At 75.3% G+C, this 57,449-nt stretch carries 52 protein-coding genes (1 of these 52 running past the window's edge); 23 read left to right on the top strand and 29 right to left on the bottom strand.

Going from position 1 to position 57,449, the window contains the following annotated elements; all coding sequences use genetic code 11:
- Together WCD41_RS00260 and WCD41_RS00255 are read right to left on the bottom strand one after the other, a co-directional pair.
- On the bottom strand, positions 1–1,212 hold the beginning of the coding sequence (locus WCD41_RS00260; RefSeq protein WP_337711365.1) for a sacsin N-terminal ATP-binding-like domain-containing protein. 1,842 nt of this gene lie to the left of the window's left edge; only the first 1,212 of its 3,054 coding nucleotides appear in the window; the start codon lies at positions 1,210–1,212; its stop codon lies beyond the left edge, outside the window.
- A gap of 29 nt (positions 1,213–1,241) precedes the next feature.
- On the bottom strand, positions 1,242–2,057 hold the full coding sequence (locus tag WCD41_RS00255) for a DUF3027 domain-containing protein (protein ID WP_337711364.1): 816 nt from the start codon (positions 2,055–2,057) through the stop codon (positions 1,242–1,244).
- A gap of 132 nt (positions 2,058–2,189) precedes the next feature.
- Between WCD41_RS00255 and WCD41_RS00250 the strand changes: the two genes are divergently transcribed.
- From WCD41_RS00250 to WCD41_RS00240, 3 genes are all read left to right on the top strand, one after another.
- Positions 2,190–3,734 carry an MFS transporter gene (locus tag WCD41_RS00250; protein ID WP_337711363.1) on the top strand — a complete coding sequence of 515 codons (1,545 nt, stop codon included), beginning with the start codon at positions 2,190–2,192 and terminating at the stop codon, positions 3,732–3,734.
- Entirely contained in the window at positions 3,731–4,240 is a 510-nt protein-coding gene (locus WCD41_RS00245; protein ID WP_337711362.1) for a DUF2771 family protein, read from the top strand. The genes WCD41_RS00250 and WCD41_RS00245 overlap by 4 nt, the downstream gene beginning before the upstream one ends.
- 148 nt (positions 4,241–4,388) lie before the next feature.
- Positions 4,389–6,158 carry a ricin-type beta-trefoil lectin domain protein gene (locus WCD41_RS00240; protein WP_337711361.1) on the top strand — a complete coding sequence of 590 codons (1,770 nt, stop codon included), beginning with the start codon at positions 4,389–4,391 and terminating at the stop codon, positions 6,156–6,158.
- 77 nt (positions 6,159–6,235) lie between these two features.
- Here WCD41_RS00240 and WCD41_RS00235 read toward each other — a convergent pair whose 3' ends face one another.
- Both WCD41_RS00235 and WCD41_RS00230 read right to left on the bottom strand, forming a co-directional pair.
- Positions 6,236–6,622: a cold-shock protein gene (locus WCD41_RS00235; protein ID WP_337711360.1), complete on the bottom strand. Its 387-nt coding sequence runs from the start codon at positions 6,620–6,622 to the stop codon at positions 6,236–6,238.
- A gap of 112 nt (positions 6,623–6,734) precedes the next feature.
- Positions 6,735–7,778 (bottom strand): helix-turn-helix transcriptional regulator, encoded by a 1,044-nt coding sequence (locus WCD41_RS00230; RefSeq protein WP_337711359.1) that lies wholly within the window; start codon positions 7,776–7,778, stop codon positions 6,735–6,737.
- A gap of 98 nt (positions 7,779–7,876) precedes the next feature.
- Between WCD41_RS00230 and WCD41_RS00225 the strand changes: the two genes are divergently transcribed.
- Entirely contained in the window at positions 7,877–8,302 is a 426-nt protein-coding gene (locus WCD41_RS00225; protein ID WP_337711358.1) for a cupin domain-containing protein, read from the top strand.
- 7 nt (positions 8,303–8,309) lie between these two features.
- Here the strand turns inward: WCD41_RS00225 and WCD41_RS00220 are convergent, their stop codons facing one another.
- Positions 8,310–9,959: an AMP-binding protein gene (locus WCD41_RS00220; RefSeq protein ID WP_337711357.1), complete on the bottom strand. Its 1,650-nt coding sequence runs from the start codon at positions 9,957–9,959 to the stop codon at positions 8,310–8,312.
- A gap of 121 nt (positions 9,960–10,080) precedes the next feature.
- On the opposite strand from WCD41_RS00220, the gene WCD41_RS00215 reads away from it, so the two are divergent.
- Positions 10,081–11,265 (top strand): phosphorylase family protein, encoded by a 1,185-nt coding sequence (locus WCD41_RS00215; protein WP_337711356.1) that lies wholly within the window; start codon positions 10,081–10,083, stop codon positions 11,263–11,265.
- Between the two features lie 99 nt (positions 11,266–11,364).
- On the opposite strand, the gene WCD41_RS00210 is transcribed toward WCD41_RS00215, so the two are convergent.
- A complete protein-coding gene (locus tag WCD41_RS00210) occupies positions 11,365–12,744 on the bottom strand; it encodes an FAD-dependent monooxygenase (RefSeq protein ID WP_337711355.1) in 1,380 nt (459 codons plus the stop codon).
- Between the two features lie 60 nt (positions 12,745–12,804).
- Between WCD41_RS00210 and WCD41_RS00205 the strand changes: the two genes are divergently transcribed.
- Positions 12,805–13,428: a TetR/AcrR family transcriptional regulator gene (locus tag WCD41_RS00205; protein ID WP_337711354.1), complete on the top strand. Its 624-nt coding sequence runs from the start codon at positions 12,805–12,807 to the stop codon at positions 13,426–13,428.
- Here WCD41_RS00205 and WCD41_RS00200 read toward each other — a convergent pair.
- The 4 genes from WCD41_RS00200 to WCD41_RS00185 all read right to left on the bottom strand — a co-directional run bounded on the left by WCD41_RS00200 (position 13,425) and on the right by WCD41_RS00185 (position 16,622).
- Complete coding sequence (locus tag WCD41_RS00200) at positions 13,425–14,498, bottom strand: sulfate/molybdate ABC transporter ATP-binding protein (RefSeq protein ID WP_337711353.1); 1,074 nt, start codon at positions 14,496–14,498, stop codon at positions 13,425–13,427. The two genes, WCD41_RS00205 and WCD41_RS00200, sit on opposite strands and share 4 nt — an antisense overlap.
- A 128-nt stretch (positions 14,499–14,626) precedes the next feature.
- Positions 14,627–15,439: an ABC transporter permease gene (locus WCD41_RS00195; protein ID WP_337711352.1), complete on the bottom strand. Its 813-nt coding sequence runs from the start codon at positions 15,437–15,439 to the stop codon at positions 14,627–14,629.
- Positions 15,436–16,221 (bottom strand): molybdate ABC transporter substrate-binding protein, encoded by a 786-nt coding sequence (modA, locus tag WCD41_RS00190; RefSeq protein ID WP_337711351.1) that lies wholly within the window; start codon positions 16,219–16,221, stop codon positions 15,436–15,438. The genes WCD41_RS00195 and modA overlap by 4 nt, the downstream gene beginning before the upstream one ends.
- Positions 16,218–16,622, bottom strand: coding sequence for a TOBE domain-containing protein (locus tag WCD41_RS00185; protein WP_337711350.1), 405 nt, complete (start codon positions 16,620–16,622; stop codon positions 16,218–16,220). The genes modA and WCD41_RS00185 overlap by 4 nt, the downstream gene beginning before the upstream one ends.
- A 130-nt stretch (positions 16,623–16,752) precedes the next feature.
- Between WCD41_RS00185 and WCD41_RS00180 the strand changes: the two genes are divergently transcribed.
- Complete coding sequence (locus WCD41_RS00180; protein WP_337711349.1) at positions 16,753–17,958, top strand: acyl-CoA dehydrogenase family protein; 1,206 nt, start codon at positions 16,753–16,755, stop codon at positions 17,956–17,958.
- A 55-nt stretch (positions 17,959–18,013) separates the two neighbouring features.
- On the opposite strand, the gene WCD41_RS00175 is transcribed toward WCD41_RS00180, so the two are convergent.
- Positions 18,014–18,739 (bottom strand): response regulator transcription factor, encoded by a 726-nt coding sequence (locus WCD41_RS00175; protein ID WP_337712306.1) that lies wholly within the window; start codon positions 18,737–18,739, stop codon positions 18,014–18,016.
- 281 nt (positions 18,740–19,020) lie between these two features.
- Between WCD41_RS00175 and WCD41_RS00170 the strand changes: the two genes are divergently transcribed.
- Together WCD41_RS00170 and WCD41_RS00165 are read left to right on the top strand one after the other, a co-directional pair.
- The gene (locus WCD41_RS00170; protein WP_337711348.1) at positions 19,021–20,184 is read left to right on the top strand and encodes a DUF8814 domain-containing protein; all 1,164 of its coding nucleotides are present in this window, start codon (positions 19,021–19,023) and stop codon (positions 20,182–20,184) included.
- A complete protein-coding gene (locus tag WCD41_RS00165; protein WP_337711347.1) occupies positions 20,168–21,235 on the top strand; it encodes a hypothetical protein in 1,068 nt (355 codons plus the stop codon). Before WCD41_RS00170 ends, WCD41_RS00165 begins: the two co-directional genes overlap by 17 nt.
- A gap of 75 nt (positions 21,236–21,310) precedes the next feature.
- Here the strand turns inward: WCD41_RS00165 and WCD41_RS00160 are convergent, their stop codons facing one another.
- The 3 genes from WCD41_RS00160 to WCD41_RS00150 form a co-directional block, all read right to left on the bottom strand.
- Positions 21,311–21,652 (bottom strand): hypothetical protein, encoded by a 342-nt coding sequence (locus tag WCD41_RS00160; RefSeq protein ID WP_337711346.1) that lies wholly within the window; start codon positions 21,650–21,652, stop codon positions 21,311–21,313.
- Between the two features lie 185 nt (positions 21,653–21,837).
- Positions 21,838–22,896 carry an efflux RND transporter periplasmic adaptor subunit gene (locus WCD41_RS00155; RefSeq protein ID WP_337711345.1) on the bottom strand — a complete coding sequence of 353 codons (1,059 nt, stop codon included), beginning with the start codon at positions 22,894–22,896 and terminating at the stop codon, positions 21,838–21,840.
- 77 nt (positions 22,897–22,973) lie between these two features.
- A complete protein-coding gene (locus WCD41_RS00150; RefSeq protein ID WP_337711344.1) occupies positions 22,974–23,594 on the bottom strand; it encodes an NAD(P)-dependent oxidoreductase in 621 nt (206 codons plus the stop codon).
- A gap of 45 nt (positions 23,595–23,639) precedes the next feature.
- On the opposite strand from WCD41_RS00150, the gene WCD41_RS00145 reads away from it, so the two are divergent.
- From WCD41_RS00145 to WCD41_RS00125, 5 genes are all read left to right on the top strand, one after another.
- Complete coding sequence (locus WCD41_RS00145; RefSeq protein WP_337711343.1) at positions 23,640–24,242, top strand: TetR/AcrR family transcriptional regulator; 603 nt, start codon at positions 23,640–23,642, stop codon at positions 24,240–24,242.
- Positions 24,243–24,401: 159 nt separating this feature from the next.
- On the top strand, positions 24,402–25,490 hold the full coding sequence (gene moaA / locus WCD41_RS00140) for a GTP 3',8-cyclase MoaA (protein WP_337711342.1): 1,089 nt from the start codon (positions 24,402–24,404) through the stop codon (positions 25,488–25,490).
- Positions 25,490–25,774: a MoaD/ThiS family protein gene (locus tag WCD41_RS00135; RefSeq protein ID WP_373695070.1), complete on the top strand. Its 285-nt coding sequence runs from the start codon at positions 25,490–25,492 to the stop codon at positions 25,772–25,774. Before moaA ends, WCD41_RS00135 begins: the two co-directional genes overlap by 1 nt.
- Before the next feature lie 37 nt (positions 25,775–25,811).
- A complete protein-coding gene (locus WCD41_RS00130; protein ID WP_337711340.1) occupies positions 25,812–26,288 on the top strand; it encodes a methylated-DNA--[protein]-cysteine S-methyltransferase in 477 nt (158 codons plus the stop codon).
- Positions 26,289–26,374: 86 nt separating this feature from the next.
- Entirely contained in the window at positions 26,375–27,862 is a 1,488-nt protein-coding gene (locus WCD41_RS00125; protein ID WP_337711339.1) for an AMP-binding protein, read from the top strand.
- On the opposite strand, the gene WCD41_RS00120 is transcribed toward WCD41_RS00125, so the two are convergent.
- Together WCD41_RS00120 and WCD41_RS00115 are read right to left on the bottom strand one after the other, a co-directional pair.
- Positions 27,859–28,326, bottom strand: coding sequence for an HAD family hydrolase (locus WCD41_RS00120; protein ID WP_337711338.1), 468 nt, complete (start codon positions 28,324–28,326; stop codon positions 27,859–27,861). The two genes, WCD41_RS00125 and WCD41_RS00120, sit on opposite strands and share 4 nt — an antisense overlap.
- A 6-nt stretch (positions 28,327–28,332) precedes the next feature.
- Positions 28,333–29,229, bottom strand: coding sequence for a DNA-3-methyladenine glycosylase family protein (locus WCD41_RS00115; protein ID WP_337711337.1), 897 nt, complete (start codon positions 29,227–29,229; stop codon positions 28,333–28,335).
- A 61-nt stretch (positions 29,230–29,290) separates the two neighbouring features.
- Between WCD41_RS00115 and WCD41_RS00110 the strand changes: the two genes are divergently transcribed.
- On the top strand, positions 29,291–29,689 hold the full coding sequence (locus tag WCD41_RS00110) for a VOC family protein (protein ID WP_337711336.1): 399 nt from the start codon (positions 29,291–29,293) through the stop codon (positions 29,687–29,689).
- Here WCD41_RS00110 and WCD41_RS00105 read toward each other — a convergent pair.
- From WCD41_RS00105 to WCD41_RS00065, 9 genes are all read right to left on the bottom strand, one after another.
- Entirely contained in the window at positions 29,675–30,340 is a 666-nt protein-coding gene (locus WCD41_RS00105) for a helix-turn-helix domain-containing protein (protein ID WP_337711334.1), read from the bottom strand. The two genes, WCD41_RS00110 and WCD41_RS00105, sit on opposite strands and share 15 nt — an antisense overlap.
- Positions 30,341–30,386: 46 nt before the next feature.
- The gene (locus tag WCD41_RS00100) at positions 30,387–31,403 is read right to left on the bottom strand and encodes a P1 family peptidase (protein WP_337711333.1); all 1,017 of its coding nucleotides are present in this window, start codon (positions 31,401–31,403) and stop codon (positions 30,387–30,389) included.
- 189 nt (positions 31,404–31,592) lie between these two features.
- On the bottom strand, positions 31,593–32,477 hold the full coding sequence (locus tag WCD41_RS00095; protein ID WP_337711332.1) for an SRPBCC family protein: 885 nt from the start codon (positions 32,475–32,477) through the stop codon (positions 31,593–31,595).
- Positions 32,478–32,573: 96 nt separating this feature from the next.
- Positions 32,574–33,425: an FAD binding domain-containing protein gene (locus WCD41_RS00090; protein WP_337711331.1), complete on the bottom strand. Its 852-nt coding sequence runs from the start codon at positions 33,423–33,425 to the stop codon at positions 32,574–32,576.
- Entirely contained in the window at positions 33,422–35,908 is a 2,487-nt protein-coding gene (locus tag WCD41_RS00085; protein ID WP_337711330.1) for a xanthine dehydrogenase family protein molybdopterin-binding subunit, read from the bottom strand. The genes WCD41_RS00090 and WCD41_RS00085 overlap by 4 nt, the downstream gene beginning before the upstream one ends.
- Complete coding sequence (locus WCD41_RS00080; protein WP_337711329.1) at positions 35,908–36,429, bottom strand: (2Fe-2S)-binding protein; 522 nt, start codon at positions 36,427–36,429, stop codon at positions 35,908–35,910. The genes WCD41_RS00085 and WCD41_RS00080 overlap by 1 nt, the downstream gene beginning before the upstream one ends.
- A 409-nt stretch (positions 36,430–36,838) precedes the next feature.
- Positions 36,839–39,526 (bottom strand): pyruvate, phosphate dikinase, encoded by a 2,688-nt coding sequence (gene ppdK / locus WCD41_RS00075; RefSeq protein ID WP_337711328.1) that lies wholly within the window; start codon positions 39,524–39,526, stop codon positions 36,839–36,841.
- A gap of 103 nt (positions 39,527–39,629) precedes the next feature.
- Entirely contained in the window at positions 39,630–40,283 is a 654-nt protein-coding gene (locus WCD41_RS00070) for an MOSC domain-containing protein (RefSeq protein WP_337711327.1), read from the bottom strand.
- Positions 40,280–41,911 (bottom strand): glycosyltransferase, encoded by a 1,632-nt coding sequence (locus tag WCD41_RS00065; RefSeq protein ID WP_337711326.1) that lies wholly within the window; start codon positions 41,909–41,911, stop codon positions 40,280–40,282. Before WCD41_RS00065 ends, WCD41_RS00070 begins: the two co-directional genes overlap by 4 nt.
- 166 nt (positions 41,912–42,077) lie before the next feature.
- On the opposite strand from WCD41_RS00065, the gene WCD41_RS00060 reads away from it, so the two are divergent.
- Both WCD41_RS00060 and WCD41_RS00055 read left to right on the top strand, forming a co-directional pair.
- Positions 42,078–42,644, top strand: coding sequence for a TetR/AcrR family transcriptional regulator (locus tag WCD41_RS00060; protein WP_337711325.1), 567 nt, complete (start codon positions 42,078–42,080; stop codon positions 42,642–42,644).
- A 40-nt stretch (positions 42,645–42,684) separates the two neighbouring features.
- Positions 42,685–43,548, top strand: a complete 864-nt coding sequence (locus WCD41_RS00055) for a pyridoxamine 5'-phosphate oxidase family protein (RefSeq protein ID WP_337711324.1) — start codon at positions 42,685–42,687, stop codon at positions 43,546–43,548.
- Here the strand turns inward: WCD41_RS00055 and WCD41_RS00050 are convergent.
- Complete coding sequence (locus tag WCD41_RS00050) at positions 43,545–43,979, bottom strand: PaaI family thioesterase (protein ID WP_337711323.1); 435 nt, start codon at positions 43,977–43,979, stop codon at positions 43,545–43,547. The two genes, WCD41_RS00055 and WCD41_RS00050, sit on opposite strands and share 4 nt — an antisense overlap.
- Positions 43,980–44,071: 92 nt before the next feature.
- On the opposite strand from WCD41_RS00050, the gene WCD41_RS00045 reads away from it, so the two are divergent.
- A complete protein-coding gene (locus WCD41_RS00045; protein WP_337711322.1) occupies positions 44,072–44,941 on the top strand; it encodes an ATP-grasp domain-containing protein in 870 nt (289 codons plus the stop codon).
- On the opposite strand, the gene mftE is transcribed toward WCD41_RS00045, so the two are convergent.
- The 3 genes from mftE to WCD41_RS00030 are packed head-to-tail and all read right to left on the bottom strand — an operon-like array spanning position 44,934 to position 49,445.
- On the bottom strand, positions 44,934–45,611 hold the full coding sequence (mftE, locus tag WCD41_RS00040) for a mycofactocin biosynthesis peptidyl-dipeptidase MftE (protein ID WP_337711321.1): 678 nt from the start codon (positions 45,609–45,611) through the stop codon (positions 44,934–44,936). The genes WCD41_RS00045 and mftE overlap by 8 nt on opposite strands.
- Positions 45,612–45,642: 31 nt before the next feature.
- Positions 45,643–47,538: an oxidoreductase gene (locus WCD41_RS00035; RefSeq protein ID WP_337711320.1), complete on the bottom strand. Its 1,896-nt coding sequence runs from the start codon at positions 47,536–47,538 to the stop codon at positions 45,643–45,645.
- The gene (locus tag WCD41_RS00030) at positions 47,535–49,445 is read right to left on the bottom strand and encodes an oxidoreductase (RefSeq protein WP_337711319.1); all 1,911 of its coding nucleotides are present in this window, start codon (positions 49,443–49,445) and stop codon (positions 47,535–47,537) included. The genes WCD41_RS00035 and WCD41_RS00030 overlap by 4 nt, the downstream gene beginning before the upstream one ends.
- 58 nt (positions 49,446–49,503) lie before the next feature.
- Between WCD41_RS00030 and WCD41_RS00025 the strand changes: the two genes are divergently transcribed.
- The 5 genes from WCD41_RS00025 to WCD41_RS00005 all read left to right on the top strand — a co-directional run bounded on the left by WCD41_RS00025 (position 49,504) and on the right by WCD41_RS00005 (position 57,418).
- Positions 49,504–50,079 carry a DUF1707 SHOCT-like domain-containing protein gene (locus tag WCD41_RS00025; protein ID WP_337711318.1) on the top strand — a complete coding sequence of 192 codons (576 nt, stop codon included), beginning with the start codon at positions 49,504–49,506 and terminating at the stop codon, positions 50,077–50,079.
- Positions 50,080–50,277: 198 nt separating this feature from the next.
- Positions 50,278–54,249 carry a Pls/PosA family non-ribosomal peptide synthetase gene (locus tag WCD41_RS00020; protein WP_337711317.1) on the top strand — a complete coding sequence of 1,324 codons (3,972 nt, stop codon included), beginning with the start codon at positions 50,278–50,280 and terminating at the stop codon, positions 54,247–54,249.
- Positions 54,246–54,863 (top strand): BPL-N domain-containing protein, encoded by a 618-nt coding sequence (locus WCD41_RS00015; protein ID WP_337711316.1) that lies wholly within the window; start codon positions 54,246–54,248, stop codon positions 54,861–54,863. The genes WCD41_RS00020 and WCD41_RS00015 overlap by 4 nt, the downstream gene beginning before the upstream one ends.
- Entirely contained in the window at positions 54,860–56,206 is a 1,347-nt protein-coding gene (locus tag WCD41_RS00010) for a M1 family aminopeptidase (RefSeq protein ID WP_337711315.1), read from the top strand. The genes WCD41_RS00015 and WCD41_RS00010 overlap by 4 nt, the downstream gene beginning before the upstream one ends.
- 15 nt (positions 56,207–56,221) lie before the next feature.
- Entirely contained in the window at positions 56,222–57,418 is a 1,197-nt protein-coding gene (locus WCD41_RS00005) for a heparan-alpha-glucosaminide N-acetyltransferase domain-containing protein (RefSeq protein ID WP_337711314.1), read from the top strand.
- Positions 57,419–57,449 lie beyond the last annotated feature (31 nt).

Here is a 57,449-nt window from a genome sequence, read left to right as displayed (position 1 = left end):
CTGCGCCCCCGTCGGGACGAGGTCGTCGCCCCGCCCGTCCCGCTGGCCGACGGCCGGGAGCCACGCGGTCGTGCGCAGCGCCTCCAGGACCGCGTTGCGCAGCGTGGCGTCGACCGCCGACGCGGGCAGGGCCGGCAGCGGCACGAGCGCCGGGCGCTCCTCGGCCGGGCGGGCGCGCACGAGGTCGGGGTAGCGGGCCGCGGCGGCGGTCAGGACGTGCCCGGTGACCGCGCCCGCGCGCACGTGCCGTCGGTCCGGGTCGAGCGGCACGGTCGCCAGCAGGCGCGCGGGGAGCGAGGTGCGCTCGTCGGTCGGGGTGGGCGCGTGGAGCACGTCGGTGCCCGGAGGCCCGTCGACGGGGGCGGCCCAGGTGGCCCGCCACCCGGTGCGGGCGCGCTCCTCGACGGCGAGCCCGGCGAGCAGCTCGGCGGGGAGGGTGCCCTCGGCGCGCAGGACGTGCCAGGCGCGGGCCCCGATGCGCACCAGGTCCCCGTCCTCGGTGCGCGTCACGACCCCGTCGGGCAGGTCGACCGCGCGCAGCGGGGGCAGGGCGAGCAGGAGATCGGGCACCTCGGCGGCCGCGGCGGCGAGCAGGTCGTCGGGGTCGAGGCCGGCGAGCAGGGGCAGGCGGACCTCGGTGTCGGCGCCGTCGGGCGGGGCCGGCTCGCCGGCGTCGGTGGGCCAGACCAGGCGCAGCGCGGGGACGGCGCCGTCGCGGCGGGCGAGCTCGTCGGTCAGCGCGCCCGTCCCGCCCACGTCCTGCTCGCGCACGGCGCGGGCGGTGCGGGTGCGGTCGAACGCGACCCCGGCGCCCGAGCGGGTGACGACACGGGGCGCGTCGCTGATCGCGGTGACGGCGGCGAACCCGACGCCGAAGCGCCCGACCCCGCCGTCACCGCTCTTGGCCGACGCCCGCAGGGAGGCCAGGGCGGCCACCCCGTCGGCGTCGAGCGCGACACCGCTGTTCGCGACGTGCACGGCGCCGTCGACCACCCGCACCCGCAGCACCGTGGTCGTGCCGGCGCGCGCGGCGGCGTCGGCGGCGTTCTGCGCGAGCTCGACGAACCAGCGGTCGCGGTACCCGCCGCGCAGCAGGTCCTCCTCGGCGTTGGCGTCCTCGCGGAACCGCGCGGGCGAGGCCGTCCACGCGTCGAGGACCGCGCGACGCAGCGCGGAGGTGCCGAACGGGTCCGGCGGGGGATCGGGGGTCACGGCTCCCCTTTCCCGGTGACGCGTCGCCTCTAGCCGCCCGATCCGGCGGTCTCCGGCTCCATCTCGACCCCGTCGTCGTAGACGAGGTCCGCGATCGCGATGACCGCCCCGCTGTCGATCTGCAGCTCGGAGTGGCCGCCGCAGCCGTACTCGGCGTGCACGACGTGCCCGTCGGCGGGGACGTTGCCGTTGCCGCACACGCCGAACGCCGCGCGCAGCGACCCGGAGACCGGCAGGTAGAACCCGCAGGTGCCGCAGTGGGCGGACGCCGCCCGGGCCATGTCGGCGCCGGGCCCGAAGTCGCCGTCGGACCAACGCACGGCGGCGTCGAGACGACCCTCGCGGCTCATCACCCGGGGGCGGCCCATCCCGAGCTCGTCGCCGACCTCGCGGACGCCGGAGCCCGGCCCCTCGTCGTCGTCGGCCTCGGGGTCGAGCGCGGCCGAGGCGGGAACGAGACGCTCGTCGTCGTCCTCGACCGGCAGCAGGTCGCCCGGCCCGAGGTCCTCGGCGCGCAGCCGCTCGGTCCACGGCACCCAGGTCGGCGACACGACCGACTCCGGCCCGGGCAGCAGGACGACCTCGCTGACCCCGACGTCGCCGTCGGGACCGGCCACGGTGACGGCCCAGTACCAGCCGCGGTAGCCGGGCTTGGCCGCGGCGAAGTAGTGGGTCGCCGCCTCGGGCACGTCCTCCGCGCGCACGGCGACGGCCGCACCGACCTGGTCGGCGTCACCGTCCGCGGTCTCGACCGCCGCGGCGCGCGCGAGGTCGCCCGCCGCGGCGAGGTGGGCGGCGACGGTGGAGGGGACGTCGGGTGCAGGGTCGGCGAGCTCGGGGACCACGTGACGATTGTGCCCGTCGTCCCCGCGGGCGCTCCAGCCGGGCGACCCGCGGCGGGCGACCCACGCCACACGCCGTCGACGGCCGGTCACCGAGGGTGTCACGGCGTGCCGGTCCTCGGTCATCATGGTCGGGTGACCGGGCCGTCCCACCATCCCTACGGCCCGCCACCGCGACGCCGCCCCGGGCGCCTGCCCCCCACCGCCCGGTCGACGCGGCCGTTCCCGGAGGGCCCCGGCGACCCGGGCGGCACGGGAGAGGACGGGGAGGACACGCGCTTCTCCACGCGCTACGACCCGCGGGCCGAGACGCGCAGCGAGAAGACCTACGACCCCCACGCGGACGCCCGCGACGACGAGCGCGGTCCCCGCAAGATCACCGTCACCCGCGTCGCCGCCTGGCGGGCGCGGCGGCTGACCCAGCAGGGCGCGCGGGCGTTCCACCGCGCCGCGTCGGCCGACGGCGCCGACCGTTCGGGCCTGACCGCCCTCACCTACGCCTGGATGGCGAACTACGCCTCGGACGCGACCCTCGCCGTCGCCCTGGCCAACACGCTCTTCTTCTCCGCGGCGAGCGCCGAGAGCAAGGGCCGCGTCGCGCTCTACCTGCTGATCACCGTGGCGCCGTTCGCGCTCGTCGCGCCCGTGATCGGCCCGGCGCTCGACCGGCTCCAGCAAGGCCGGCGCGCCGCGATGGCGGCGTCGACGGCCGGGCAGGGCGCGCTCGCCGTCGTCCTCGCGCTGTGGATGGACACCTGGGCGCTCTACCCCGCGGCGCTCGGGATCATGGTGCTGTCGAAGTCGTTCGGCGTGCTCAAGGCCGCGGTCACACCGCGGGTCCTGCCGCCGGGCATCACGCTCGTGACGACGAACTCGCGGCTGACGGTGTTCGGCCTGATCGCCTCCGGGGTCGCCGGGGCGGTCGCCGCCGGGGTCGCGTGGCTCTTCGGCTCCCCCGGCGCCGCGTGGCTGACCGCGGCGATCTGCCTCGCCGGGGTGTGGTTGTGCCTGCGCATCCCGGGCTGGGTCGAGGTCACCGAGGGCGAGGAGCCGACCCGGATCCTGCCGGTGCCCGACGTTACCGGGACGCGCCGCCGCACGCCGCTGTCCGGCGACGTCGTCACCGCGCTGTGGGCCAACGGCACGATCCGCAGCCTCACCGGGTTCCTCATGCTGTTCTCGGCGTTCGTCGTCAAGAACGAGACCCCGGGTGCGCCGGGCGACCAGCTCGTGCTGCTGGGCGTCGTCGGGGCCGCGGCCGGGGCGGGCGGGTTCCTCGGCAACTTCGTCGGCGCCCGGCAGCGCTTCGGCCGCCCGCGGGTGCTGATGATCGTCTGTCTCGTGCTCGCCCTCGCCGGCGTCGTGCTCGCCGCGCTCGTCACCGGGCTGTGGACCGCCGCCGTGGCCGCCCTCGTCGCCGCGACGACCAGTGCCCTGCTCAAGGTCTGCCTCGACGCGATGGTGCAGCGCGACCTGCCGGAGGCGAACCGCGCCTCGGCCTTCGGGCGCTCGGAGACGATCCTGCAGCTGTCGTGGGTGTTCGGCGGCGCGCTCGGCGTGCTGCTGCCGCCGACGTGGTGGATCGGGTTCACGGTGATCGGCGCCGTGGTGGCGGTCGGTACCGTGCAGACCGTGCTGATCACGCGGGGATCGTCGATGGTGCCGAGGATCCGCCGGTGAGGTCGCTCTCCCGCCGGACCCTGGTCGTCGGCGGTGTCGTGCTCGCCGTCGTCGTGGCCGTGATCGTGTGGCTCGTCGTGCGGACCACGGCCGGCCCGTCGTCGCCCGGGGACGTCACGTTCGCCGCGGGCGGGGCGGCGACGACCGTCGGCGCGAGCCAGTTCTGCGACGTCCAGGTCACCGACTGCGGCGACGACCCGGACGCGAGCGCCGTGCTGCGCGTGCCGCCGAACACCCCGCTCGCCGTGACCGTGCCGGAGGAGGTCGCGGGCACCCCCTGGCAGCTCGCGTTCACCTTCCGCGACCCGGCCGGCACGGTCCAGCAGGGCCGCAGCCCGGTCTTCGCACCGGGCACCACGCCGACGTTCACCCTGGTCCTGCCCGCGGCGGCCGACCAGCTCGAGAGCGCCGAGGTCCAGCAGTACGGGGCGCGGATCAGTCAGGGTCCGAACGGGTTGGAGTTCGCCACCCGCGCCACCTGGGTGCTGTCCGTCGACGACCGCTGAGCCGCTCGTCGCCCCGTGGCGGCCGCCCGGTCGAGTGACACGCGGTCGAGTGGTCGTGCTCGCTTTCACCCGTCCGGCTCTGGGTAGGTGTAACGGCGACCGTCACCGTGCACGACTGCACGGGCGACTCTCGGGGGGAAACATCATCATGGGCTCGTCGCGCGACACGACCTCTCGCCGCACGCCGCGGTGGCTCGCCGCGCTGGGGGTGCTCGTCGCCGGGGCGCTGGCGTTCTCGACCGTCATCGCCGCGCCGCAGGCCGAGGCCGCGACCGTGCTCGGGCAGTTCCGCAACGCCACCTCGCGGTGCCTGGAGAACCTCGGCAACGCCACGACGGCGAACAACAAGATCCAGATCGCCGCGTGCGGCGCCGTCACGAACCAGGCCCAGCAGTTCAGCCGGTGGGCCAACGACGAGGCGATCAAGACCCCCGCCGGGCGCTGCCTCGGGACGCTGAACAACGGCACCGCGGCGGGCACGTCGGTCGTGCTCCAGACCTGTGCGCCGGCCAACAACAGCCAGCACTGGGTGTACCGCCCCTCGGACGGGCTCGTGGTCAACCGGGCCGCCGTGCGCTGCCTCGCGCCGCTGAACAACAGCACCACGGCCGGCACCCGCATGGTGATCGCGAACTGCACGACGGCGACCGCGATGCGCTGGACCGTCCCGGCGGCCTCGACGCCGACCGTGCCGCCCACGACGACCACCACGCCGCGCCCGACCACGACGACCCCGGTCCCGCCGACCACGACCACCACCACCGTCCCGCCGACCACGACGACGACCACGCCGCCGCCGGCGCGCGACCCGCTGCGCCAGCCGTTCTCGTCGAACTCGATCTGGAACACCCCGATCGGCAGCGGCGCGGTGTATGTCCCGGCGGGCCTGCCCGCCCTGCCCGGCGGCAGCACCGGCGCCCGCGTCCCGCAGGTCGACGACGAGCCGCTGGTGCTCACGCCGAACGCGCCGCTCACGCCGATCCTGTTCAGCGCCGGCGGCTGGGGCGGGAACCGCTGCCAGAACGACCCGACGCGGGTGCTCGCGACGGTGCCGATGCCGGCGAACTACGTGCTGCCCAGCGACAACAAGAACCAGAGCGCCGCGATCCTCGCCGCCGACGGGCGCACGGTGATCTCGCCCCAGCCGCTGGCGCGCTGCGCCGCGGGCGGCCCGGCCACGAGCTACGTGCGCTACCCGGACCAGGACATCTACGGCCCCGGCGTCGAGGGCTCGCACGGCGGCTCGGGCATGAGCGCGCTGGGCGGCTCCATCCGCCTCGGCGAGCTGCGTCCCGGTCAGCAGGGTCCGCGCCACGCCCTCAAGGTCAACCTCTACAACCGCGCCGAGCTCTCGATCTGCTCGACCCGCCCCGAGTGCTTCCGGTGGCCGGCGGTGAAGTCCGACTCCGGGGCCGTCGAGCGCTACGGTCGGGCGAACAACAACACCAACCGCGCCATGCGGATGGGCACGCTGCTCGCGATCCCCGCGAACGTGAACATCGGCTCGCTGGGGCTGACCACCGAGCCCGGCCGGCAGATCGCCTGGACGCTGCAGAACTACGGCGCCTACGTCGTCGACGACACCAACGGCCCGTCGTTCGCGTTCAACGCCGAGGTCGGCCCGGCGGGCAGCATGCGGACGCAGTTCCGCAACGACTGGGGCACCGACTTCGAGGTGTACGCGAGCGCGCCGACGGCCTGGAGCCGGGACGTCCAGAAGATCCGTACGGTGCTCTCGGCCGTCGACAACAACGGCCCGACCAGCGTCGGCGGCGGGGGCACCCCGCGCCAGCCGCTGCTGCCCGAGCTCGTGGCGCCGCTCCTGACGGTGCCGCCGACGATCCCGACCGCGCCGGCGACGACCGCGACCAGCGGCCCCGTGCCGGCGACCTCCACGCCGGCGATCCCGGACAACTGACGGGTGGGTGCGCCTGCGGCGCATGTGAGCAGAAATCAGTGCCGGAGCACTGATTTCTGCTCACATGCCGAAGGCACCTACCCCTCGAGCTCCCGGGCGACGGCGCGGACGACCTCGGCGAGACGCTTGGTGTTGCGGCGGTCCGGGTAACGCCCGCGCCGCAGGTCCGGCTGCACCTTGGCCTCGAGCAGCCTGATCATGTCGTCGATGAGACCGTGGAGCTCGTCGGGCGAGCGGCGGGCGGCCTCGGCCACCGACGGCGGGCCGTCGACCAGCCGGACCTGGAGCGCCTGGGGCCCGCGGCGACCCTCGGCGATGCCGAACTCCACGCGCTGGCCGGACTTCAGCGTCTCGACCTCGCGCGGCAGCGCCCCCTTGGGCACGTACACGTCGGCCCCGCCCTCCTGGGACAGGAAGCCGAAGCCCTTCTCCGCGTCGTACCACTTGACCTTGCCGGTCGGCACCGTCGTCTCCCGTTCCCTCTCACCGACGAGAAAAGCGCCCCGGCGACCGGCCGGAGCGCGAACCTCCAGCCTATCCCCGCGCGGCCACCACGATGCGTCACGACGACCGGCCTCAGCCGGCGTGGGAGCCCGCGTAGGTCCCGAGGAACAGGGCCGCCTGCAGCTCGGACCGTCCCGAGACCCCGAACTTCGCCAGGACCGCCTTGACGTGGTCCTGCACGGTCCACTCCGAGAGCCCCAGCTCGCGGGCGATCCGCCGGTTCGAGCGCCCGAGCGCCAGCTGGCCGAGCACCTCCTGCTCGCGCTGCGAGAGACCGCGGGCGCGCGCGACGAGGTCGGCCAGGCGCCCGGGGCGGATGGGGTCGACCACGACGGCGACCCGCGCCCCGAGGGCGGTCGCGGTGAAGCGCAGCCACCGGCCCCCGGCGGTCGGGGCGTGGACCGCGCGCGGGCCGGTGGTCCGTCCGCGCCGGCCCGCGGCGAGCGCGGCCACCACCGGCGGGAGGCGGCCGTCGTCCCCGAGCAGGGCGCGCGCCTCCTCGCTGACCTCGGCCACCCGGCCGTCGGGCCCGCAGACCACCAGCCCGGAGCCCTCGACGTCGAGCGGGGCCAGGGTCGGGTCGGCGCCGATGTCACCGCCCGCGGCCCGGCCGGCGATCATCGCCTCGCGCAGGGCGAGCGCCACCGGCCGGCCCGCCGCCGCGACGGCCGCGATCTCGTCGTCGGTGAACGACCCGCCCGCCCGCAGCAGCTCGACCGCGCCCCACGGAGTGCGGCCGTCGTGGAGCACCATGCGCAGGTGGTCGGTGAAGCCGCGGGGCGCGAGCGTCTCGCGATGGCGCGCGCTGCGTCCGGGGTCGCCGCCCGTGGCCGTCCGCACCGTCCCGACCAGCGGCCCGTCCAGGAGCTCGGTGAAACGCAGGACGTCGGGGGCGGCGCCGTACTCGTGCGCGAACACCTCGCCCTCGAGCTGCTCGTCGCGCTCCGCGCCGTGCAGCACGCACGAGGTCGTCATCACCGTGGCCGGGTCGACGGTCGCCCAGACCGCGAGGTCGTGCCCGACGGTGCGCGCGACGATGGCGGCGGCGGCACGGCGCAGCGCCGCGTGACCCGCCGCCGGATCGAGCGCCGTCATCCGCTCGGCGAGAGTCGTCACGGCGTGTACCCCCCCTGGGACTGGGGATGGGCTCCCCGTACTCAGTATTCCTACTGTCAGGGCATCGACAAGCCCTTCTCGCTGACACGGAGTACACGATGAGCGCTCAGACCCTCGACACCTTCCCCCTGATGGGCGCCCGGGCGACCGTCCTCGCCTCGGGCGACCTGACCGCGGACGCGTGGGAGGCGCTCCAGCTCGACCTGGCGCCCGGCGCGCGATCACCCCGGCACACGCTCGACGCCGACAAGCTGTTCGCCGTCGTCGCCGGCACGGTGACGATCGAGGTCGGCGACGAGACGCGCGAGGTCGACGGCGGGCCGGTGTGGATCCCCGCCGGCACGCCCCACTGCTACCGCAACACCTCGGACGCGCCGGCCCGGATGCTGGTGGTCGTCACCGGGCGCAGCCAGGTGGAGTTCCTGCGCGGCATGAGCCGACTGACCGCCGACGGCCCGCCGGACCCGGCGGCGGTCGCCGAGCACACCGCGGCGTTCGGCGTCGCGATCCTGCCCGCGTCGTAGACGCGCCTCAGGCCGTCGGGCTGCTCGTCAGACCGAGCAGCTCGACGGCCTCCTCGCGCATCTGGACCTTGCGGACCTTGCCGGTGACCGTCATCGGGAACTCCTCGACGACGTGCACGTAGCGCGGGATCTTGTAGTGGGCGAGCTTGCCCGTCGAGAACTCGCGCAGCGCCTCCGGCGTCAGCGGAGCGGTGCCCGCCTTCTGCCGAACCCACGCCATGAGCTCCTCGCCGTAACGCTCGTCGGGGACCCCGATGACCTGCGCGTCGACGATGTCGGGGTGGGTGTAGAGGAACTCCTCGATCTCGCGCGGGTAGACGTTCTCCCCGCCGCGGATGACCATGTCCTTGATCCGCCCGGTGATGTTGATGTAGCCCTCGTCGTCCATGACGCCGAGGTCGCCGGTGTGCATCCAGCGGGCGCGGTCGATCACCTCGGCGGTCTTCTCGGGCTGCTCCCAGTAGCCGAGCATCACCGAGTAGCCCCGCGTGCACAGCTCGCCGGGGGTGCCGCGGGCGACGGTGCGTCCGGTCTCCGGGTCGACGATCTTCGACTCGAGGTGGGGCATCGTGCGCCCCACCGTGGACACACGGCGGTCCAGCGAGTCGTCCACGCGGGTCTGGGTGGACACCGGGCTGGTCTCGGTCATGCCGTAGGAGATCGCGACCTCGGACATGCCCATCCGCTCGACGACCTGCTTCATCACCTCGATCGGGCACGGCGAGCCGGCCATGATCCCGGTGCGCAGGCTGCCCAGGTCGTAGGACTCGAAGTTCTCCAGCCCCAGCTCGGCGATGAACATCGTCGGCACCCCGTAGAGCGAGGTGCACCGCTCCGCCGCGACGGCCTCGAGGGTCAGCGTCGGGTCGAACCCGGGCGCGGGGATGACCATCGTCGCGCCGGAGCTGGTGCACGCCAGGTTGCCCATGACCATGCCGAAGCAGTGGTAGAAGGGCACCGGGATGCACACGCGGTCGACGTCGGAGTAGCCGATGAGCTGCCCGACGAAGAAGCCGTTGTTGAGGATGTTGTGGTGCGAGAGCGTCGCGCCCTTCGGGAACCCGGTGGTCCCCGACGTGTACTGGATGTTGATCGGGTCGTCCGGGGTCAGGGTCGCGGACACCTCGCGGACGCGGGAGACGTCGCCGTCCCGGTCGAACAGCGCGGTCCACTCGTCGGAGTCGATGATCACGACGCGCTGCAGCGCCTGCCGTTCCCCCCGGACCTCCTCGATCATCGCCGCGTAGTCGGAGGTCTTGAAGCTGCGCGCGGCGACCAGCAGCGAGATCCCCGCCTGGTCGAGCACGAACGCGAGCTCGTGGGTGCGGTACGCCGGGTTGATGTTGACGAGGATCGCGCCGATCTTGGCGGTCGCGTACTGCAGCAGCGTCCACGGCGCGCAGTTCGGCGCCCAGATGCCGACCCGGTCGCCCACCGCCACGCCCAGGTCGAGCAGGCCCAGGGCCAGCGCGTCGACCTCGGCCACGAACTGCGCCCACGTGTAGCGCTCGCCGCGGGCTCGGTCGACCAGCGCCTCCGCGTCCGGGCGCGCCCCCGCGGTGCGGTCCAGGTTGTCGCCGATCGTGTCCCCGAGCAGCGGGATGTCCGAGATCCCGGACGTGTAGCTGGGCACGAGGGGCTGGGCTGGCGCCGTCACGGTCGACCTCCGGGAGGAACACATCTGTGGTCGTCGACACGATGTCACGTCGATCGCCCGGACGTCACCGGACGGACGGCCCGGAACGCGGTCGCCCGGCCGGGCTGGGACGATCGCGACCATGGGTGACGTGGTCGAGGTGGACGGCACCGACCTGCGCGGTGACGACCTCGAGAAGGTGACCGACCGGCTCGTCGACGTCCTCGTCGCCGCCGACGAGGAGGGCTGGTACGGGCGTCTCGAGGTCGTTCGCCCGTGGTCGGAGCACAACCCGCACCTCGACGGCGAGTTCGCCCGCGCCGGCGCGATCCGCCGCTACCTGTGCCGGGAGCTGGCAGGGCTGCTCGCCGCGGGCGCGCGGATCACGGCCCGGGCGTCGCGGGCGCAGCCGCCGTTCGACGACCCGGAGTTCTTCGTCGCCCTCGACGAGGACCGCGTCGACACGCGGTCGAAGAAGCTCTTCCTCTTCTCCCCCGAGCGGATGGCGCTCTCGATCGACCGGATCGGCCACTACACGGGCACGCCGGCGTCGGCGTTCCAGCGCCACGTGCTGTTCACGAACTACGCGATGCACGTCGAGGCGTTCCTCGAGCGCTTCCCGGACGCCGTGCGCCCGGAGCGCCCGGGGGCACAGATGCCCGCCTACCACCACGTCACCGCGGCCGGCGACGGCGTGAGCCTCGTGAACATCGGCGTCGGGCCGGCCAACGCCAAGACCGCGACCGACCACGTGGCGGTGCTCCGACCCGACACGATGATCATGATCGGGCACTGCGGCGGCCTGCGGAACCACCAGCACAAGGGCGACTTCGTGCTCGCCACGGGCTACCAGCGCGCCGACCACGTCCTCGACGAGGTCCTGCCGCTCGACGTGCCGGTGGTGCCCAACCACCGGCTGAACTCCTTCCTGCTCGACGCCCTGCAGCAGGCCGGCATGACCTACCGGCTCGGCATCGTGCACACCACCGACAACCGTGACTGGGAGTTCAACCAGCAGGCGACGCTGCGCGCGATGCGCCTGAGCCGCAGCGTCGCCGTCGACATGGAGTCGGCGACGATCGCGGCCAACGGTTTCCGCTACCGCGTGCCGCACGCCACCCTGCTGTGCGTCTCGGACAAGCCGCTGCACGGCTCGCCGAAGCTCGCGGCCGGCGCGCAGGAGTTCTACGAGGCCTCCAAGCGCCACCACCTCGACCTCGCGCTCACCGCGCTCGGGTCGGTGCGCAGCGAGCACCCCGAGGGCCTGCCCGGTCAGGAGATCCGCGCGGTCGACGAGCCACTGTTCGGCGGCCCGCCGGACCTCTGAGGTGCTGGACCTCCATGTGAGTACTTGCCGGGCCCGGAGGCCCGGAAAGTACTCACGTGGGTCAGCACCTCTGACCCACGTCCCGGCCGGGCGGGTCCGTCACGCGGCCGCGAGCGGTCGCGTCGTCGTGGCCCGGTGGCGGGCGACGGGTACGCCGTCCGGCCGCGCGAGCAGGGCGCCGACGGCGCCGAGCCCGAGGGCGCAGGCGGTGCCGGCGTCGAGGGTGTGGACGGCGACCGGGGCGCTGCCCGACCGGCCGGCGGCGAGGGCCCGGGCACCCGTGCCGGCCCGCGGGCCGGCGAGCACCGTCCACCCGTCGCCGAGCAGGTCCAGCGTCGAGCGCCCGTCCGGGAGCACCAGGTGCGGCAGGCGGGCGCCGAGGTCGACGGCGAGCTCGGCGGCGACGTCCCGGCGGCTGCCGTCGGGGTCGGTCGAGCGGGCGACGACGTGCTCGGCGACCGGGCGACGCTCGTCCTCGTAGGTGTCGAGCAGCTCCGCGTCCGCCCAGCCGCGCAGCACCCACACCAGCTTCCACGCGAGGTCGACGCCGCTCTGCAGCGCGGTGTTCATCCCGGTGCCGCCGCGCGGGGTGACGCGGTGCGCCGCGTCGCCGGCGAGGAACACGTCGCCGGCCCGGAAGGTGTCCGCGAGGTGGGCCGCGGCGCGGATCCGCCGGACGCTCTCGACCCGCACGTCGAGGTGCGGCGCGCCCGCGCTGCGGCGCAGCAGGGCGGCGGCCCCGCCGGGGTCGTCGGTGTCCCGCCCGGGCGCGAAGATCCACCGGTCGCCCCCGGCGGGCAGGAAGAGCCCGGGCGAGTCCGAGGTCCAGTACAGGCCGAAGCGGACCGGCCCGAGGACCTGCGTCAGCGGCGCGTGCACGACCGCGTGGGTGCCGGACAGCACGCCCTCCTCGTCGCCCTCGACCCCGATGCCGACCGCCCGGCGGACCGCGCTGTGCGCGCCGTCGGCGCCGACGAGGTAGCGGGCGTGCAGGGCCTGCCCGTCGGGCGTGGTCGCGACGACGCCGTCGGCCCCCGGGGTCACCGCGTCGATCTCGATCCCGGTCGCCACGCGCACCGTCGGCAGCGTGGCGAGATGGCGGCGCAGCACCGCCTCGAACCGGTCCTGGGCGACCACGGCCGGTGCCGTGGGGCTGACCAGGGCCGCCTGCTGGCGCGTCGGGTAGCCGACCGCGACGGCGCGGCCGTCGTCGGCGGTGGCGAGCGAGGCGCACTCCCACAGCCAGACGTCGGCGTCGGGCCCCTCGGCGCGGACCACCTCCTCGAGGCCCCACGAGCGCACGTGCTCCATCACCCGCGTGCTGATCACGGTGGCCCGTGGCCACGTGGACGGAGTCGGGCGTTTCTCGACCACGAGCGTGTCGACCCCGTGCCGGCCGAGCGTGACGGCGGCGGCGAGGCCGGCGGCGCCGGCGCCGACGATCAGGACATCACATTTCCACTGCACAGCTCGTCTCATGGAAGACAGACTGTGCAGTTGAATACAGAGTGTCAAGCGAAATCTGCTAGGTTCGGCTTCGTGGCCACCCGGAAGTACGAGCAACGGTTGCGCGCCGTGTCCGCCGAACAGACGCGCCGGGACGTGCTCACCGCGCTGGAGGAGCGCCTGAAGGAGAAGCCGGGCGCCACGGTCGGCCTCGAGGACGTGGCCCGGCGGGCCGGGGTCTCGCGGTCGACGGTCTATCTCGTGTTCGGGTCACGGGCCGGGCTGTTCGACGCGCTGGCCGACGACCTGTGGCAGCGCTCCGGGCTCCCCCACCTGACCGAGGCCGTCGCGCACCCGGACGCCCGCGAGCACCTGCGCGGCGGGCTGCGCGCCGGCACGTTGATCTACGCGGCGATGCGTGACGTCGCCGCGGTGCTGTTCGCGATGTCCGCGCTCGACCCGGACTCGGTCGGCGGCGCGATCCGGCGCATCGAGGACCACCGCTGGGGCGGGATGCTCCACCTCGCCCACCGCCTCGCCGAGCAGGGCGTGCTGCGCGACGACGTCACCGAGGCCGACGCCGCCGACACCCTGTGGGTGATCGCGGGCTTCGAGAGCTTCGACGCGCTCTACACCGGCCGCGGGCTCCCGGCCGACGAGGTCGCCGACCGCCTGGTGCTCACGGCCGACCGGAGCCTGTGCGCTCCGCGCACCTAACGACGGCGCGGGTGCACGGCCACCTCGGTCGCCTTGACCGCGAACCAGAGGTCGTCGCCCGGCTCGACGCCGAGCTCGGCGACGGCGGCCGGGGTGACGTCGGCCGCGAGGCCCTCGACCCACGGCGGCCCGCCCGGCGACGCCGCGGCGCGCAGGCGCACCACCTCGCCCTGGGGCTCCAGCGCCGCGAGGCGGACCGGGACGACGTTGCGGGGGCTGCCCTCGGGTGGCTTGCGGTGCACGGCGACCGCGCTGGGCGGGAACACCGCGACCGCGGGCTCCCCCGGGGCGACCTCCTCGGAGGGCCGGCCGTACACCGGGGTGCCCTCCTCGGTGGTCAGGCCGCCGTCCGACGCCGTGCCCGTGACGAGGTCGAGCCCCGCGATCCGGGCGGCGAAGGCCGAGCGCGGGCGGGCGAGGACCTCGGCGGTGGGGCCCTGCTCGACGATCCGGCCCTCGGCCAGCACGATCAGCCGATCGGCGAGCACCACGGCGTCGACGACGTCGTGGGTCACGAGCAGCGTGGTCTGCCCGGTGCGGCGCACGAGGCGGCGCAGCACCGAGCGCACGGCGGGCGCGGCGTCGACGTCGAGGGCGGCGAAGGGTTCGTCGAGCAGCAGGAGGTCGGGCTCGACGGCGAGCGCGCGGGCGATCGCCACGCGCTGGGCCTGGCCGCCGGAGAGCTCGGCCGGCCGGCGGCCCTCGAGCTCGGCGACCCCGACGTCGGCGAGCAGCTCACGCGCCGCGGCGAGGGCCTCGTGGCGTCGCCGGCCCGCGCAGCGCGGGCCGAACGCGACGTTGTCCCGCGCGGTGAGGTGCGGGAAGAGCAGCGCCTGCTGGCTGAGCATCCCCACCCGGCGGCGGTGCGCGGGCACCGAGACGCCGGCGGCGGAGTCGGTGAGCACCCGCGCGCCGAGCGTGACCCGAGCGTCCTCGGGGGCGTAGAGGCCGGCGAGCGTCCCGAGCAGCGTCGACTTCCCCGACCCGTTCGGCCCGAGCACCGCGACGACCTCGCCCGGCGCGACCTCGAGGTCGACGTCCAGCGTGAAGCCGCCGCGCCGCGTCGTCACCCGGGCCTCGAGGCCGCCGCCGCCGCCAGGATCCGACCGAAGGGCACCTTCGCTCGCACTACCGGGCGAGGGGCGCCCCTCGCCGGAATCCCGGTCGACCGCACGCGGGCGCCGGCGGAGCGGCGGTCTCACCGCACACCCGAGGCGTCGCGGGTGCGGGTCGCGACGATGACGAGGACCGCGACCATCACGAGCACGAGGGACATCGCCACCGCGCCGTCGAGGTCGTTCTGCGACTGGATGTAGATCAGCAGCGGCAGGGTCTGGGTGGTCCCCTGCAGGTTGCCGGCGAACGCGATCGTCGCCCCGAACTCCCCGAGCGCCCGCGCGAACGCGAGCACCGAGCCGGAGACGAGGCCGGGCAGCACCACGGGGATCGTCACGCGGCGCAGCGCGGTCAGCGGCGACGCGCCGAGGGTCGCCGCGACGATCTCGTAGCGCTCGCCCGCCGTGCGCAGGGCCCCCTCGAGGCTGACCACGAGGAAGGGCATCGCGACGAACGTCTGCGCGATGACGACGGCCTCGGTGGAGAACGGCACCGTGATCCCGAACCACGCGTCGAGCAGCTTGCCGATCGGGCCCGTGCGCCCGAGCAGGAACAGCAGCGTCAGGCCGCCGACGACCGGGGGCAGGACCAGCGGCAGCAGCACGATCGAGCGCAGCACCGGCAGGCCCGGCAGGTGCGACCGCGCGAGCACGAGCGCCAGCGGGGTGCCGAGCACCAGGCACAGCACGGTGGCCGTCAGGCCGGTCTGGAGCGAGAGCCAGAGGGCGTCGACCGCGGCCGGCGTGCTGATGAGCGCGGCGAAATTCGGCCAGTCGGTGCGGACGACCAGCCCGGCGACCGGGACCGCGATGAGACCGAAGGCCACGACCGCCGGGACCCAGACCGGCCAGGGCAGTGCGAGCGAGACGGCGCCGCCCCGGCGGGTCCGTGTCACTTCAGCGTGAAGCCGGCCTGCTGCAGGGCCGCGTCGCCCTGGGGACCGGTGACGAACTGGATCCAGCTGGTGGCGAGGTCGGCGTTCTGGCTGCCGGTGACCGCACCGATGAGGTAGTTCTGCGCCGCGCCCTGGGCCGTCGCCTGCGGGAAGTCGATGCCCTGGACCTGCCCGTTCGACGCCTTCACGTCGGTGACGTAGACGAGGCCCGCGTCGACGTTGCGGGTCTGGACGCGCTGGAGCACCGAGCGCACGTCCTGCTCCTCGCTGACCGGGTCGAGCGTGACCCCGGCGGCGCGCTCGGCGGCCTCGGTGGCCGCGCCGCACGGTACCGCGGGGGCGCAGATCGACTCGGTGACCTGCGGGCCGACCAGCGACGTCAGGTCGACGACCCCCTTGGGGTTGCCCGGCTGGACCGCGATCTGGAGCTGGTTGGACGCGTAGGTCACCGGCTGGCCCTGGATGCGGTTCGCCTGCTGCGCGGTCTGCATCGTGCGCGTGCTCGCGGTGGCGAGGACGTCGGCGGGCGCGCCCTGCACGACCTGCTGGGCGAGCGTGTCCGAGCCGCCGAAGTTGAACACCACGGTCGTGCCGGGGTTCGCCTGCTCGAACTGCGGCTTGAGCTGGTTGTAGACGTCGGTGAGCGACGCGGCCGCCGAGACGGTGAGCGTGCGCCCGGCCGGCGGCTGTTGTTCGCCACCGGACGATCCACCGCAGGCGGCGGTGCCGAGGGCGAGCGCGGCGGCCAGCGCCGTGAGGACGAGTCTGCGGGCGCTGGTCACGCCATGCCTCCAGGGGTCTCGACGATGATGTGCGACGCCTTCACGACCGAGACCGCCAGCGACCCGACCTCGAGCCCCAGCTCCTCGACGGCCTCGGTGCTCATGAGCGAGACGACGCGGTGGGGCCCGCACTGCATCTCGACCTGGGACATGACCTTGTCGCTGACGATCGAGGTGACGAGGCCGACGAAGCGGTTGCGGGCCGACCGGCCCACCCCGGAGGGGTCGGGGGTGGCGTGGGCCTGGGCCCGGGCGTACGACGCGAGGTCCGCGCCGGCGATCACCTTGCGGCCGCTGGCGTCGGTGGTGACGGGCAGGGAGCCGCTGTCGGTCCAGCGCCGCACCGTGTCGTCGCTCACGCCGAGCAGCCGCGCGGCCTCGGCGATCCGGAAGTGCGTCACAACTCGCAGTGTAGGGCCGTGAACGCGCCTGGACAGCGTCGGACGGCCCGCATGTCCGGCTCGGCATCGATCACGAGACGGCCGCGGCGCCTCCCTCGCGGGCCGGGGCGCGCGGTGGGAAGGTGCGGAGGTGGACTTCGCACCCAGTGCCGCGGCGCAGGACTACACCGACCGGATGCGCGCCTTCCTCGACGAGGCGGTGCTGCCCGCCGAGAAGGTCTACGACGCCTGGCGTGAGGAGCGGCGCGGAACGCCGGCCGAGCACGACCTGCCGCCGGTGGTCGAGGAGCTCAAGAGCGAGGCCCGCGAGCGCGGGCTGTGGAACCTCTTCCTGCCCGACGTCTCGGGGCTGTCGAACCTCGAGTACGCCCCCGTCGCGGAGGTGTCGGGCTGGTCGCCCGTGATCGCCCCCGAGGCGATCAACTGCCAGGCCCCCGACACCGGCAACATGGAGACCCTGCACCTGTTCGGCACCACCGAGCAGAAGCAGCAGTGGCTCGAGCCGCTGCTCGCCGGCGAGATCCGGTCGGCGTTCGCGATGACCGAGCCCGCCGTCGCGTCGTCGGACGCCACCAACATCACCACCTCGATCCGCCGCGACGGTGACGAGTACGTCATCACCGGCAAGAAGTGGTGGATCTCCGGGGCGGCCGACCCGCGCTGCCAGATCTTCATCGTCATGGGCAAGACCGACCCGGACGCCCCGACGCACGCCCAGCAGTCGATGGTGCTCGTGCCCCGCGACACCCCGGGCCTGACGATCACCCGCCCGCTGCCGGTCTTCGGCTACCAGGACCAGCACGGGCACTGCGAGCTGGAGCTCAACGAGGTCCGGGTGCCGGTGTCGAACCTCCTCGGCGAGGAGGGCGGCGGCTTCGCGATCGCCCAGGCGCGCCTCGGCCCCGGCCGCATCCACCACTGCATGCGCCTCATCGGCATGGCCGAGCGCGCCGTCGACGCGATGGTGCGCCGGGCGAACGAGCGCGTCGCCTTCGGCCGCACGCTCAGCGAGCAGGGCGTCGTGCGGGAGCAGATCGCCGAGAGCCGCATCGCCATCGAGCAGGCGCGCCTGCTCGTGCTCAAGACGGCGTGGCTGATCGACAACGTCGGCTCGCGGGGTGCCGCCACCGAGATCGCCGCGATCAAGGTGATCTGCCCGCGGATGGCGTGCGAGGTCATCGACCGCGCGATCCAGATCCACGGCGGCGGCGGGGTGTCCGACGACTTCCCGCTCGCCTACGCCTACTCCTGGGCCCGCGCGCTGCGCCTGGCCGACGGCCCGGACGAGGTGCACCTGCGGTCGGTGGCGCGCCAGGAGATCAAGGCGCGCAGCTGAACGGCCTATGTGAGCGAACTTTGGGCCTATAGGCCCAAAGTTCGCTCACATGGCATCAGGCGCCGGCCCGGCGGGTCGGGGCCGGCACGAAGAGGCCCAGGCGCCAGGCGTGGCTCACCGCCTGGGCGCGGTCGCTCGCGCCGAGCTTGCGGAACAGGTGCCCGGTGTGCGACTTCACCGTGTGGTCGGAGAGGTAGAGCCGCCGGCCGATGTCGGCGTTGGTCAGACCGCGGCTCACGCCGATGAGCACCTGCACCTCGCGCACCGAGAGCTCGAGGCGGCGCTGGGCGTCGAGGTCGACGACGACGTCGTGCAGGCCGTCCTCCCGGGCGGCTACCGCCGTCTCCACCGATCCGCGCGCCGCGGGCACCGCCGGCCGGGGCACGAGGTCCTCCCCCGCCGCCGAGGTCGCGAGGCTGCGGACCAGCGTGCGGATCATCGAGCGCGGTGCGTCCCAGCGCAGGAAGCCCGTCGCGCCCTCGGCGAGGGCCTGCTGGGCCGGCGCGTGGGCGTCACCGGAGCCGGCGACGAGCACGGCCGTGCCCGGTGTCTCGGACAGCACGCGCCGCACGACCTCGAGCCCGGTCGGCTCGGTCTCGGCGAGGCCGAGCACCGCGATGGCCCGCGGGGACTCCGCCAGGCACGCGAGCAGGTCGTCCGCGTCGCGCGCCACCGCCACCGCTTCCGGGCCGGCCACGGTCTCGACGAGCATGCGTAGGCGACGCCGGGCCTGCGGGCGCTCGTCGTGGACGACGCACGTCTCGGCCGACCCCCCGTCCATGGTCACCCGTCAGAGGTACCTCATCGGGGTGAACCCCGGCGTGGCGACGCGCGGGATGGAGATCAACGAAATGACAGTCATGTAAGTCCCCCGAGCGGCTATCACCCACATGCGTCTCCCTGCTTTCGCTTGTCGACGGAGAGTCCACGACCTTGCATGGGGCGCGGACGTCCTCGACCACACGGGGACCGACGCGAGGAGCGCTGATGGCGGGCGGCCGGACGAGACCGAGGCTCGCACGACGGGGAGCGCTCGGTACCGCCCTCGCGGTCGGTGCCGTCGTGGCGTCGATCCTCGCCGCTCCGGTCGCCGACGCCGTTCCCGCGAGCGAGTCCTGGGCCGCCGAGCTCGCGATCGCGGGCGGCGACGACACCAACGTCCTCGCCGCCGAGGACGCCGTCCGCCTGCGCGACCTCGCACCCCGGGACACGAGCACCGGTCCGGCCCCCGCCGAGGGCCAGCTCATGCTCGCGCCCCGACGACCCGCCGCCGTCACCGACCAGGTCGCGGCCGAGGTCACCGCGAACGTCCCGGAGGGCGCCCAGGTCGTCGTCTCCGTGCGCGGCATCCGCGACGACGGCACGTGGAGCGAGTGGCGCGAGGCCGCGCCCGGCAGCCCGGCCCGTCTCGAGGCGCCGACGTTCGAGATCCAGGTCCGCGTCACGCTCGTCGCCGCGCCCGACGGCTCCGGACCGGCGCTGCGCCGCGTGTGGCTGACCGCGGACCAGGGGCCCCGGCGGTTCGCGGCCGCCGCTCCCCCCACGACCGTGCCGCTGACCTCCCGCGTCTTCGCCACCCGTATCGGCCTCGTCGGCAACGACACCGCCAACGGCCACGAGGTCGAGCGCAACGACCGCTTCGCCGCCCTGCCCTCGCGGCGTGCCCTGAGCCCGCGCGGCGAGGGCGACTACACCGCCCGGGTGTGCGCGTCGGCGACCCGGTGCACGTGGGTGCCGATCTGGGACCTCGGCCCGTGGAACACCCGCGACGACTACTGGAGCCCGAGCGCCGAGCGCCAGGAGTTCCGCGACCTGCCCCGCGGCCGCCCGCAGGCTGAGGCCGCGTTCACCGACGACTACCGCGACGGCCGGGACGGGCAGGGCCGCCGGGTCGCGAACCCGGCCGGCATCGACCTCGCCGACGGCACCTTCCGCGAGGACCTGGGCCTCACCGACAACGCCTGGGTGAGCGTCACCTACCTCTGGACCGGCACCGGCCCCTCGGGCACCGCCGTCGACCGCGACGCGCGGGTCGAGGTCCGCGCCGCCCCCGCGGCCGACGCCGCCGTCGTCGGCGTCGTCGCCCCCCAGGCCCGCATGACCTACGAGTGCGCGGTGGACGCCGCCGGCGGCCGCACCGGGGTCGGCACCCGGTGGTTCCGCCTCGGGCCCGCCCAGTTCGTCCCGGCCGACCAGGTGGAGGCGCGCGATGTCCCGTCCTGCTGACCCCCTGCGCCAGCCCCTCCGGCAGGGCGCGCTCGCCGTCGCCGCCGGCGCCGTCGGGCTGGCGCTCGCCCTCGCCGTGCCCGCCGGCGCCAGCACCGACCCGCCCGTGGGCACCGAGAGCTGGGCGCCCGAGCTCGCCATCGACGGCGGCGACGACCGCGCGGTCGTCCTCGACGGCGGCGCCATCCGGCTCGACGACTCCGGAGTGCGCGACGGGGAGCTGGTGCTCGCCCCGCGCCGCACCAGCGGCGTCGTCGACCGGGTCGCGGGGACGGCGACCGCCGACGTGCCGGCCGGCAGCTCCCTGGTGCTCGAGGCCCGCGGGCTGCGCAGCGACGGATCCTGGGGGTCCTGGGTGGCCGTGCCGCGGGAGGGCACCGTCCGCCTCGGCGGCCCCAGCACCGAGCTCTCGGTGCGCGTCGTGCTGCGCCGCGCCGACGGCGGCGCCGGCCCCGTCCTGCGCGGGATCTGGCTGACGACCACCGCCGTCGCCCCGTCGACGGTCACCGAGACCGCGACGCGGACCGAGACCCGGACCGTGACGCCCCGCCCGACGAGCACGACGACCACACCGTCGAGCACCACGACCACCCCGTCGACCACCACGACGACCACCTCGTCGCCGGAACCGACGACCACGACCACCACCGCGGAACCCACGACGACGACCACCCCGGAGCCGACGAGCACGACCACCACGACCACCACGACCACCACGACCGACGAGTCGGAGCCGTCGCAGCCCTCGCTCCCGTCCTTGCCGTCCTTGCCGTCGCTCCCCTCGCTGCCCTCGCTCCCCTCGCTGCCGGCCCTGCCCGGCGGTTCCTCGGGCCCCGCCGACGGGACGAGCACCACGACGACCACGACCACCCCGTCGACGACCACCACCACCCCGTCCACCACCACGCCGGTCGTGCCGCCGCCCGGGCTGGTGGTGCCGCCCGGGCTCGACCTGACGCCCGCGGCGCTCCCCCCGGCGACGCCGGTCAGCGAGGCACGGGCGAGCTGGTGGGGCGCCGATCTGCTGGACTGGCTCGAGCGGGCGTTCTGATCCGCATGATCGCTCCCGGTGCTCCGTGGACCACACCTCACGTGGTCGATGGAGCACCGGGGAGGATCACGGTCGTCAGCCGGGCACACCCACCGCGTCGGCGGTGAGGACGCCGTCGGCGTCGGGCACGCCGAGCACGCTCACGCGCGTGCCCCGCGGCAGGGCGCCGACCGCGCCGGCACGGGGACCCTGCTCGAGGAGGCGGGTCGCCGGGGAGGTCCGCACGGCGACGAGCGCGCCGTCCGGGGTCCGCACGGCGATCAGCCCGTCGGACGTGCTCTCGAGCATGCCGACCAGGGGAACGCCGACGCCCGCGGGCGGCGGGCAGCCGCGGCACCCGACGGCGAGGTAGCGGTCGGCGAGCACGCCGCCGACCACGCCGAGCACGAACACCGTCAGCAGCGCGAGCGCGGTCACCCAGCGCCGCGGCCGGGGACGTCCGCGCGGTGGCGCTGGCGGCTCCGGCGGCCGCTCACCGGGGTCGGTCGCATACTCGCGGGCCCGGTAGTACTCGTCCTCCCAGTCGTCGTCCCGTTCCCAGTCACGGTCCCTGTCAGGGTCCCTGTCAGGGTCCCTGTCGTCGGGGTCGTCGTCGGCGTACGTCACGACCGGGGCCCCGGGCCGGTGTCGCGCGGCACGAGGACGCGGTCGCCCTCGCGCAGCCCCGCGCGGATCTCGACGGACACGGCGTCGGCGAGCCCGGTGACCACCTCGACGACACGGTCGGGACGGCGGGGCTCCGGCGGGCGCACGACCACCGTGCCGCGGCCGGGGCCGGTGGCCCGCACGGCGGCCGGCGGCACGACGATCACCCCGACGGCGCGCTCGACGACGACGCGCACCTCGGCGCCCTGGCCCACCCGCAGGTCCCGCGGCGGCACGGGCGCGGCCACGGTGACGGCGTAGGCGCCGTCCGGCCCGGGCGCCGGTTCGACACCGACGACCTCGCCCCGCACCGTGGGCGCGACGCCGTCGACGCTCGCGGTCGCCGCGAGGCCGGGCGTCACCCGCGGCACGTCCCGCGGCGGCACGGCCGCGCGCACGACGAGCGCGCCGAGGTCGGCGAGACGGACGAACGGGCGCCGGCTCGGGGCGTCGTCGGGGGTGGGGACGCCGGCGACGACGCGCTCACCGGGCGCCCCGGCCACGGCGGTCACGGTGCCGGCGCGCGGCGCCCGCAGCACGGTGCCCTCGAGCTGGCGGTTCGCCTCGGCGAGCTCGGCGCGGTCGCGCGCGGCGGCGGCCTCGAACCGCCCGACGGCGACGAGGTCGACGGGGACGGCGCCGCGTGCGGCGGTGATGTCGCGGGTGTCGGCGGTGAGCGCGGTCTGCGCGGCGGTGATCCGCGCCCGGACGGCGCCGTCCTCGAGCGTCGCGAGTACCTCGCCGGCCGCGACGACGGCCCCCGGGGCGACCTCGACGGTCGCGACCGTGCCGCTGACCCCGAACGACACCTCGGCCTCGGCGGCGCTCGCGACGACCCCGGGCGCCCGGAGCTCGGCGACGACGTCGGCCCGCACGGCGGGGACCACGGTCGCCGACGGGCCGCGCAGGAGCTGCGGCGCGCGGAGCAGGACGACCGTGCCCGCGGCGCCGGCGAGCAGGACGACCACCAGCACCGTCGGCAGCAGCCAGCCCAGGCGGCGCCGACCGGTGGACATGGTGTCCGACCGTAGTGCGGGTCGGCGCCCCTCCCAGGGACGCTCGGGCCCGGCGTGTCACCCGTCCGAGGGAGCGCTCAGTCGGCGACGGCGACGAGGTGGCCGACGGCGTCCCCCTCGCGCGCCAGACGCAGCAGCTCGGCGGCGAGGTCGGCGCGGGCCACGCGGTGCCCGCGCGGCAGGTGGCGGTCGAGGGCGCGGCGGTAGCGCCCGGTGCGCGGACCGTCGGTGAGCTGGGGCGGGCGCACGATCGTCCAGTCGCGGTCGCTCGCGCGCACGATCTCCTCCATGCGGGCCATGTCCGCGTAGGGATGGCGGAACACCCGCTGCAGGATCGGCTTCACCAGCCAGCGCACCGCGCGGTCGTCGCCGTCCCCGGGCAGCCCGGAGGCGCTGACCACGACGAGCCGGCGCACGTGCGTCCGCTCCATGGCCGCGAGGACCGCGGACACCCCGTCGGTGCACACCGTCGTCGGACCGCGGCCCCGCCCGCCCAGGGCGGAGATCACCGCGTCGGCGCCCCGCACCGCCTCGTCGAGGGCGGCCGCGTCGTCGAACCTGGCGCGCACCACCGTCGCCCCCACCGGGACGTCCGAGCCCGCGCGCGCCACGGCGACGACCTCGTGCCCCTCCGCGACCGCCTGCGTCACGACCTCGCGCCCGGTCCGGCCGGACGCCCCCAGCACCACGATCCGCACGACCCCTCCTTGGTGAGTAAGTACTCACCAACCTAGGATGACGGCGTGCCCCGCAGCGCGTCAAGCCGGTCCACGCGGGACCGCATGCTCGACGCCGCCCTCACCGTCATGCGCGACCGCGGGGTCGCGCGCGCCACGACGAAGGAGATCGCCCGCGAGGCCGGCTTCTCCGAGGCCGCGCTGTACAAGCACTTCGACGACAAGACGGCGCTGTTCGTCGCCGTCCTCGTCGAGCGGGTGCCCTCGCGGCTCGCCGACGTCCTCGACGGCCTGCCGGCCCGCGTCGGCACGGCGGGGGTGGAGGAACTCCTCGCCGAGGTGGCGACGGAGGCGGTCGCGTTCTACCGCGAGACCTTCCCGATGGGCGCCTCGCTGTTCTCGGAACCCGCGATCCTCGCGGCCCACCGCGCCGCGCTCGCGCGGCTCGGGACCGGACCCCACGTCGCCGTCGACGGCCTGGCCGCCTTCCTCGCCGCCGAGGCCCGCCTGGGCCGCGTCGACGTCGAGATCGACCCGCGGGCGTCGGCGCTGCTCCTGCTCGGGGCGTGCCAGATGACGGCGTTCCTCGCCGCCTTCGGCGACACCGACGAGGCCGCGACCGGCGACGGCCTCGCCCGCGCCGCGGTCCGCGGGCTGCTCCCCCGCTGAGCCCGATCTCCGCGACCCCTCCGATCGGACTGTTTCCGGCACCGCCCCCCGCAGCTGCGATCATCCCCGCGCGGCGATCTCCGCATCTGCGGAGTAGCGCTTCCGACCTGCGGAGACACTGCTCACCGCACCCTCGCGACGCGGTTAGGGTGGAGCGTGATGACCGCTCTCGACCTCGGTGTGCCGGCCGTCCCTGGGGCCGCCACCGCCACCACGGACACCAGCGGACGTCCCTCCGACGCGCGACTGGTCGACTCCTGGGGACGTGTCGCCACCGACCTGCGGGTGTCGCTGACCGACCGCTGCAACCTGCGCTGCACCTACTGCATGCCCGCCGAGGGCCTGGAGTGGATGCCGACCGAGCAGGCCCTCACCGACGACGAGATCGTGCGGCTGGTGCGCATCGCCGTCGAGCGGCTGGGCGTGCAGGAGATCCGCTTCACCGGCGGCGAGCCGTTGCTGCGCAAGGGCCTCGAGGACATCGTGGCGGCCACCGCCGCGCTGGCGCCCCGGCCCGAGATGTCGGTGACCACCAACGCGCTGGGGCTGACGCGCCGCGCGGCCGCGTTGGCCGCGGCCGGGCTGGACCGCGTCAACGTCTCGCTCGACACCCTGCGCCGCGAGCGCTTCGCCGAGATCACCCGGCGCGACCGGCTCGACGACGTCCTCGCCGGCCTGCGGGCCGCCCGCGAGCACGGGCTCGACCCGATCAAGGTCAACACGGTGCTCATGCCGGGACTCAACGACGACGAGGCGCCCGACCTCCTCGCCTGGGCCCTCGAGGAGCGCTACGAGCTGCGCATCATCGAGCAGATGCCGCTCGACGCCGGACACTCCTGGCAGCGCGACCGCATGATCACCGCCGAGCAGATCCTGGCGTCGCTGCGCACCCGCTTCACGCTGCGCGAGGACACCGCCGAGCGCGGCGGCGCGCCGGCGGAGCGGTTCCTCGTCGACGGGTGGACCGGCCACGACGGCGGCCCCGCGAAGGTCGGCGTCATCGCCTCGGTGACCCGCCCGTTCTGCGGCAACTGCGACCGGACGCGGCTCACCGCGGACGGCCAGGTGCGCAACTGCCTGTTCTCCACCACCGAGAACGACCTGCGTCGCCTGCTGCGCGGCGGCGGCACCGATGACGAGATCGCCGACGCCTGGCGCGTGGCGATGTGGGGCAAGAAGCCGGGCCACGGCATCGACGACCCCGGCTTCCTGCAGCCGGACCGCCCGATGAGCGCGATCGGAGGATGATGGGTACGACGACCGACGTCCGCACCGCGACCGTCACGGTGACGGTGCGCTACTTCGCCGGCGCCAAGGCCGCGGCCGGGACGCGTCGCGAGGCCGTGGAGATCCCGAGCCGCGCGACCGTGGCCGACCTCATCACGGCCCTCGCCGCCGACCACGGCGACGCCCTCGCCCGCGTGCTCGCCGCCGCCAGCTTCCTGCTCGACGAGACCGCGGTGCACGACCGCGCGACGGTCCTCGCCGACGGCGCCGTGGTCGACGTCCTCCCGCCCTTCGCCGGCGGCTGACCGCCACGCGCGGGCACGGGACGGTGTTCTGTCAGGTATGAGCGTCGTCCACGAGACCCGGATCGGTCCCCTGCACCTCGAGGCGTCCGAGCACGGTCTGACCCTGCTCGGCTTCTCCCCCGTCGACGGTGACGCCCCGCGGGGCGCGGCCGCCGAGACCGTCCTCGACCTCGCCCGCCGCGAGATCGACGACTACCTCGACGGCACGCTGCGTGACTTCACCGTGCCCGTCGACCTGTCCACCCACCCCGCCTGGGACCGCCGCGTGCTCGAGCAGCTGCGGTCGGTCGGCTACGGCGAGACCGTCAGCTACGGCGAGCTGGCCGCCGCGACGGGGCTCGCGAGCGGCGAGGCCCGGCGGGTGGGCGGGGCGATGGCCCGCAACCCGGTCGCCATCGTCGTGCCGTGCCACCGCGTCGTGGGCGCCGACGGCAGCCTCACCGGCTACGCCGGCGGGCTCGACCGCAAGCGCACCCTGCTCGATCTCGAGTCCCGGGACCAGGCGCTGTTCTGACTCGCGGCTCACATCGGGGAGCCGGCCCTCGATCACGGGGTAGTCGTTGCGTAAGCAAACGATCACCGTCGATCGAGGAGGCCGGCATGGCGCCGCGCGCGGACGTCGAGACCCACCTGCACGCCTTCTCGCAGCACCGCGACGACGTGGCCGTGGTGCACCGCGCCCGGCGCCTCACCTTCGGCGACCTGGTCGACGCGATCCACCGCACCGCCCGCGTCCTGCACGCGCACGGCCTGCGCCCCGGCGACCTCGCCGTCATCGTCGGCGGCAACGAGCCCGAGGTGATCGTCGCCCGGTACGCCGCGAACCTCCTGGGGGCCGGGGTCACGCAGCCCTACGCGGGCCTGGCCGACAGTGCCCGCGGGCGGATCGTCGACGACGTCGAGGCCGCGCTCGTGCTCGTCGCCCCCGGCCACGTCGAGGAGGCCGACGCCGTCCTCGCCCACGCCCGGCCGGTGCCGCGCGTCGTGGTCGACGACGCGCTCGTCGCCGGCGTCGACGCGGGCCCCGTGACGTGCGGCGCGCGTCCGGAGGACGTGGAGCAGATCCGCCACACCGGCGGCACCACCGGCCACCCCAAGGGCATCACCTACACCTTCGGCCACCACCTGCGGATGCTGGAGGCGTTCGGGGGCCTCCTCGACGGCGACCGGACCGCCGGCACCCAGCTGGTGTGCACGACGATCGCCCACGCCGCGGGCGGCATCGCCGACCGCACCCTCGCCGGCGGCGGCCGCGTGGTCCTGCTCGACGGCTTCGACCCCGCCCAGGTCCTCGCCGCGATCGAGCGCGAGCGGGTCACCGACATGTGGTTGCTACCGCCGCTGCTGCACCGGCTGCTCGACCACGAGGACCTCGAGCGCCGCGACCTGAGCAGCCTGCGCACCGTCGTCTACGGCGGCGCGCCCGCGGTGCCCTCCCGCATCGCCGAGGCGGTGCGCCGGATCGGGCGGGTGTTCGTGCAGTTCTACGGCCAGACCGAGGCGGGCGGCATCAGCATCCTCACCCACGAGGACCACGACGACCCGGAGCTGTTGCTGACGGTCGGTCGCGTGCTGCCGACCACCGAGCTGGCCGTGTGCGACGAGGACGGCGCGCGGCTGCGCGACGGGCGTCCCGGCGAGCTGTGGGCGCGGACCGGGATGGCCATGGACCGCTACTGGAAGCAGCCGGAGCTCACCGCCCGCACGATCACCGAGGACGGTTGGGTGCGCACCGGCGACGTCGGCTTCCTCGACGACCGCGGCTACCTGCACGTCGTGGACCGCCTCGGCGACGTCGTCGTGGTGGTCGGCGGGCACGTGCACACCGCCGAGGTCGAGAACGTGCTGGTCGAGCACCCCGCGGTCCGGGAGGCCGCGGTGTTCGGCGCGCCCGACGCGGACGGCTCCGAGAGCGTGCACGCGGCCGTCGTGGCCGACGCGCCGGTGGACGTCACCGAGCTCGCCGAGCACGTCACGGCGCACCACGGGGCGATGTCCGCGCCGCAGGGCGTCACGGTGGTCGAGGAGATGCCGCTGACCGACGCCGGGAAGGTGGACAAGAAGGCGCTGCGCGAGCGGGCGGGCTAGATCCGGCGGCGCAGGCCGGCGAGCTCCTCGAGCAGGTCGGCGACGTCGTCGACGTCCTCCACCTCGTAGGGCGCGCCGGGCGCGAGCTCCTCGCCGACACCGACGACGACGTCGCGCCCCGACGCCGGCACCGCGACGCCGACGGCCACGAGGGCCGTGGCCCCGACCTCGTCCCGCAGGGCGGCCACCCCCTCCGGCGCGACCACCCGCAGGCCACCCTTGGCACCGGACAGGAACATCAGCTCGGCGACCTCGTCCCCCGGCCGGTCGGAGACGACCGCGACCGTGGTGTCCGCCAGGGCGACGAGGACGTTGAGCGCCTCCGACGACACCTGCTCCGCGCGCGCCTCCGCGGGGTCGCCCTCGTCGGGCGCGAGCGCCCCGTCGAACGCGCACGCGACGAGCAGCGTCGGCGTCTCGGACACCCGGTCGAGCGCGCCCCACAGCGCGTCGTCGGTGTCCACGACGGATCACCCTGGCATGACGTTCACGGCGTGGTCCAGCGCCGCCCAGAGGTACTGGGTGGCGTACGCGCGGTAGGGCCGCCACGCCTCGGCACGGGCGACGAGGTCGCGGTCCCGGGCCGGGAGGTCGAGGCGTTCGGCGGCGGCGCGGACGCCGAGATCGGAGTACAGGAACGCGTCGGTGTCGCCGAGCGCGCGCATGGCGACCGTGTCGACGGTCCACGGCCCGATGCCGGGCAGCGCCGCGAGCGCGGCCTTCGACGCGGTGACGTCGGCGGGGTCGAGCACCACCTCGCCGTCGGCCAGCGCCCGCACGAGCGTGAGGAGCGTGCGCTTGCGGGTGCGGGGCATGCCGAGCTCGTCGGGGTCGACGGCCGTCAGCGCGGGGGCCGACGGGAAGAGGTGGGAGAGCGTGCTGCCGGGGCCGGCGAACCCCTCCGGCAGCGGCGACCCGTGCCCGCGCACCAGGCGCCCGGCGTGGGTGCGGGCGGCGGCCGTCGACACCTGCTGGCCGAGGACGGCGCGGACGGCGAACTCGTCGGCGTCGGGCGCGCCGGGCACCCGCCGGCCCGGGGCCCCGTCCACGAGCGGGCGCAGCACCGCGTCGGCGCGGAGGGTCGCGTCGACGGCGTCCGGGTCGGCGTCGAGGTCGAGGATCCGGCGGGCCAGACGCGTCGCCTCGCCGGCGTCGGCGGGGTCGGTGAGGGTCAGCGTCGCGTCGACCTGCCCGGCGCCGGGACGCAACGACACCACGCCGGGACCGCCGGGGAGCGCGAGCGTGCGCCGGTAGGCGCCGTCGTGCCACTCCTCCACGCCGGGCACGGCCGTGGCGACGAGGTGGCCGAAGAGGTTGTCGGGGCACAGCGGCGGGGTGAAGGGCAGCGCGCGGTCCTCGACATGCACGGGCCGAGCATGTCCGATCGTTCCAAGCCCGGCTGCCCGGGCCGTCCCTACGGTGAGCCCCATGGCACCCCGTCTCTCCGTCGTCGAGCTCGTCGTCTCCGACATGGCCGCCGCGCTCGCCTTCTACCGCCGCCTCGGCATCGACGCCCCGCCCGAGGCCGACGACCAGCCCCACGTCGAGGTCGACCTCGGCGGCGGGCTGCGCCTCGCCTTCGACACCGAGGCCACCATCCTGTCCTTCGACCCCTCCTGGACCCGACCGACGGGCGGGCCGCGCAGCGCCCTCGCGTTCGCCTGCGACTCGCCCGCCGAGGTCGACGCGACGTACGCGTCGCTGGTCGAGGCCGGGCACCACGGCGAGCACAAGCCCTGGGACGCGTTCTGGGGCCAGCGCTACGCGACCGTGCAGGACCCCGACGGCGGATCGGTCGACCTGTTCGCCGCCCTACCGGGCGAGTAGCCCCGTCGGCGTCGTGCCCGCCAGCGCCCGGACCTCCCGGGCCAGGTGCGGCTGGTCGGCGAAGCCCTCCACGGCGGCGACGTCGGCCCACGGCGTGCCCTCCCGGGCGCGGGCCAGCGCACGCTGCAGGCGCAGGATGCGCCCGAGGTGCTGGGGCCCGTAGCCGAACACCGGCAGGCTGCGCCGGTGCAGGGTGCGCGGGGTGGTGCCGAGGTCGTCGGCCAGGCCCGCGACGTCGGCGCCCCGGGCGAGGGCGGCGAACACCCGCACCCCGAAACGCTCGTCGGCACCGGGCGGCGTGGCCGTGGCGAGCCCGGTCAGGACGCCGGCCGGGTCGTCGGACACGCGCTCGACGAGCCGGCCTGCGTCGGCGTCGGTCCACACCGCCTCGAGGCCGACCGTGGTGTCGCGCAGCTCGTCGGCCCGCACACCGAGCAGCGTCGGCCCCCGCCCGTGGGAGAAGCGCAGGCCGACGTGGACGCGCCCGCCGCCGTCGGTGGACCGTGCCGCCCCGTCGGGCCCGGCGACGACGAGCCCGCGCCCGTTCCAGATCAGGTCGAGGCACCCGTCGGGCAGGATCGTGCCCGGCGCCCCGGCGCTGCTCCAGAGCACCACCCCCGGCGCCACCCGGCGCTCGCGGTAGCCGTCCACGTCCCCATGGTGCCCCGTGGTGGGAGCGAGGGTCACCTCCGCTGCGTCACGCGCCCGCCACGAGGTCGCGGTACGCGCGCCAGTGCCCGGCGGGGGTCTCGACGCTGCGTGCGGCCAGCACGGCGTGGACGACGGCGCGGGTGACGCAGTCCGCGCCGGCGGTGAGGATCTCCTGCAGCCCGGCGAGGTCCGGCGCGGGGCGTGCCGTGGTCGCGAGGCCGAAGAACGTGTCGCCGTCGGTCATCCCGTGCGCGGGGCGCACGGCCCGGGCGAGGCCGCTCTGCCCGACGGCGGCGAGCTTGGCGCACTGCGCGACGGACAGGCCCGCGTCGGTGGCGACGACGCCGATCGTCGTGTTCAGCGTCGGCGGGGCGGCGGCTGCGCGCAGGATCGCGAGCAGCGCGTCGCGGTCGTCGGGCAGGGACGGGAGCGCGGCGTCGTCGGCGTGACGGTGGCGGGCGCCCCACAGCTCGCCGGTAGCCGGGTCGACCGCGGAGCCGGCGGCGTTGGCGACGACGAGCGCGGCGACGACCGTGCCGTCGGCGAGCACCGCGGACGCCGAACCGACACCGCCCTTGAGCCCGCCGACGACGGTGCCGGTCCCCGCGCCGACGACTCCCTGGGCGGGCGGCGCGTCGGTGCAGGCCGCGAGCGCGGCGGCACCCAGGTCGGCGCCGGGGCGGGCGGTGAAGCGGCCACCGCGTCCCAGGTCGAACACCACGGCGGCGGGCACGACGGGCACCACCTCGCCGGGCCCGCCCACCGGGAACCCGCGCCCCTGGGCGCCGAGCGCGTCGGCGACCCCGGAGGCCGCCGCGAGCCCGTAGGCGCTGCCGCCGGTGAGGACCACGGCGTGCACCCGCTCGACGAGGGTGCGCGGGTCCAGCGCGTCGGTCTCGCGGGTGCCGGGCCCGCCGCCGCGCACGTCCACCCCCGCGACCGCGCCCTCGGGGCCGGGCAGGACGACCGTCGTGCCCGACAGCGCGCCCTCCCCCGCGAGCTCCGCGTGGCCGACCTGCAGGCCGGGCACGTCGACGATCGTGTTCGTGGCGCCGGTGTGCACGGGGAGCAGCCTCGCAGAGCCGGCCCACCGCGTTCCGACCGAAGGGCACCTTCGCTCGGATGGACGGGCGAGGGGCGCCACTCGCCGGAATCGGCGCGCCCACCCCGGAACGAGCGAAGGGCACCTCCGGTCGAGTAGATCGACCGAAGGTGCCCTTCGCTCAGTACGGGGCGGTGCGGACTGCCGCGCCTACGACGAGCGGCCGCGCGCGATCAGGATGATGGCGATGATCGCGGCGAGGACGCCCGCGCCGATGCCCACGGGCGCGAGGCGCTTGAGCACGGCCTCCCGCGAGCTGTCGAGCAGGTCGATCGCCTCGACCTGCTGGCGGCGCGGCTGGCTCGGCTGCGCGGCGCTCTGGCCCGCGCTCGTCGCGGCGCCACCGACGGAGGCGCCGGGCGTGGCGCCCGCGTCCGACTTCGCGGCCCCGGCCACCGTGGTCGGCATGGCCGCGGCCTGCGGCGCTCCCGACCCGGAGGCCACGGGGGTGGGCGCGGCGGGCGCACTGACGGGCGCGTCGCCACCGGACGCCGACGCCGCCACGGGCGCGGTGCCGTTGCCGCCGGTCGCCGCGGCGGACCCGGAGTCGGTGTCGGCCACGGTGGGTGCCGACGACCCGCCCGCGCTGCTGCTGCCGAACTCGTCGGCGAGGCAGGACGCGAACTGACCCAGGATCTTGTCGCCGACGTCGGACATGACGCCGCGGCCGAACTGCGCCGGCTTGCCCGTCACCTGCATCTCGGTGAGGACGTTGACCTTGGTCTTGCCTCCGCCGTCGTCGGTCATCGTCAGCGTGGCCTTGGCCGACGCGGTGCCGTTGCCCCGCGAGTCACGGCCCTGGGCGTCGACGACGACCTTGTGGTTGGTCTTGTCGCGCTCGACGAAGGTGCCCTTGCCCTTGTAGGTCATGGAGATCGGGCCGAGCTTGACCTTCACGGTGCCCGTGAAGTCGTCGCCCTCGTGGGAGTCGAGCGTGGCGCCCGGGAAGCACGGCGTGACCTTCTCGGGGTCGTTCAGGGCGTCGAACACGGTGTCGATGTCCACCGGGACGGTGAACTCGTTCTCGAGCTTCACTCGGTTCCTCCTGGGAGGGTGCGGTTCACGACGGAGGCCCGCCCCCGCGATGTGCGGGGGCGGGCCGGCGTCGTGATTCGGTCGTCGGTCGGGGCGTCAGCCCGCGGCCGCGAGGACGGCCCGACCGGTGAGCACCCGGGCGAGGTGCTCGCGGTAGTCGGAGCCGGCGTCCGCGTCCGCGGTCGGGCTGGTGCCCTCGGCGGCGGCCTGGGCGGCCTTGCGGACATTCTCCTCGCTCGCGGACTGCCCGACCAGGGCCGACTCGACGGCCCGGGCGCGCACCGGGGTGCCCGCCATGTTGGTCAGGCCGATGCGGGCCTCGGAGATGGAGCCGCCGTCGACCTTCACCGTCGCGGCGACGGCGACGATCGACCAGGCCTGCGCGACCCGGTTGAACTTCTCGTACCGCGCACCCCACCCGGTGTACTTCGGGAACCGGATCTCCGTGAGGAGCTCACCCTCGCCGATGGCGGTGGTGAAGTAGTCCTCGAAGAAGTCCGCCGCCGCCACCGTGCGGGTCCCGTTCGACCCGGCGATGACGAACTGCGCGTCGAGGGCCAGCGCCGGCGCGGCGAGGTCACCGGCCGGGTCGGCGTGGGCCAGGGCCCCGCCGAGGGTGCCCCGGTGGCGCACCTGCGGGTCGGCGACCGTCTTCGTCGCCTCCTGGATGAGGGCGACGTGCTGGCGCAGGGTGTCGTCGCGGGCGACGTCGTAATGCGACGTCATGGCCCCGACGACGACCTCGTTGCCGTCCTCGCGGACGCCCTTGAGCTCCGCGATCCCGCCGAGATCGATGATCAGCGACGGGTCGGCCATCCGCAGCCGCAGCACCGGCAGCAGGCTCTGGCCGCCGGCCAGGAGCTTGGCGTCCTCGCCACCGTCACGCAGGGCCTGGACCGCCTCCTCGACGGTGGTCGGCCGGACGTAGTCGAACTGGGCCGGGATCACAGGTTGCCTCCCTCGGGCATGTCACGGGCCGTGGAGCCGAGGCCGGCGCCGGGCGAGGCCACGTTCGCCTCGTCGGCGCGCCCGGCGTGCCCCGACGCGGCCTGGATCGCGGTCCAGACGCGGTACGGGGTGGTGGGCATGTCGATGTCCTTGACACCGAGGTGCCGGATCGCGTCGAGCACCGAGTTCACGACCGCCGGGGTGGAGGCGATCGTGCCGGCCTCGCCGACGCCCTTGACCCCGAGGGGGTTGGTGGTCGACGCGGTGGTGGTGTTCGCGGTGTCGAAGCTGATCAGGTCAGCCGCGGTGGGCAGCGTGTAGTCGACCAGCGTGCCCGAGAGCAGCGTGCCCTGGTCGTCGTACGCGGCCTCCTCGTAGAGGGCCTGGGCGATGCCCTGCGCGAGGCCACCGTGGACCTGGCCCTCGACGATCAGCGGGTTGATCACATTGCCGACGTCGTCGACGCAGACGTACTTGTACAGCGAGACGAAGCCGGTCTCGGTGTCGACCTCGACGGCCGAGAGGTGCGTGCCGTGCGGGAACGAGAAGTTCTCCGGGTCGAACGTCGCGTGGGCGTCGATGTCGGGCTCGATGCCCTCCGGGTAGTCGTGGGCGGCGAACACCGCGAGCGCGATGTCCTGGATGCCCACACCCTTGTCGGTGCCCTTGACCGTGAACTTCCCGCCCGAGAACTCCAGGTCGCCCTCGGCGGCCTCGAGCATGTGCGCGGCGATCGGCTTGGCCTTCTCGATGACCTTCTCGGCCGCCTTGACGACGGCGATGCCGCCGACCGCGAGCGAGCGCGAGCCGTAGGTGTCGAGGCCCTTGTAGGACGACTGGGTGTCGCCGTGGAGGATCTCGACGTCGTCGAACGGCACGCCGAGCTGGTCGGCGACGATCTGCGAGAACGCCGTCTCGTGACCCTGCCCGTGCGGGCTCACGCCGACGACGACCTCGGCCTTGCCGGTGGGCTGCATCCGGATGGACGCGGTCTCCCAGCCGCCGGCGCCGTAGTCGAGCGAGCCGAGCACGCGGGACGGGGCGAGGCCGCACATCTCGGTGAAGGTCGAGATGCCGATGCCGAGCTGCTTGACGTCGCCCCGGCGGCGGCGCTCGGCCTGCTCGCGACGCAGACCGTCGTAGTCGAACATCTGCTTGGCCTGCTCGGTGGCGGCCTCGTAGTTGCCCGTGTCGTAGGTCAGCGTGCTGACCGTGGTGAACGGGAACTCGTCGTGCTTGATCCAGTTCTTCTCGCGGAACTCGAGCGGCTCGATGCCGAGCTCGAGGGCGACCTCGTCCATCATCCGCTCGATGCCGAAGGTGGCCTCCGGACGACCGGCGCCGCGGTAGGCGTCGGTGAGCGTCTTGGTGGTGAAGACGTTGGTGCAGTCGAACCGGTACGCCGGGATCTTGTAGATCGCGTTGAACATGAACGCGCCGAGGATCGGCACGCCCGGCCCGACGAGGCCGAGGTAGGCGCCCATGTCGGCGATCAGCCGCACGTCCAGGCCGGTGATCCGCCCGTCCTTCGTGACGGACATGGCCAGCTCCTGCACCTGGTCACGGCCGTGGTGGGCCGTGAGCAGCGACTCGGAGCGGGTCTCGGTCCACTTGACCGGCTTGCCCAGCTTGCGGGCCACCAGCAGCGTCAGGACCTCCTCGGGCGCGACGGCGATCTTGCCGCCGAACCCGCCGCCGACGTCCGGCGCGATGACGCGGATCTTGTGCTCAGGCAGGCCGAGCGTCAGCGCGAGCATCGTCTTGAGGATGTGCGGCACCTGGGTGGACGACCACATCGTCAGCTGCTCGCTGTTGGGGTCGACCACCGTGGAGCGCGGCTCCATGAACACCGGCACCAGGCGCTGCTGGCGGAACCGGCGCCGCACGACGACCTGGTCGTCGTCCGACTCGGCCTTCTTGAGCGCCTCGGCGACGTCGCCGCCCGAGCCCGCCTCGCCGGAGTCGAACACCCACTGCGCGTTGGCGTTCGTGCCGAGCTCGGGATGCACGAGGGTGGCGCCGTCCTTCAGCGCCTCCTCCATGTCCAGGACCGGCTCGAGCTCCTCGTAGTCGACCTCGACGAGCTCCGCGGCGTCCTTGGCGATCGCCGCGCTGCGGGCGACGACCACGGCGACGCCCTCGCCGGCGAAGTTGACGCGGCTGCCCGCGAGCGCCGGGCGCTGCGGGGACTTCATGTCCTTGGTGATCGGCCACGCGCAGGGCAGCTGCACCTGGTCGGCGCCGATGTCGGCCGCCGAGTACACGGCGACGACGCCGGGGACCTGCTTGGCCGCCGAGGTGTCGATGCCCTTGATGGTCGCGTGCGCGAACGGGCTGCGGACGACCGAGATGTGCAGCAGGCCGGTCAGCGCCTGGTTGTCGACCCAGCGCGTGCGGCCCGTGATGAGCCGGCGGTCCTCCTTGCGGCGGCGATCGCGACCGATCTCCGGCGCCGGGGTGGACGGGTTCTCCGTCGTCGTCATCAGGCGCCACCGCCGGCCACGGGCTGGGCGGACGACTGCTGCGTGGCGGACGCGCCCGGCTTCATCTTCGACGCGGCGTCCTGGACAGCGCGCACGATGTTCTGGTAGCCGGTGCAACGGCAGAGGTTGCCCTCGATGCCCTCACGGATCTCGTGCTCGGAGGGGTCGGGGTTGTCGCCGAGCAGGTCGATCGACTGCATGATCATGCCGGGCGTGCAGTACCCGCACTGCAGCGCGTGGTTGTCGTGGAACGCCTGCTGCATCGGGTGCAGCTGGCCGTCGCGCTCGAGCCCCTCGATGGTGAGGACCTCGGCGCCGTTCGCCTGGACGGCCAGCACCGAGCACGACTTCACGCTCAGACCGTCCAGGTGGACGGTGCACGCGCCGCAGTTGCTCGTGTCGCAGCCGATCACCGTGCCCGTCTTGCCGAGTCGTTCCCGCAGGTACTGGACGAGCAGCATGCGGGGCTCGACGTCGTCCTCGTAGACGAGGCCGTCGACGGTGGTCCGGATGCGTGCCATGGACCTCTCCTCACTCGGCCGCCCGACGTGGTGCCGGAGACCGACCGTCGCACGCCGAGGACGTGGTGGCGTGTCTCGAACCCCACCCGTCACCGAGCGGTGGCGAGCGTGGTTGCCGACCACCTCCGGCGTGGTCGCGGACACATCACACCGCCGTCGCGGAGGCAGCGCAACATCCACTGCGGGGTCGGTCCGTGTGATCAAAACCCGAGGTGGGAGCCCTTCCCAGCCCTGTTTCCGCAGGCGCGGAACGATCGACGCAAGACAGCCGATTCTGCGGTACGACGACCACGGTCCGCGCCCGTTCGACGTCCGAAACGCACCGGTCCGGACAGTCGTGCCCCCCTCCGTTCGGAGGGGGGCACCCGTCACGCGGAGCACACGTGACACGACCGCGCGGGGTCCACCGTCAGCCCTCCGACGATCCCCCGGACGACACCGCCGCGCGCCCGGCCTCGAGGCGCGCCACCGGCACCCGGAACGGCGAGCAGGACACGTAGTCCAGCCCCGCGCGGTGGAAGAAGTGCACCGAGTCCGGATCGCCGCCGTGCTCGCCGCAGATGCCGAGCTTGAGGTCGTGGCGCACCTCCCGGCCGCGCCAGGACGCGATCTCGACGAGCTCCCCGACGCCCTCGACGTCGAGCGACTCGAACGGCGACACCCCGAAGATCCCGGACTCGAGGTACTCGGAGAAGAACGAGCTCTCCACGTCGTCGCGGGAGAAGCCCCACGTGGTCTGGGTGAGGTCGTTGGTGCCGAACGAGAAGAACTGCGCGGTCTCGGCGATCTGGGCCGCGACGAGCGCCGCGCGCGGCAGCTCGATCATGGTGCCGACCTGGTGCTCGACCGGCCTGCCGTTCACCGCCGACTCCGGCTCGGCCACCACCTCGGCGATCTCGGCCGCGACCGCCTGCAGCTCCTGCACGGTGCCGACGAGCGGCACCATGATCTCCGGCAGCACCGTGACGCCCTCCGCCGCCAGCGTCGCCGCCGCGCGGGTGATCGCCCGGACCTGCATCGCGAACAGCCCCGGCACCGCGATCCCGAGGCGCACGCCGCGCAGCCCGAGCATCGGGTTCTGCTCGTGGAGGCGGCGGACGTTGGCGAGCAGCTCCTCCTTCTCCTCGGTCAGGGTGCCGCGCTCGCGGTCGAGCGCCACCTCCACCGAGAGCTCGGTGTAGTCGGGCAGGAACTCGTGCAGCGGCGGGTCGAGCAGCCGGATCGTGACGGGCAGGCCCTCCATCGCCCGGTAGATCGCGGTGAAGTCCTCGATCTGCAGCGGGAGCAGGGCCTGCAGGCACTTCTCCCGGTCGTCGCGGGTCTCGGCGAGCACGAGGTTCTCGACGAGCTCGCGGCGCTCGCCGAGGAACATGTGCTCCGTGCGGCAGAGCCCGATGCCCTCGGCGCCGAACTGCCGCGCGAGCGCGGAGTCCTCGCCGGTGTCCGAGTTGGTGCGCACGCGCAGCCGGCGGGCGCCGTCGGCGTGCGACAGGATCCGGTCGACGGCCTCGACCAGCTCGCCGCGCTCGGTGTTCGTCCCCTCGAACCAGGCCATGACCGGGCTGGACACCACCGGCACCTCGCCGAGGTAGACCTCGCCGTTGGTGCCGTCGATGGAGATCGTGTCGCCCTCGACGATCTCGCGCCCGTCCGGCGTGGTCATCTTCCTGGCGCGGACGTCGACCTCGAGCTCCTCGGCGCCGCAGACCGCGGTCTTGCCCATCCCGCGCGCGACGACCGCGGCGTGCGACGTCCGCCCGCCCCGGCTGGTCAGCACGCCCTCGGCGGCGATCATGCCGTCGAGGTCGTCGGGGTTGGTCTCGCGGCGGACGAGGATGACCTTCTCGCCGCCCTTGTTGCGCCGCACCGCGGTCGGCGAGTCGAAGACCGCGACGCCGCTCGCCGCGCCCGGCGAGGCGTTCATGCCGGTGGTGAGCCGTTCCTTGTCGGCGTCACGGTCGAAGCGCGGGAACATCAGCTGGGCGAGCTGGTGGCCGGTGACGCGCAGCAGCGCCTCGTCCATGTCGATGAGACCCTCGTCGACGAGCTGGATCGCGACGGTGAACGCCGCCGCGGCGGTGCGCTTGCCGACGCGCGTCTGCAGCATCCACAGCTTGCCGCGCTCGATCGTGAACTCGATGTCGCAGAGGTCGCGGTAGTGGCGCTCGAGGGTCGTCATGATCCCCAGGAGCTCGTCGTAGCTGGCCTTGTCGATCCGCTCGAGCTCGGTGAGGTGCAGGGTGTTGCGGATGCCGGCGACGACGTCCTCGCCCTGCGCGTTCTGCAGGTAGTCGCCGTAGATGCCCTGCTCGCCCGACGCGGGGTCGCGGGTGAAGGCGACGCCGGTGCCGGAGTCCATGCCGAGGTTGCCGAACACCATGGAGCAGACGCTGACCGCGGTGCCCAGGTCGGCGGGGATGCGCTCCTGGCGGCGGTAGACGTTGGCGCGCGGGGAGTTCCAGGAGTCGAACACCGCCCGGATCGCCAGGTCCATCTGCTCGCGCGGGTCCTGCGGGAAGTCGCGGCCCGCGTGCTCGCGGACCACGCCCTTGAACGTCTCGACGAGCGCGGTGAAGTCCCCGGCGTCGAGGTCGAGGTCGTCGGTGGTGCCCTTGGCCTTCTTGGCGTCCTCGAGGGCGTCGACGAAGTGCTCGGCCTCGATGCCCAGCACCGTCGCGCCGAACATCTGGATCAGGCGACGGTAGGAGTCCCAGGCGAAGCGGTCGTCGCCGGCCTGGGACGCGAGGCCCTGCACCGAGCTGTCGTTGAGCCCGACGTTGAGGACCGTCTCCATCATCCCGGGCATCGAGAACTTGGCCCCGGAGCGCACCGACACCAGCAGCGGGTCGTCGGCCTGCCCGAGACCCTTGCCCATCGCCTTCTCCAGCGCGACGAGGTGCTCGGTGACCTCGTCGGCGAGTCCCGGCGGTTCGCTGCCCTCGGCCAGGTAGGTCCGGCAGGCCTCGGTCGTGATCGTGAACCCGGGCGGCACCGGAAGACCGAGATTGGTCATCTCGGCGAGGTTGGCGCCCTTGCCGCCGAGGAGGTCCTTCTGGTCGCGGTCACCCTCGGCGAAGTCGTACACGAACTTGGTCATGTGCTGCGTCCTCGTCCCCGGTAGTCGACCGAGAAACCTTGGCACTTCTCGCCGCCGCCGGACACGTCCGAGCGGCCGGGCCTGACCGGTCCAGTGGGCGACGTCAGTCTCTTGACAGGCGCCGCTCTCCCGACCCCAGGCGCTTGCGGGCCCACTCGTGGTACCAGGACGGCAGGCCGGGGGCGTCGAGCAGCCGGGCCGCCCGGTCGCGGTGGTGGTGGTAGATGCCGAAGACCTCGGCGACGGTGGGGGCGCCGTCGGGTCCGTCGGTGACGTCGACGGTGTCCTCGGCGGTGATCGTCCCGGTCCTCGTGACGCGGAGGTAGACGCCGGGCCGGTCGGCGGCGACGAAGCGTCGCGGCATCGTCGGGTCGCCGGCGCGCATCCCGAGCTTGAAGCACGGGATGCGCGGCTGGACGACCTCGAGCTCGGCCGTGCCGATCCGCCAGCGCTCGCCGATCCGCGCATCGCGCAGGTCGCGGCCGGCGGTCGTGAGGTTCTGGCCGAAGACGAGGTCGTCGATCCCGCCGAGCTCGGCGCGCCACCAGGCGAGGTCCTCCTCGCCGTAGGCGTAGACCGACTTCTCCGGCCCGCCGTGGTTCCGCCGGTCGGCCTGCTCGTCGCCGACGAGGTTCTCGGGGCCGACCTCGACCGGCCCGGCGACCGGTTCCTTCCAGATCGCGGTGCTCGTGGTCTCGCCCGGTCTCGGCCCGGCCACGTCCCGGGGGCGGCCGACAGCGACGGTAAGGATCTTCATTGCGGCGCCTTCCCGCTGAGGTCCGGGCGCAGCGGCGCGACCGTGCGGTGACGCCACGCGCCCCACCAGAGCCCGGCGCCGTAGGCGAGGTCGTCGAGGCGGTGGGCGACGAGGTGCGATATTGCGTCTCCTGGCCCCGTGCCGGGCGGGCGGAAGCGCCACCAGTCGGCGAGGCCCTCGGCGACGGCAGCGGCGAGGAGGGCTCGGCGGACACGCCGCGAGACGAGCGCGCTGGCCACGGCAGCAGGCCACCAGTGCCGCGTCAGCACCCCCGCCGCCTGCCAGAGCGCCCCACCCAGCCCCCACGGCGCGAGCACCGCCGCCAGCCGCGCCGCGCGGGCGAGCTCGCGAGCCGTCTCAGCCTGGCGGCCACGCTGACGTTCAACGTCAGTTTTTCCACCCGCTCGATTCCCGGGGCGCCGGGCGTCGTGGAGGCCCTTGGCCAGGCGGACGGTGGCGACGATCGTCACCGCGCCCGCGGCCGCCGTGCTCCACCGCCGCTGGAACCCCAGGAGCGTCACCGCCGCCGCGGTCCACGGGGCGAGCGCGACCGGCGGCACGCGGCGCGGGTGGCGCAGGGCGAGCGGGGCGGCGCCGGTGCCGTAGAACGCCTTGCGCGTGAGCCACGGGCCGACGGTGTCGCGGTGCTCGTGGGCGACCCGTGCGGCGGGTTCGTAGCGCAGCCGCCACCCGTCGCCGGCGATGCGCCAGACGAGGTCGACGTCCTCGGCGACCGGCATGTCCTCGGAGAACCCCGCGCCGAGGGCCTCGCGGCGCACGACGAGCGCGGCGCTGGGCACGTAGGCCACCCGCGACCGGGCGGTCACCGGGGCGGGCCGGGCGCCGAGGTCGAGGCTCGAGCGTCGCTCCTCGTAGCGGGCCACCACCCCGCGCGCGATCGAGCGGGTGGCTTTTCTGACGCTGAACGTCAGCGTGGCCGCCAGGCTGACGACCCCGGGCCCCGGTGAGCTGCGCGGAGCGTCACCCGGCGTGTCGTGGTCCGAGGATGTGGCGAGCCCGGCGTGGGACGCCAGCAACGCCGCATCGCCGGCCACCCCGGACCACGCCACGATCCGGGGGGCCGCGAGGCCGACGGCCGGGTCGGCGAGGTGGCCCAGGAGCGTCGGGAGCCAGCCGGGTTCGGGGACGACGTCGGAGTCGAGGAACGCCACGAGCGCGCCGGTCGAGGCTCCGGCGCCGGTGTTGCGGGCGGCGGCGGGGCCGCGCGAGACCGCGTGCCGCACGATCCGCGCCCCGTGCGTCGCGGCGACCCGGACCGTGGCGTCGGGGTCCGCGGAGCCGTCGTCGACCACCACGACCTCGGCGACCCCGGACCCGCCCAGCGCGGCGAGCAGGCGGGCCAGCTCGTCCGGGCGGTCGCGCACGGGCACCACGACCGACACCGTCGCGGCGTCCGGGGCGCCGGGGTGCGCGGGCTGCGGGTGGGCGACCCCGGCGTCGGTGAGCAGGCGGGCCAGCGCCGCGGACGTCGCGTCGGTGACGACCAGCCGCGCCTCGGCCGCGACGCCGTCCGGGCCGGCGAGCCGGTCGTAGGCGGCGCGCGCGAGGTGCAACACCCGCGGCGGCGAGCCGCCGACCAGCGTGCGACCGCCGTCGACGCGCAGCACCCGGCGATCGAGGACGACGGTCCAGCCGTCGGGCAGGCGCGACGGCCGGGCGGGGGCGAGGGTTCCGGTGGCGATGGCGGGCGAGTGTAGGCAGCGGCGGCGTGGAGGGCAGCGACCGAGGACACGTCCCGCGGTTCTTGACCGAAGGTTCGGTAACCTTCCGGTCATGCCGCGCCCACCCGCCATCGCCGACGAGGCGCTCGTCGACGTGATCGTGTCCGTGTTCCGCGCGAAGGGGTTCGAGGGGACCGCGATCGGCGACCTGGCGGCGGCCGCCGGGCTCCAGCGCGCGAGCCTCTACCACCGCTTCCCCGGCGGCAAGGCGCAGATGGCCGACGTCGTCCTCGACACGGTCGAGCAGCGCTTCGCGCAGGTCCTCGCACCCATGCGCGAGGACGCCGACGTCGCCCGGGGCATCGCGGAGACGGCCCGCCGGCTCGGCGAGTTCTACGCCGCCGGAGCGCTGTCCTGCGTCCTCGACTCGATGACGCTGGCCGGGGCGCCCGCGCCGCTGCGCGACCACGCCCGGTCGCTCGCGACGGCCTGGATCGAGGCGATGTCGGACGCCGCGCGACGCGCCGGCCACCGTCCCGACGCCGCCCTGCGCGCCGCGAAGGACGCCTTCGTGCGCATCGAAGGGGCGCTCGTCCTGGCTCGCGTGACCGGCGACACCGGGGCCTTCGCCGAGACCGTCGCGCTCCTGCCCGCCCTGCTGTCGCCGGAGAACCCGTGACGACTTGTTTATTACCGATCGTTCGGTAACTATGTCGAGCATGGCCGAACTCCCCGATCGACTCGCGTTCCACCCCGGTGAGCTGGCGGCGCAGCGGGACGCCGGGCTCACCGAGATGGCGGCGCGGGTCCACCCGATCGTCGCGAGCACGCTGCCCACGGGCGCCGCGGACTTCCTGCTCCGGCAGCGCCTGCTGGTGCTGGGCGCCGCGGACCACGACGGACGGGTCTGGGCCACCGGCCTGCACGGCCCGGCCGGGTCCGTCACGGCCGTCGACCCCCACACCCTGCGGACGTCGGTCGGCGCCCTGCCCACCGATCCCCTGGCCGACGTCCTGCGCGGACCGGCCGACGTCGGCACGCTCGCGATCGACCTCGCCACGCGCCGGCGGCTCCGGATCAACGGCCGGTGGCGGCCGCGCGAGCACGGCGGCGAGGTGGCCGTGCACCAGGCCTTCGGCAACTGCCCGAAGTACATCCTGGCCCGCGCCGTGCCGGACGGGGCGCTCCCGGGCCACGCGACGACGACCCGGGGCACGGTCCTCGACGACGACCAGGCACGGCTCGTGGCGAACGCCGACACCTTCTTCGTCGCCACCGCCGCCGGGAGCGGCGCGGACGTCTCGCACCGCGGCGGCGACCCCGGGTTCGTCCGGGTCCTCTCCCCCGGTGAGCTGTCCTGGCCCGACTACGTCGGCAACGCGATGATGATGACGTCGGGGAACCTGCGCCTGAATCCCGCCGCCGGCCTGCTCTTCCCGGACTTCCGGACCGGGGCGACGCTGCAGCTGACGGGCACCGCCGAGGTCCGCCCGTCGCGGGACGCCGGGACCGGGCGGGAGACCGTCTTCCGGATCACCGAGGCCGTGCACACGGAGAACGCGTTCGCAGCGGGTTGGTCCTAGTTCGCGCCCACGATCGACTTCGTCACCTGGCTGAGCGCGACGGGACGGTCGGGGCCGTCCTCGAGGCTCGCGGTGACGCTGACGAACGCCACCTCCCGGGCGCGCTTGGCGAGCTTCCCGACCACGCGGACACGCCGGCCCGCGGCCGCCGGGCGCAGGTACTGCGTGGAGATCTGGTGGGTGACAGCGTGCTGGGCCGGGGTCAGCGTCGGCAGCACCGCGAGGTAGCCGGCGAGCTCGATCGCGGCGCCGAGCGCAGCGGCGTGGGCGGTCGCGGCAGGGGTCACGGCGATCCCGGCAACGGGGAGGACGACACCGTCGAGCGGGGCGTACGGGTCGACGAACTCGACGCCCAGCGCGTCGGGGAGCGCCACCGCGAGCGCGGCCTCCGCGCGGGCCAGGAGATCGTCGCCGGTGAGCAGTCCGGTCATGCTGCCCGAGTGTCCGCCGGGCCCGTGAACACCGCGAGGACGGACGCGGTCGTCGGGCCGAACCTGTCGGACCCTTCGGGGACGATCAGGACATGCGCATCGCCCTCGCTACCTGTCGTGAGGTCCCCGGGCTCCTCGACGACGAGGGCCGCCTCCTGGAGGACCGGCTGCGGGCGCGCGGCGTCGAGGCCGAGCCCGCGGTCTGGGACGACGCCGACGTCGCGTGGTCGGCGTTCGACCTCGTCCTCGTCCGCTCGACCTGGGACTACCCCACCCGCCACCGCGAGTTCCTCGCGTGGGCCGACGCCGTCGAGCGGGTCAGCGCGCTGCACAACCCGGCGTCGGTGCTCGCCTGGACCACCGACAAGCACTACCTGCTCGAGCTGGCGGGCACCGGGCTGCCCGTCGTCCCGTCGGCGGTGCTCGAGCCCGGCTCCGACGACACCGACCCCGCCGCGCACCCGTACGTCGGCGTCGAGCACGTCGTGAAGCCGTGCGTGTCGGCCGGGTCGAAGGACACCCTGCGCTGCGGCCCCGGCGAGTCCGGGCGCTCGGCGGCCCACGTGCGCGCGCTGCTCGACGCCGGGCGGCCGGTGCTCGTGCAGCCGTACCTGGCGGCGGTCGACGAGGTGGGCGAGACGGCGGTGGTGGCGATCGACGGGGCGCCGTCGCACGCCGTGCGCAAGGGCGCGCTGCTGGCGTCGGGCGGCGGGCTCGTCGAGGGGCTGTTCGCGCCGGAGGACATCAGCGCGCGGGAGCCGTCGCCCGCGGAGACGGCGGTGGCGGCGCACGTCCTCGAGCACCTGGCGACGCCGATGCTCTACGCCCGCATCGACCTGCTGCCCGGTCCCGAGGGCCCGCAGGTGCTCGAGGTGGAGCTGGCCGAGCCGTCGCTGTTCCTCGAGCACGCTCCCGGCGCCGCCGACCGGCTCGCCGACGCGGTCGTGCGCCGGCTCAGGTGAGGCGCCCGGTCGCGTCGTCGACGGTCCACCGGCCGACGGCGGTGACGAGCGCGGCCACCATCACCGACACCGTCTCGGCGCCCTCGGCCGCCGTCGCACCGGTGGGGTCGCCGAGCACGCCCGACGGGCTCACGTCACGCACCGAGCCCGCCGCGATCGCGGGCATGAGCTCCCGCAGGGGCGCGGTGTTGCCGGGCTCGGCGAGGTCCTGCGCCACGGTGTCCGGGCCGAGCGCGAGCATCAGCGACGTCTCGTGACGCCCGGCGTGGGCGTCGGCGCCGGGCACGCCGCACGGGAACCACGCCACGTCGCGGCCCTCGGCGCGCAGCATCGGCACGGCGACCCGCAGCGCGGCGACGTTGCCGCCGTGCCCGTTGACGAGGACGAGGCGCCGGGCGAAGCGGCAGGCCGAGCGGCCGAGCTCGACGATCACGGCGGCGAGGGTCTCGGTGCCGATCGAGACCGTGCCGGGGAAGCCCTCGTGCTCGCCGGACGCGCCGTAGGGCAGCGCCGGCGCGGTCGGCAGGCCGCTGCGCGCGGCGACGGTGGCGGCGACGGTGGTGTCGGTGCCGAGCGGTAGGTGGGGGCCGTGCTGCTCGGTGGCGCCGACCGGCACGAGCAGCACCGGCACGTCCTCGCACTGCGCCCATCGCGCGTCCCCCAGCTGCACGCACCCGACCCTATGTGAGCACTTTCCGGGCCTATGACCCCGGAAAGTGCTCACATGCGGCCGTGCCCTCGCGGACCGCGGCGTCGATGCCGCGCGGGGCGAGGCAGTCGCCGACGCGGACGACCGGCACGTGCGTGACCAGCGAGGGCACCTCCGGCGTCGGCGGCCCGGCGTGCACCACCCAGTCGGCGGCCCAGGGCGTCACCACACCGGTCAGGTGCTCGAGCACGTCGACGACCAGCCCGTCGCGGCACGCCAGCACCACCCGGTCCGTGTGCTCCGCGATCCCCACCTCGGCGGCCCGGCGGCGCCAGCGCTCGCGGTCGAGGGTCGGCGCCAGGTCGCCCGCGGCGACGAGCGCCGCGGTCAGCGTCGCGACGTCAGCACCCCGGCGCGCGAGCAGCTCCGCCACCGAGGTCGCCGCGTGCCCCCGCCCGGCGTCGACGACGAGCACCCGCCCGCTCGGGGTGACGCGCCCGGCGAGGACGTCGGTGACGTCGACGACCCGGTCGTGCCCGACCGCCCAGGACGGGAGCGACGGGCGCGCGCCGGTGGCGAGCACGACGGCGTCGACCCCCTCGACCGACGCCACCGGGGTCCGCAGCCGCACGACGACACCCAGGGTGCGCGCCTCGTGGGCCAGGTCGGCGACGAGGTTCGCCAGCTCCCGGCGCTCCGGGGCGCGGGACGCGAGCGCCAGCTGCCCGCCGAGGACGTCGGAGCGCTCGGTGAGGGTCACCGCGTGCCCGCGTCGCGCCGCCGCGACCGCCGCCGCCAGCCCGGCCGGCCCCCCGCCGACCACCAGCACGCGCGCGAACGCGGACTTCGCGCGCGTAGAGGCAGCGAGATACCCGTTCGCTGCGGTGGACTCACCGCCGACCAGCGGGTTCACCGCGCACCCCAGGCGCTGGTCGAGCCCCACGCGCGCGATGCACTCCTGGTTGCACCCGATGCAGCGGCGCACGCGCTCCCCCGCCAGCGCGCGCGACGCGAAGCTCGGGTCCGCGATCTGGCCCCGGACGACACCCACGAGGTCGCACGACCCCGACGCGACGGCCTCGCGCGCCTGCGCCGGCGTCGTGAAGCGCCCGACGCCGATCACCGGCACCGACACCGCCGCCCGCACCGCCGACGGCACATGCGCGGCGTAGCCCGCCGGGACGCCCATCGGCGGCTCGATCAGCGGCAGGGTCCGGGTGGCGACGCCGACGGCGGTGTTGACGTAGTCCACGAGCGGCTCGACGGCCCGCGCCACCTCGACCGCGTCGGACGCGGAGAGCCCCCCGGGGATCCCCTCGTCGCCCTGCACCCGCACGCCGAGCACCCGGTCCGGGCCGATCGCCGTCCGCACCGCCCGCAGCACGTCGAGCAGGAACGGCAGCGCCCGCGGCGACCGCGACGACACCAGCTGGCGGATGAGCGACGCCTGCGAGCACTGGATCTCGACGCCGTCGAGCCCGCCGGCCGCCACGTGCGACGCGACCAGCCCGAACCCGTCGACGAGCCGCGCGAGCCCCGCCTCGGACAGCACCCGCGGCACCTCGCCGAACATCGGGTCCGGCTCGTCGTCCACCCCGTCCACCGGCGCCCGGGAGTAGAGCGACGACGACTGGCCGCCGTTGTGCCCCAGCTGCGCCAGCACGAGCGCACCGCCCGCGTGCACCGCGTCGGCGATCGCGCGGTAGCCCGGCACGACGGCCGGGTCGGTGCCGTCGACGAGCTTCTCGTACGGCCGGTCGGCGGGGTCGACCGACTGCTCCTCGGTGATCACCAGCCCGGCCCCGCCGGCCGCCCGCGCGCCGTAGTACGCCGCGTGCTGCGCGGTCGGGCGTCGCGCCACCGCGGCGTTCGTCAGGTGCGCGGGGAAGACGATCCGGTTCCGCGCGACGCGGGGCCCCAGCCGGACGGGCTCGCCGAGGACGCTCACGCCATCAGCTCCCGCGCCGCCGCCCGGCCCTCGCGGATCGCCTCGGCGACCGTCCGCGGCGCGACGGCGTCGCCCACCGCGATCAGCCCCGGACGCGACGGCACGGGCGGGGCGCGCCGCGGCCCCGCGTCGACCAGCACCGCCGCCGGCCACGACGTGGCGGCCCCCGTCACGACGTCGGCGACGGTCACGGAGCCGTCGGCGAACGCCGTCACCGACGACTCCGTCACCCGCCGCACACCCGCCCGCGCCAGCCGCGCCTGGGCGTCGACGAGGTCGCCGGTGCGCGCGAGCCCCGGGCCGATCAGCACACCCGGCGCCACGATCGCCACCTCGCGCCCGTCGCCGGCGAGCCGCTCGGCCAGCGCCACCGCCGCGCCGTCACCGACCGGGTCCTCGATCACCACCGGGCCGGGCGGCAGACCGTCGCGCAGTGCCGCGGCGATCGGCGTCCCGCGTCCCGGCCGGTCGACGCCGCCGGTCGCCAGCACCACCCGCCCGGTCGCAAGATCGTGGGTGCTTTCCTGACGTCCAACGTCAGCGTGGCCGCCAGGCTGGAACACCACCCCGGACCAGGCGACACCGTGGGAGATCGGCACCCCCGACGCCGTCAGTTCCTCGACGTACCAGTCGACGAGCCGCGCGAACCGCTCCCGCCCGGGCAGCCCGGCGACGAGCGGCAGGAGGCCGCCGACGGCAGAGGAGCGCTCCACCACGCGCACCGGGCACCCCCCGCGCGCCAGGGTCCGCGCGGCCTCGAGCCCCGCCGGCCCGGCCCCGACGACGAGCACCGGCTCCGCGGAGCGCCCCACCACCCGCTCGGGCACCTCGGGAGCGGCGACCGTGCACGAGATCCGCGGGTTGCGGACGTCGCGCGCCCGGCACTGCTGGTTGGTCAGCACGCACGGGCGGGGCGAGGCGCCGGCGCGGACCTGGGCCACGAGGTCGGCGTCGGCGAGCTGCGCGCGGGTCATCTCGACGAGGTCGGCGTCGCCGGCGGCCAGCGCCGAGGCCGCGAGCCAGACGTCGACGACGCTGCCCGCCAGCACCGTCGCCACCCCCTCGACGCGCAGGTCCCGGCACGCCGCCCGCAGGAAGCCAGGGGCGGTGTGCCCGTCGGGCCGCGTCGCCCCGACCGTCAGCGCCGAGCCCCGCACGGGCACGACGAGGTCGACCAGCGGGGCGACCCGCGACAGCACGGATCGCACGACGGGCGGCGTGATCCCCGCCCACGGTGCCAGCTCGTCGACGGTCAGGCGCAGTCCGACGACGGCGTCGGCACCCACCGCCCTCCGCACGGCGCCGAGCACCTCCTCGAGCAGCAGCGCCCGGTCGGCGCCGTACGCGTCGTCGCGGAGGTTGGTCAGCCCGGACAGGAACTGCCGCAGCAGGGCGTGCTGCCCCGCCCCGATCTCGACGCCGTCGCACCCCGCGGCCACGGCCGCCGCGGCGGCGGACGCGAACCCCTCGACCACCGCGGCGATCCCCGAGGGCGGGAGCACCGCCGGCACCTCCCCGCTCGCCGGGTCCGGCACCGCCGACGGCGCCCACAGCGGGCCGCGCGTGTAGGCCGACGACCCCTGCCCGCCCGCGTGGCCCAGCCCGGCGAGCACGAGCGTCCCGTACGGCCGGCAGGCCTCGGCGACCGCGGACCAACCGGCCGAACAGAGATCGGCCAGCGGCGCGTCCTCGTACGGATGGTCCTCCGCGACGACCGACGCGACCTCGGTGACGACGACGCCCGCGCCCCCGGCCGCCCGGGCCCGGTAGTGCGCGACGTGGTCGGGCCCGAGGGCACGTGGGCGCCGCGGGTCGGCGAGGTGCGTGACGTGGGGACCGAACAGCACCCGGCTCGGCGCGGTGCGCAGGCCGAGCGCGACCTCGCCGTCCAGCACCGGGCCCAGCACCCGCGGCACGGTAGTCGCGCGCCGGACGCCCCGGGCGGTGACGTCTAGATTGTCGGGTGTGGCCGAGGGTGGGGAGCTGAGGGCGGGCGACGCCGACCGCGAGGCCGTGGCCGAGATCCTCCGGACCGCGCTGGGCGAGGGCCGCCTCGAGCTCACCGAGGTCGACGAGCGCCTGGCGCAGACCTACGCGGCGCGGACCTACGCCGACCTCGAGCCCCTCGTCGCCGACCTGCCGGCGACGCTGCCCTGGCAGCAGCAGCGACACCTCGCGTCACGGTCCGACGAGAAGCCCCTGGTGATCACCGCCGGCTGGTCGAGCGAGAAGCGCACCGGCGCCTGGCGGGTCCCGGCGCGGATCGTCGCCGAGGCCGCGATGTCGGACGTCAAGCTCGACTTCCGCGAGGTCTCCACCTCGCTGCCGCGCATCGACCTCGAGATCAAGGGCGGCATGGGCAGCGTCGTGCTGGTCCTGCCCGAGGGGTGGTCGGTCGACACCGACGACCTGCGCTCGGCGTGGGGCACCGTCAAGAACCGGCACCAGGCGCAGGCGGCGCCCGGCCGCCCGACGATCCACGTCACCGGGTCGACCGGCATGGGCACCTTCAAGACCCGCGGGGCCCTCTTCTACGAGTAGGCCACCCGGTCGTGGCTCCGTGCGCAGCGAAGCGTCACGCGACGTCCGTTTCTGTTCACGCTGCGTGGTTGCGTTACCCGTCTGTGACATGGTCGACGGTCCTCCTCGGTCGCGTTTCGCAGCCGGAGCCCGCGAGGTACAGCCACCGCTGGCCCGCGACAGGGACAGCGCGACAGGGGACGAGGGGGAACCGCGTCAGTGATCGCACACGCCATCGGGGACACCGAGGCAGCCACCCAGGAGCTCCCGAGCGGGGTCGGCCCGCACCGCGTCCCGGAGGCACGCCTCGAGCACGTCTTCGAGCGCACCGCCGACGTCACGCCCGACGCCGTCGCCGTCGAGCACGAGGGGCGGCCGACGAGCTACGCGGAGCTCGACGCCCGGGCGAACCGGCTCGCCCACGTCCTGCACGAGCGGGGCGTCCGGCCCGGTGCCCGCGTCGCGCTGTTCCTCGAGCGCTCCCCGGAGACCTACGTGGCGCTGCTCGGCGCCCTCAAGGCCGGCGCGGCGTTCGTGCCCGTCGACCCCGAGTCGCCCGCCGACCGCGTCGCCTACGTCCTCGACGACGCCGACGTCGACCTGGTGCTGACCTCGCAGGCGCTGAGCCGGACCGGCCTCGACCGCCCCTGGCTCGCCCTCGACGCCGAGAGCACCCTGCTCGACCGCGCGCCGGCCCACCGGCCCGAGAGCCGCGGTCCGCCCGGCGACGACGACCCCGCCGCGTACGTCATCTACACCTCCGGCTCCAGCGGCCGCCCCAAGGGCGTCGAGGTCGCGCAGTCGAGCATCACCAACTTCGTGGCCGTCGTGCCGTCGGTCTACGACGTCCGCCCCGACGACCGGGTGCACCAGGGCATGACGATCTCCTTCGACTTCTCGATCGAGGAGATCTGGCCGACGTGGGCCGTCGGCGCCACCCTCGTCGCCGGCCCGAACGACGAGCGCCGCCTCGGCGCCGACCTCGCCGACCACCTCGAGCGTGCCCGCGTCACCGTCCTCTACTGCGTCCCCACGCTGCTGGCGACGATCCCCCGCGAGCTGCCCGACCTGCGCAGCGTCCTCGTCGGCGGCGAGGCCTGCCCCGCGGAGCTCGTCGAGCGCTGGGCCCGTCCGGGACGCCGGATGCTCAACACCTACGGGCCCACCGAGGCCACCGTCACCGCCACCTGGTGCGAGCTCGTGCCGGGCCGGCCGGTGACGATCGGGCGCCCGCTGCCCACCTACGGCGTCGAGCTCCTCGAGCCCGACGACCCGGCGCACCGGCCGGTGCCGCCCGGCGAGGTCGGCGAGATCGCCCTCGCCGGACCCGGCGTCGCGCGCGGCTACGTCGGGATGCCGGAGAAGACCGCCGAGAAGTTCGTCGCCCACCCGGCCAGCGGGGACGCGGTGTACCGCACCGGCGACCTGGGCCGCTGGACCGGCGGCGAGGTCGAGTACCTGGGCCGGGCGGACGCGGAGGTCAAGGTCCGCGGGCACCGCGTCGACCTCGGCGAGATCGAGAGCGTGCTGCTCGCCGACCCGCAGGTCGGCAGCGCGGTGGTGGCCCTGCACGACGGCGACCTCGCGGCGTACGTCGTCGTCACCGACGACCGCGACCTCGAGGCCCGGCTCACCGCCCTCCTGCGCGACCGCGTCCCCGCCTACATGATCCCGGCGACGCTCGACGTCCTCGACGCCCTGCCGACACAGGTCAGCGGCAAGGTGGACCGCACGCAGCTGCCGCCGCCCGCGGGTCGGCGCCTCGTCGCGGCGACCGGACCCGTCGTCGCCCCCGAGGGCGAGCTCGAGGAGCACATCGCCGCGGTCTGGGCGGAGTCCACCGGTGTGCCGGAGCACGAGCTCTCGGTCGAGGCCGACTTCTTCGACGCCCTCGGCGGGCACTCCCTGCTCGCCGCCACCACCGTCACGTTGCTGCGCGAGCGCGGGATCGGCGGCAGTCCCGCCGTCCGCGACCTCTACGCGCACCCGACGGTGCGCTCCCTCGCCGCGCACCTCGCGACCGCCGGGTCCGGCGAGACGACCTCCGCGGCCGCCCGTCCCGGCCCGACCCGCCACTCCGGGCGCCGGGTCGCGGCGGCGGGTGCGGCGCAGGCCGTCCTGATCTACCTGCTGCTGCTCGCCGTCACACTGCCCCTGAGCTGGGTCTACACCACCAACGACGGCACGGTCTCGACCGCCGTGCTCGCGCAGGTCCTCGTCGCGGGCGCCGCGGCCTGGCTCGGGGTGCGCTGGGTGCTGCCGGTGCTGCTCGCCCGGCCGCTCGCCGCGGGCATCCGCCCGGGCCACTACCGGCTCTGGGGCCCGACCTACCTGCGGCTCTGGACGCTGGACCTCGTCCTGCGCCAGGCACCGCTGCCCGTGCTCGCGGGCTCGCCGTTCCTCGCGCCGTACCTGCGCCTGCTCGGGGCGCGTGTCGGGCGGCGCGTGCACGTCGCGGCCACCGACATCAGCCTGCCCCGTCTCCTGCACCTCGACGACGACGCCGCCGTCGGCTACGGCGCCGTCCTGCACCCGTGGGCCGTCGAGGACGGCTGGGTCGTGGTCGCCCCGATCCACCTCGACCGCCGCGCGGTCGCCGGCGCGAACAGCGTGCTCTCCCCCGGCTCCCGCGTCGCGGAGCGCGCGATGCTGGGCGAGCAGTCCGCGCTCGGCCGCGACGAGGTCGTCCCCGCCGGCGTCACGTGGGCCGGATCGCCGCCGGCGGAGGTCACGACCCAGGACCCGGCCCTGGCGTCCATGCGCTCGGCCGGGCCACTGCCGGGGTGGCGCCTGCGCCACCTGCCGGGCGCCCTCGCCGGGCTCGTCGGCCTCGAGGTCGCCGCGGTGGTCATGGTCGTGCCGTCGGTGCTCGTCGTGTGGGGCGCGCTGCTGGCCGCGGGCGTGCTCGCCGGGCTCGCCGCGACGCTGCTCGCGGGGCCGGTGTTCGTCGTGACGGTGTGCGCCGTCGTCGCGCTCGGGCGGCGCCTCGTGCTGCCGCGCACCCCCGTCGGCATCCACCCGGCGCGCTCGGCGCTCGGGCTGCGCAAGTGGGTCGCCGACGCGCTGCTGGCCTACAGCCTCGCGTTCACGAACTCGCTCTACGCGACGCTCTACACGGTGCCGTGGCTGCGCCTGCTCGGCGCGCGGGTCGGGCGCGGCGCCGAGGTCTCGACGGCCGCGCACCTCGACCCCGACCTGCTCACCCTCGGCGACGACAGCTTCGTCGCCGACATGGCGAGCATCGGTGCCGCCACGTACGCCGACGGCCGCCTGCTGTTGCGCCCGACCCGCGTCGGCGACCGCGCGTTCGTCGGCAACGCCGCCCTCGTGCCGTCCGGGGTCGGGACCGGCGACGGGTCGCTGGTCGGGGTGCACACGGTGCCGCCGGCCGAGGGGGTGCCCGACGGGTCGTCCTGGCTCGGCTCGCCCGCGATGCACCTGCCGCAGCGGCAGGACTCGGGCGACTACGCCGAGGAGGACACCGTGCGCCCGGGCCGGCGACGGGTGCGTCAGCGCCTGGCCGTCGAGCTCGTGCGCGCCTGCCTGCCCGCCGCGCTGCTCGGCGTCGGGCTGTACCTGTACCTGCTGGTCCTCTCGCTGGTCGCCCGCGGCCGCGACCTGCTGCCCGTCGCGCTCGGCGCGCCCCTGATCGCGCTCGCGGCGAGCCTCGCGATCGTCGCCTACGTCGTCGCCGTCAAGCGCCACGTCGTCGGCACCTACCGGCCGCGGGTCGCCCCGTTGTGGGACCCGTTCGTCCGCCGTACCGAGCTCGTCACCGGGCTCTACGAGGCGGCCGCGGTGCCGACGCTGCTCGGGATGCTCACCGGCACCCCGTTCCTCCCGGTGGCGCTGCGCCGCTTCGGTGCGCGCATCGGGCGACGCACGTGGATCGCGACGACGTTCGTCACCGAGTTCGACCTCGTCGAGATCGGCGACGACGCGGCCGTCGGGCCCGGCGTGTCCCTGCAGACCCACCTCTTCGAAGACCGGGTGATGAAGATGTCCACGGTCCGGGTCGAGCCCGGCGCCACCGTCGGGGCGCGGTCGGTCGTGCTCTACGACGCCACGGTCGGCGCGGACGTCGACCTCGACCGCCTCTCGCTGCTGATGAAGGGCGAGGAGCTCGGCGCGGGTGGTCGCTGGCGCGGCATCCCGGCCCGCGGTGTGGCGGAGCCCGGGGAGGCCACGTGAGGGCGCTCGTCTACCGCGGGCCCGCGAGCCTGTCCGGCTGCCCCGAGGCTGTCGCGTCCGTGCTGGCCTCCTCGGGGTTCGACGTGCGCTACGTCGGCCCCGACGAGGTCCTGGCGCTCACCGAGGAGGTGCTCGCCGGCGCCACGGTCTACGCCCAGCCCGGCGGCGGGACCCTGCGCCAGGGCTGGCGGCGGATGAAGCGGCACCGTCGCGCGGTGCGCGGGTTCGTCGCCGGCGGCGGGCACTACCTGGGGTTCTGCCTCGGCGCCTACCTCGCCGGCGCGACGCCCGGCTTCGGGCTGCTGCCCGGCGACACCGACCAGGCCCTCGACACCGAGGACGACACGGTGATCGAGGTCGACTGGGGCGGCACGCGCCGCGCGGTGTTCGCGCAGGACCCGGCCGCGCTGGAGGTCGACGACCGCGCCTCGGTGCTCGCCCGCTACCGCGACGGGCAGGTCGCGGCCGCGGTCGCCCCGTACGGCGCCGGGCGCGTCGGCGTCGTCGGGCCGCACCCCGAGGCGACCGCCGACTGGTTCACCGGCGCCGGCCTGACCGCGGCCCCGGACGCTCGTGACCTGGCCCGCGATCTCGTCGCCCGGACCGTGTCGTGAGGCCCCTGCTGCTCGTCCTGGCCGCCGTGCTGGTCGTCGCCGGCTGCGCCACCCCGCCGGCGCAGGCCGCGCCGTGGCCGGAGCGGCCGTCGGTCGACCTGTCCTACGACCTCGCCCCGGACCTGCGCGGCGCCGCCGGCCGGGAGTCCGTGACGTTCACGCCCGACCGGCGGATCTGCGAGCTGGTGTTCCGGACCTGGCCGAACGCGCCGTCGCCGGCGTCGGAGGGCAACGCGCTGCGGGTGACCGACGCGTCGGTCGACGGGCGGGCGGCGGCGCCGTCCGTCCGGGCCGGCGGGACGCTGGTGGAGCTGCCGCTGCCGTCGTGCGTCGACGCGGGCACGCCCGTGCGCGCCGAACTGGGCTTCGCGGTGCGTCTCGGGGCGGACGCCGACGAGCGCCTCGGCACCTCGGCCGGCACCGCGTGGTTCGGCTCGGCCTTCCCGATGCTCGCGTGGGTGCGCGGGCGGGGCTGGGTGCGCGACGACCCCGTCCGCATCCCCGGCGAGACCGCCGTCAGCGAGGAGTTCCGGCTCGACGCGCTGCGCGTCACCGCTCCCGACGGGGCCGCGGTGTCGGGCGTGGGACGGGCCGAGGGCACCGCACCCGGGGCCCGTCCCGGCACCACCACCCACACCTTCCGCGCCGACGGGATGCGCGACGTCGCCGTCGCGGTCGGTGCCTACCGGGTGCTCGAGCGCGACCTGGCCGGCGGCACCCGGCTGCACCTGGTCACGCCCGTCGCCGGGACCCGCGTCGCCCCGGAGCGCTGGGCCGACGAGGTCGACGGCGCGCTCGGGCGCCTCGAGGAGCTGCTCGGCCCGATGCCCCAGCGCGACCTGTGGGTGGCGATCGCACCGTCGCAGTCGTCGGGCATCGAGTTCACCGGGGCGCTGCAGTTCGGGGACACCGCTCCGGGCGAGCTGCCCGAGCTCGTCGCCCACGAGCTCGCCCACCAGTGGTTCTACGGGCTCGTCGGCAACGACCAGGGCCGCGACCCGTGGCTCGACGAGGCGTTCACGACCTACGCGCAGGCGCGCGTCACCGGAACCGGGGGCAGCTACGAGGTCGACCCCGCGCGCGACGACCTCGGGCTGTCCATGGCCGCGTGGGCCGAGCGCGGCTTCGGGCCCTACAACACCGGTGTCTACGACCAGGGCGCCGCGGTGCTGCTGGCCGCCCGCGAGCGGGCAGGCCACGACGCGTTCGACGACGCCCTGCGCGCCTACCTGGCCGCGAACGCCCACGGCGTCGCGACCCCCGACGACGTCGCCCGCGCCTTCGCCGGCCTGCCCGCGGTGACCGACGCGCTGCGGCGCGCCGGGGCACTGCCGCCGACCTGATCAGGAGCCGCACCGATGACGATGACCGCACCCACCCGACCGGTGCCCGTCGCCCCGACCGCGCGGCGCCGCGTCCTCGGCGTCGACGCCGCCCGGGGTGTCGCGCTGCTCGGCATGATGGCCGTGCACGCGCTCTACGTCACCGACGACCAGGGCCGGGAGACGTGGGTCGGGCTGGTGGCCACCGGCAACGCCGCGGCGCTGTTCGCGGTGCTCGCCGGCGTGGGCATCGCGTTCCTCACCGGCCGGGCGCGGGTCCGCGGCGGCGCGGGCGCCCGGCGCGCGGCGGCGTCGCTGACGGCGCGGGCCCTGGTGGTCGGCGCGCTCGGACTGGCCGTCGGCGGTGTCACCGATCCCGAGGTCGCCACCGTCATCCTCGCCTACTACGCCGTGCTGTTCCTGCTCGCGATCCCGCTGGTGCTGCTGCCGACCCGGCTGCTCGTCGCCGTCGCGGTGCTCGGGGCGGCCGGCATCCCGTTTCTGAGCCACGTGGTGCGGGGCCACCTGCCGCCCCCGGACCTCGACAACCCGTCGCCGTCTTGGCTCGTCACCGACCCCGCCGAGCTCGTGCGCGAGCTCTTCCTCACCGGCTCGTACCCGGCGCTGTCGTGGCTGCCCTACCTGGCCGTCGGGCTCGCGATCGGCCGCGCCGACCTGCGCTCGCCGCGCCTCGCGGGGTGGCTCGCGGGCGGCGGGGCGGCGCTCGGGGCGGCCGCGGCCGGGGTGTCGGCAATGCTGCTCGGACCGGGCGGCGGGACGGGCCGCATCGTGGCGGCATCGTCCGGTCTCGACCCCGAGGACCTGCACGCGGTCCTGACCGTCGGACCCGACGGCACCACCCCGCCGACGACGCTGTGGTGGCTCGCCGTCGACAGTCCCCACTCGTCGACCTCGCTCGACCTCGCCCGCACCACCGGGATCGCGCTGGCCGTGCTCGGGGTGATGCTGCTGCTCGACCGGGTGCGCCACCCCGTGCTGACCGCGGTGCGCGCGCCCCTGGCGGCGGCCGGGGCGATGACGCTGACCTTCTACACGCTGCACGTGCTGTTCCTGAACTCGCCGGTCGACGTCTACGACCCGGTGCCCGGCTACGTCGTGCAGGTCGTCGCCGTGCTGCTGCTCGGGCTCGCGTGGCGGGCCAGCGCCGGGCGCGGGCCGCTGGAGAGCCTCGCCTCGGCCGCCGGCACCCGCGTCGCGCGGTGGGTGGGCTGACCGGCCCATGTGAGCGAACATCGGGGCGATA

This window comes from Actinomycetospora aeridis (genome assembly GCF_037400275.1).
GTDB lineage: Bacteria > Actinomycetota > Actinomycetes > Mycobacteriales > Pseudonocardiaceae > Actinomycetospora > Actinomycetospora aeridis.
The sequence above is the reverse complement of the archived record's forward strand: the minus strand, read 5'-3'. Positions and strand labels throughout refer to the sequence as shown.

Excerpts from the sequence above, each read along its gene's own strand:
- WCD41_RS00085 (WP_337711330.1), bottom strand. The coding sequence starts at position 35,908 with ATGACGACGACGGAGAACCCGTCCACCCCGGCGCCGGAGATCGGTCGC.
- ppdK (WP_337711328.1), bottom strand. The coding sequence starts at position 39,526 with ATGACCAAGTTCGTGTACGACTTCGCCGAGGGTGACCGCGACCAGAAG.
- WCD41_RS00215 (WP_337711356.1), top strand. The coding sequence starts at position 10,081 with ATGGGTGACGTGGTCGAGGTGGACGGCACCGACCTGCGCGGTGACGAC.
- WCD41_RS00210 (WP_337711355.1), bottom strand. The coding sequence starts at position 12,744 with ATGAGACGAGCTGTGCAGTGGAAATGTGATGTCCTGATCGTCGGCGCC.
- WCD41_RS00225 (WP_337711358.1), top strand. The coding sequence starts at position 7,877 with ATGAGCGCTCAGACCCTCGACACCTTCCCCCTGATGGGCGCCCGGGCG.
- WCD41_RS00155 (WP_337711345.1), bottom strand. The coding sequence starts at position 22,896 with ATGTCCACCGGTCGGCGCCGCCTGGGCTGGCTGCTGCCGACGGTGCTG.
- WCD41_RS00175 (WP_337712306.1), bottom strand. The coding sequence starts at position 18,739 with ATGGACGGGGGGTCGGCCGAGACGTGCGTCGTCCACGACGAGCGCCCG.
- WCD41_RS00045 (WP_337711322.1), top strand. The coding sequence starts at position 44,072 with ATGCGCATCGCCCTCGCTACCTGTCGTGAGGTCCCCGGGCTCCTCGAC.
- WCD41_RS00005 (WP_337711314.1), top strand. The coding sequence starts at position 56,222 with ATGACGATGACCGCACCCACCCGACCGGTGCCCGTCGCCCCGACCGCG.
- WCD41_RS00240 (WP_337711361.1), top strand. The coding sequence starts at position 4,389 with ATGGGCTCGTCGCGCGACACGACCTCTCGCCGCACGCCGCGGTGGCTC.
- WCD41_RS00080 (WP_337711329.1), bottom strand. The coding sequence starts at position 36,429 with ATGGCACGCATCCGGACCACCGTCGACGGCCTCGTCTACGAGGACGAC.
- WCD41_RS00130 (WP_337711340.1), top strand. The coding sequence starts at position 25,812 with ATGAGCGTCGTCCACGAGACCCGGATCGGTCCCCTGCACCTCGAGGCG.
- WCD41_RS00050 (WP_337711323.1), bottom strand. The coding sequence starts at position 43,979 with ATGACCGGACTGCTCACCGGCGACGATCTCCTGGCCCGCGCGGAGGCC.
- moaA (WP_337711342.1), top strand. The coding sequence starts at position 24,402 with ATGACCGCTCTCGACCTCGGTGTGCCGGCCGTCCCTGGGGCCGCCACC.
- WCD41_RS00070 (WP_337711327.1), bottom strand. The coding sequence starts at position 40,283 with ATGAAGATCCTTACCGTCGCTGTCGGCCGCCCCCGGGACGTGGCCGGG.
- WCD41_RS00110 (WP_337711336.1), top strand. The coding sequence starts at position 29,291 with ATGGCACCCCGTCTCTCCGTCGTCGAGCTCGTCGTCTCCGACATGGCC.
- WCD41_RS00165 (WP_337711347.1), top strand. The coding sequence starts at position 20,168 with ATGTCCCGTCCTGCTGACCCCCTGCGCCAGCCCCTCCGGCAGGGCGCG.
- WCD41_RS00125 (WP_337711339.1), top strand. The coding sequence starts at position 26,375 with ATGGCGCCGCGCGCGGACGTCGAGACCCACCTGCACGCCTTCTCGCAG.
- WCD41_RS00060 (WP_337711325.1), top strand. The coding sequence starts at position 42,078 with ATGCCGCGCCCACCCGCCATCGCCGACGAGGCGCTCGTCGACGTGATC.
- WCD41_RS00055 (WP_337711324.1), top strand. The coding sequence starts at position 42,685 with ATGGCCGAACTCCCCGATCGACTCGCGTTCCACCCCGGTGAGCTGGCG.
- WCD41_RS00135 (WP_373695070.1), top strand. The coding sequence starts at position 25,490 with ATGGGTACGACGACCGACGTCCGCACCGCGACCGTCACGGTGACGGTG.